Annotated in this window: 52 protein-coding genes (1 of these 52 only partly in view); 27 read left to right on the top strand and 25 right to left on the bottom strand. The window is 74.0% G+C overall.

Annotated elements, in window-relative coordinates; genetic code table 11:
* Positions 1-81: 81 nt before the first annotated feature.
* Together ACI792_RS06065 and ACI792_RS06060 are read right to left on the bottom strand one after the other, a co-directional pair.
* A complete protein-coding gene (locus tag ACI792_RS06065; protein WP_456601798.1) occupies positions 82-903 on the bottom strand; it encodes an alpha/beta fold hydrolase in 822 nt (273 codons plus the stop codon).
* Positions 904-975: 72 nt separating this feature from the next.
* The gene (locus tag ACI792_RS06060; protein WP_456601797.1) at positions 976-2526 is read right to left on the bottom strand and encodes a flavin-containing monooxygenase; all 1551 of its coding nucleotides are present in this window, start codon (positions 2524-2526) and stop codon (positions 976-978) included.
* Between the two features lie 158 nt (positions 2527-2684).
* On the opposite strand from ACI792_RS06060, the gene ACI792_RS06055 reads away from it, so the two are divergent.
* The 4 genes from ACI792_RS06055 (at position 2685) to ACI792_RS06040 (ending at position 5625) form a co-directional block, all read left to right on the top strand.
* Positions 2685-2990 (top strand): muconolactone Delta-isomerase family protein, encoded by a 306-nt coding sequence (locus ACI792_RS06055; RefSeq protein ID WP_456601796.1) that lies wholly within the window; start codon positions 2685-2687, stop codon positions 2988-2990.
* Positions 2991-3030: 40 nt separating this feature from the next.
* Positions 3031-3249 carry a hypothetical protein gene (locus ACI792_RS06050; protein WP_456601795.1) on the top strand — a complete coding sequence of 73 codons (219 nt, stop codon included), beginning with the start codon at positions 3031-3033 and terminating at the stop codon, positions 3247-3249.
* A gap of 96 nt (positions 3250-3345) precedes the next feature.
* Positions 3346-4353 (top strand): SMP-30/gluconolactonase/LRE family protein, encoded by a 1008-nt coding sequence (locus ACI792_RS06045; protein ID WP_456601794.1) that lies wholly within the window; start codon positions 3346-3348, stop codon positions 4351-4353.
* Between the two features lie 60 nt (positions 4354-4413).
* Positions 4414-5625, top strand: a complete 1212-nt coding sequence (locus tag ACI792_RS06040) for an MFS transporter (RefSeq protein ID WP_456601793.1) — start codon at positions 4414-4416, stop codon at positions 5623-5625.
* Here the strand turns inward: ACI792_RS06040 and ACI792_RS06035 are convergent.
* Both ACI792_RS06035 and ACI792_RS06030 read right to left on the bottom strand, forming a co-directional pair.
* Entirely contained in the window at positions 5561-6262 is a 702-nt protein-coding gene (locus ACI792_RS06035) for a hypothetical protein (protein ID WP_456601792.1), read from the bottom strand. The genes ACI792_RS06040 and ACI792_RS06035 overlap by 65 nt on opposite strands.
* 86 nt (positions 6263-6348) lie before the next feature.
* A complete protein-coding gene (locus tag ACI792_RS06030) occupies positions 6349-6804 on the bottom strand; it encodes a hypothetical protein (protein WP_456601791.1) in 456 nt (151 codons plus the stop codon).
* Between the two features lie 164 nt (positions 6805-6968).
* On the opposite strand from ACI792_RS06030, the gene ACI792_RS06025 reads away from it, so the two are divergent.
* Positions 6969-7151, top strand: coding sequence for a DUF3500 domain-containing protein (locus ACI792_RS06025; RefSeq protein ID WP_456601790.1), 183 nt, complete (start codon positions 6969-6971; stop codon positions 7149-7151).
* Between the two features lie 3 nt (positions 7152-7154).
* On the opposite strand, the gene ACI792_RS06020 is transcribed toward ACI792_RS06025, so the two are convergent.
* Positions 7155-8639 carry an AAA-type ATPase lid domain-containing protein gene (locus tag ACI792_RS06020; RefSeq protein WP_456601789.1) on the bottom strand — a complete coding sequence of 495 codons (1485 nt, stop codon included), beginning with the start codon at positions 8637-8639 and terminating at the stop codon, positions 7155-7157.
* A gap of 190 nt (positions 8640-8829) precedes the next feature.
* On the opposite strand from ACI792_RS06020, the gene ACI792_RS06015 reads away from it, so the two are divergent.
* From ACI792_RS06015 to ACI792_RS05980, 8 genes are all read left to right on the top strand, one after another.
* Positions 8830-9873 carry an amidohydrolase family protein gene (locus ACI792_RS06015; RefSeq protein WP_456601788.1) on the top strand — a complete coding sequence of 348 codons (1044 nt, stop codon included), beginning with the start codon at positions 8830-8832 and terminating at the stop codon, positions 9871-9873.
* A 13-nt stretch (positions 9874-9886) separates the two neighbouring features.
* Positions 9887-10492 (top strand): iron-sulfur cluster assembly protein, encoded by a 606-nt coding sequence (locus ACI792_RS06010; protein ID WP_456601803.1) that lies wholly within the window; start codon positions 9887-9889, stop codon positions 10490-10492.
* Complete coding sequence (locus ACI792_RS06005) at positions 10374-10790, top strand: hypothetical protein (protein WP_456601787.1); 417 nt, start codon at positions 10374-10376, stop codon at positions 10788-10790. The genes ACI792_RS06010 and ACI792_RS06005 overlap by 119 nt, the downstream gene beginning before the upstream one ends.
* Complete coding sequence (locus tag ACI792_RS06000) at positions 10787-11812, top strand: NAD(P)-dependent alcohol dehydrogenase (protein WP_456601786.1); 1026 nt, start codon at positions 10787-10789, stop codon at positions 11810-11812. The genes ACI792_RS06005 and ACI792_RS06000 overlap by 4 nt, the downstream gene beginning before the upstream one ends.
* A gap of 194 nt (positions 11813-12006) precedes the next feature.
* Positions 12007-13044: a zinc-binding dehydrogenase gene (locus tag ACI792_RS05995; RefSeq protein ID WP_456601785.1), complete on the top strand. Its 1038-nt coding sequence runs from the start codon at positions 12007-12009 to the stop codon at positions 13042-13044.
* A gap of 152 nt (positions 13045-13196) precedes the next feature.
* Complete coding sequence (locus tag ACI792_RS05990) at positions 13197-13607, top strand: YciI family protein (RefSeq protein ID WP_456601802.1); 411 nt, start codon at positions 13197-13199, stop codon at positions 13605-13607.
* Positions 13608-13742: 135 nt separating this feature from the next.
* Complete coding sequence (locus ACI792_RS05985; RefSeq protein ID WP_456601801.1) at positions 13743-14978, top strand: RNA polymerase sigma factor; 1236 nt, start codon at positions 13743-13745, stop codon at positions 14976-14978.
* 66 nt (positions 14979-15044) lie between these two features.
* Positions 15045-15953 (top strand): NAD-dependent epimerase/dehydratase family protein, encoded by a 909-nt coding sequence (locus ACI792_RS05980; RefSeq protein WP_456601784.1) that lies wholly within the window; start codon positions 15045-15047, stop codon positions 15951-15953.
* Between the two features lie 39 nt (positions 15954-15992).
* On the opposite strand, the gene glsA is transcribed toward ACI792_RS05980, so the two are convergent.
* Positions 15993-16943 carry a glutaminase A gene (glsA, locus tag ACI792_RS05975; RefSeq protein ID WP_456601783.1) on the bottom strand — a complete coding sequence of 317 codons (951 nt, stop codon included), beginning with the start codon at positions 16941-16943 and terminating at the stop codon, positions 15993-15995.
* A gap of 249 nt (positions 16944-17192) precedes the next feature.
* Between glsA and ACI792_RS05970 the strand changes: the two genes are divergently transcribed.
* The 3 genes from ACI792_RS05970 (at position 17193) to ACI792_RS05960 (ending at position 25554) form a co-directional block, all read left to right on the top strand.
* The gene (locus ACI792_RS05970; RefSeq protein ID WP_456601782.1) at positions 17193-18008 is read left to right on the top strand and encodes a beta-ketoacyl-ACP reductase; all 816 of its coding nucleotides are present in this window, start codon (positions 17193-17195) and stop codon (positions 18006-18008) included.
* 62 nt (positions 18009-18070) lie between these two features.
* Positions 18071-23599, top strand: a complete 5529-nt coding sequence (locus tag ACI792_RS05965; protein ID WP_456601781.1) for an ATP-binding protein — start codon at positions 18071-18073, stop codon at positions 23597-23599.
* Positions 23596-25554, top strand: coding sequence for a 3-oxoacyl-ACP synthase III family protein (locus ACI792_RS05960; protein ID WP_456601780.1), 1959 nt, complete (start codon positions 23596-23598; stop codon positions 25552-25554). The genes ACI792_RS05965 and ACI792_RS05960 overlap by 4 nt, the downstream gene beginning before the upstream one ends.
* A gap of 66 nt (positions 25555-25620) precedes the next feature.
* Here the strand turns inward: ACI792_RS05960 and ACI792_RS05955 are convergent, their stop codons facing one another.
* The 7 genes from ACI792_RS05955 to ACI792_RS05925 all read right to left on the bottom strand — a co-directional run bounded on the left by ACI792_RS05955 (position 25621) and on the right by ACI792_RS05925 (position 34148).
* Positions 25621-27363 (bottom strand): PHA/PHB synthase family protein, encoded by a 1743-nt coding sequence (locus ACI792_RS05955; protein ID WP_456601779.1) that lies wholly within the window; start codon positions 27361-27363, stop codon positions 25621-25623.
* Between the two features lie 106 nt (positions 27364-27469).
* Positions 27470-28495, bottom strand: coding sequence for an NAD-dependent epimerase/dehydratase family protein (locus ACI792_RS05950; protein WP_456601778.1), 1026 nt, complete (start codon positions 28493-28495; stop codon positions 27470-27472).
* Positions 28492-31080, bottom strand: a complete 2589-nt coding sequence (locus ACI792_RS05945) for an alpha/beta fold hydrolase (protein ID WP_456601777.1) — start codon at positions 31078-31080, stop codon at positions 28492-28494. Before ACI792_RS05945 ends, ACI792_RS05950 begins: the two co-directional genes overlap by 4 nt.
* The gene (locus ACI792_RS05940; RefSeq protein ID WP_456601776.1) at positions 31077-32102 is read right to left on the bottom strand and encodes a 3-oxoacyl-ACP synthase III; all 1026 of its coding nucleotides are present in this window, start codon (positions 32100-32102) and stop codon (positions 31077-31079) included. The genes ACI792_RS05945 and ACI792_RS05940 overlap by 4 nt, the downstream gene beginning before the upstream one ends.
* A 199-nt stretch (positions 32103-32301) precedes the next feature.
* Positions 32302-33138, bottom strand: a complete 837-nt coding sequence (locus ACI792_RS05935) for an ABC transporter permease (protein ID WP_456582000.1) — start codon at positions 33136-33138, stop codon at positions 32302-32304.
* A complete protein-coding gene (locus ACI792_RS05930) occupies positions 33135-33437 on the bottom strand; it encodes a hypothetical protein (protein WP_456601775.1) in 303 nt (100 codons plus the stop codon). Before ACI792_RS05930 ends, ACI792_RS05935 begins: the two co-directional genes overlap by 4 nt.
* Positions 33438-34148 (bottom strand): ATP-binding cassette domain-containing protein, encoded by a 711-nt coding sequence (locus ACI792_RS05925; RefSeq protein WP_456601774.1) that lies wholly within the window; start codon positions 34146-34148, stop codon positions 33438-33440. It lies immediately after the preceding gene.
* Between the two features lie 165 nt (positions 34149-34313).
* Here ACI792_RS05925 and ACI792_RS05920 point away from each other — a divergent pair, with 165 nt between their 5' ends.
* From ACI792_RS05920 to ACI792_RS05895, 6 genes are all read left to right on the top strand, one after another.
* Positions 34314-35888 carry a cryptochrome/photolyase family protein gene (locus ACI792_RS05920; protein ID WP_456601773.1) on the top strand — a complete coding sequence of 525 codons (1575 nt, stop codon included), beginning with the start codon at positions 34314-34316 and terminating at the stop codon, positions 35886-35888.
* 189 nt (positions 35889-36077) lie between these two features.
* Entirely contained in the window at positions 36078-38357 is a 2280-nt protein-coding gene (locus tag ACI792_RS05915; protein ID WP_456601772.1) for a xanthine dehydrogenase family protein molybdopterin-binding subunit, read from the top strand.
* Positions 38357-38860 carry a (2Fe-2S)-binding protein gene (locus ACI792_RS05910; RefSeq protein ID WP_456601771.1) on the top strand — a complete coding sequence of 168 codons (504 nt, stop codon included), beginning with the start codon at positions 38357-38359 and terminating at the stop codon, positions 38858-38860. The genes ACI792_RS05915 and ACI792_RS05910 overlap by 1 nt, the downstream gene beginning before the upstream one ends.
* Positions 38857-39669 (top strand): FAD binding domain-containing protein, encoded by an 813-nt coding sequence (locus ACI792_RS05905; protein ID WP_456601770.1) that lies wholly within the window; start codon positions 38857-38859, stop codon positions 39667-39669. The genes ACI792_RS05910 and ACI792_RS05905 overlap by 4 nt, the downstream gene beginning before the upstream one ends.
* A gap of 58 nt (positions 39670-39727) precedes the next feature.
* Positions 39728-40669, top strand: a complete 942-nt coding sequence (locus tag ACI792_RS05900) for an NAD(P)H-binding protein (protein ID WP_456601769.1) — start codon at positions 39728-39730, stop codon at positions 40667-40669.
* Positions 40666-41463: a CPBP family intramembrane glutamic endopeptidase gene (locus ACI792_RS05895; RefSeq protein WP_456601768.1), complete on the top strand. Its 798-nt coding sequence runs from the start codon at positions 40666-40668 to the stop codon at positions 41461-41463. Before ACI792_RS05900 ends, ACI792_RS05895 begins: the two co-directional genes overlap by 4 nt.
* Here the strand turns inward: ACI792_RS05895 and ACI792_RS05890 are convergent.
* Complete coding sequence (locus ACI792_RS05890) at positions 41404-41778, bottom strand: DUF6578 domain-containing protein (RefSeq protein ID WP_456601767.1); 375 nt, start codon at positions 41776-41778, stop codon at positions 41404-41406. The genes ACI792_RS05895 and ACI792_RS05890 overlap by 60 nt on opposite strands.
* 188 nt (positions 41779-41966) lie before the next feature.
* Between ACI792_RS05890 and ACI792_RS05885 the strand changes: the two genes are divergently transcribed.
* From ACI792_RS05885 to dhaM, 4 genes are read left to right on the top strand one after another with little or no spacing between them, the layout of a single operon-like run.
* Complete coding sequence (locus tag ACI792_RS05885; RefSeq protein WP_456601766.1) at positions 41967-43097, top strand: TerC family protein; 1131 nt, start codon at positions 41967-41969, stop codon at positions 43095-43097.
* A 53-nt stretch (positions 43098-43150) separates the two neighbouring features.
* On the top strand, positions 43151-44152 hold the full coding sequence (dhaK, locus tag ACI792_RS05880; protein WP_456601765.1) for a dihydroxyacetone kinase subunit DhaK: 1002 nt from the start codon (positions 43151-43153) through the stop codon (positions 44150-44152).
* A gap of 2 nt (positions 44153-44154) precedes the next feature.
* Positions 44155-44787 carry a dihydroxyacetone kinase subunit DhaL gene (gene dhaL, locus ACI792_RS05875; protein ID WP_456601764.1) on the top strand — a complete coding sequence of 211 codons (633 nt, stop codon included), beginning with the start codon at positions 44155-44157 and terminating at the stop codon, positions 44785-44787.
* A 2-nt stretch (positions 44788-44789) separates the two neighbouring features.
* Entirely contained in the window at positions 44790-45203 is a 414-nt protein-coding gene (gene dhaM, locus ACI792_RS05870) for a dihydroxyacetone kinase phosphoryl donor subunit DhaM (protein WP_456601763.1), read from the top strand.
* A gap of 105 nt (positions 45204-45308) precedes the next feature.
* On the opposite strand, the gene ACI792_RS05865 is transcribed toward dhaM, so the two are convergent.
* From ACI792_RS05865 to ACI792_RS05815, 11 genes are all read right to left on the bottom strand, one after another.
* A complete protein-coding gene (locus tag ACI792_RS05865) occupies positions 45309-46604 on the bottom strand; it encodes an acyl-CoA dehydrogenase family protein (RefSeq protein WP_456601762.1) in 1296 nt (431 codons plus the stop codon).
* 136 nt (positions 46605-46740) lie between these two features.
* Positions 46741-48192 carry an NAD-dependent succinate-semialdehyde dehydrogenase gene (locus ACI792_RS05860; RefSeq protein WP_456601761.1) on the bottom strand — a complete coding sequence of 484 codons (1452 nt, stop codon included), beginning with the start codon at positions 48190-48192 and terminating at the stop codon, positions 46741-46743.
* 202 nt (positions 48193-48394) lie between these two features.
* Complete coding sequence (locus ACI792_RS05855) at positions 48395-49135, bottom strand: LuxR C-terminal-related transcriptional regulator (protein ID WP_456601760.1); 741 nt, start codon at positions 49133-49135, stop codon at positions 48395-48397.
* 102 nt (positions 49136-49237) lie between these two features.
* The gene (locus ACI792_RS05850) at positions 49238-49603 is read right to left on the bottom strand and encodes a peroxiredoxin (protein ID WP_456601759.1); all 366 of its coding nucleotides are present in this window, start codon (positions 49601-49603) and stop codon (positions 49238-49240) included.
* A gap of 186 nt (positions 49604-49789) precedes the next feature.
* A complete protein-coding gene (locus tag ACI792_RS05845) occupies positions 49790-50545 on the bottom strand; it encodes a succinate dehydrogenase/fumarate reductase iron-sulfur subunit (RefSeq protein WP_456601758.1) in 756 nt (251 codons plus the stop codon).
* Positions 50542-52341: a fumarate reductase/succinate dehydrogenase flavoprotein subunit gene (locus tag ACI792_RS05840; protein WP_456601757.1), complete on the bottom strand. Its 1800-nt coding sequence runs from the start codon at positions 52339-52341 to the stop codon at positions 50542-50544. Before ACI792_RS05840 ends, ACI792_RS05845 begins: the two co-directional genes overlap by 4 nt.
* Positions 52341-53114 carry a hypothetical protein gene (locus tag ACI792_RS05835; protein ID WP_456601756.1) on the bottom strand — a complete coding sequence of 258 codons (774 nt, stop codon included), beginning with the start codon at positions 53112-53114 and terminating at the stop codon, positions 52341-52343. Before ACI792_RS05835 ends, ACI792_RS05840 begins: the two co-directional genes overlap by 1 nt.
* Positions 53115-53167: 53 nt before the next feature.
* Complete coding sequence (locus ACI792_RS05830; protein ID WP_456601755.1) at positions 53168-53380, bottom strand: hypothetical protein; 213 nt, start codon at positions 53378-53380, stop codon at positions 53168-53170.
* A gap of 235 nt (positions 53381-53615) precedes the next feature.
* On the bottom strand, positions 53616-54023 hold the full coding sequence (locus tag ACI792_RS05825) for a hypothetical protein (protein ID WP_456601754.1): 408 nt from the start codon (positions 54021-54023) through the stop codon (positions 53616-53618).
* 382 nt (positions 54024-54405) lie between these two features.
* The gene (locus tag ACI792_RS05820; RefSeq protein ID WP_456601753.1) at positions 54406-54606 is read right to left on the bottom strand and encodes a DUF6186 family protein; all 201 of its coding nucleotides are present in this window, start codon (positions 54604-54606) and stop codon (positions 54406-54408) included.
* Positions 54603-54989 (bottom strand): hypothetical protein, encoded by a 387-nt coding sequence (locus tag ACI792_RS05815; RefSeq protein WP_456601752.1) that lies wholly within the window; start codon positions 54987-54989, stop codon positions 54603-54605. Before ACI792_RS05815 ends, ACI792_RS05820 begins: the two co-directional genes overlap by 4 nt.
* 2 nt (positions 54990-54991) lie before the next feature.
* Between ACI792_RS05815 and ACI792_RS05810 the strand changes: the two genes are divergently transcribed.
* On the top strand, positions 54992-55230 hold the 5' portion of the coding sequence (locus ACI792_RS05810; protein ID WP_456601751.1) for a CPBP family intramembrane glutamic endopeptidase. It continues 478 nt past the right edge of the window; only the first 239 of its 717 coding nucleotides appear in the window; the start codon lies at positions 54992-54994; its stop codon lies off the right edge, out of view.

The following is a 55230-nucleotide window of genomic DNA, read 5'->3' as shown; positions in this document are numbered from 1 at the left end:
CGGTGGAGGACGGGTGCGTCCTCCACCGACCCGCGCGTGTCGTGGGTCCTGCCCGCTGACCGTCCCGGGCCGCCCCCCCGCTCAGCTCGACTGCAGCAGCGTGTGCTCGTTCAGGAACGCGGTCACCAGGCGCACCAGGTCGTCGGGTCGCTCGATGTGCAGCCCGTGGCTGGACCCCGGCCCCGTCATCAGCTCGTACCGCGCGCCGGGAACGGCGTCGGCGACCGCCTTCGCCTGCCAGGGCGGGGTGAGCAGGTCCTGCTCGCCCACGACCACGAGGGTGGGGGCGGTGATGCCGCCCAGCCGGTCGAGGGTGTCGTGCGCCAGGTCGGCGTCCCACTGCTCGACCGTGACCTGCATCTGCTCCTCGGTCTGGGGAAACGCCGGCAGCATCGGCTCGAGCATCTTCTCGAAGTCGGGGTGGTCGAGCAGCTGCGGTGAGAAGGCGATGCCGGCGCTCGCCAGGGCCGCCTCCATGTCCCGCGTGGCGTAGGGGTGCCGCAGGGCGGAGAGCACCGAGCGCTGGAAGCCGTCGCACCGCGCCCAGGTCGCGTACATGACCGCGGTCGCGACCTGCTCCGGGTGCGCGAGCGCGAGCTCCTGCAGGATCGCCGAGCCGAGCGACCAGCCCATGACGTGCGCCCGCGGGACGTCCAGTGCCTCCAGCAGGGCGGAGGCGTCCTCGGCCAAGGAGGCCACCGTGATCTCGCCCTCGCCTCGCTCGCTGCCGCCGAGCCCGCGGTTGTCGTAGGCGATCACCCGGTGGTGCTCGGCCAGCCGCGGGACCAGCTCGCCCCAGAGCAGCAGCGATCCCGACGTCCCCATGACGAGCAGCAGCGGGTCGCCCTCGCCGCTGATCTCGTAGTTGAGCGTCACTCCGGTCCGGACGGCCGTCTGCGGCATGGTGGCTCCTCGCTGAGCTGTGGAACCCGCCGGGCACGGCGCCCGTCGGGAGATCTGGGCAGGGCGACGGCGTCACCGGTAGACGAGCGACCCGTCGTCGAGATCGGCCTTGGGCAGGATCTCGGCCTCTGCCGCGTGCTCCAGCATGTGCGTCCACGGCTCGCGGTCGCCTTGCTTGAACAACACGTGCTGGGACCGCATGACGTACCCGGCGTTGAAGTCCTCCGGGTCGCACCACGGGCGCACCTGCATGCCGGCGTCCTCGTCGCGCAGCGTCGGGACGACCATGGTGGCGTCCTTGAGCTCCATGGTCTCCATCAGCCGGATCACGAGGTCGCTGACGAGGTCCACCCGCAGTGTCCAGCTGTGCCGGAAGTAGCCGAAGACGTAGGCCATGTTGGGGACGCCGCTGATCATCAGGCCGCGCCAGGTGAAGCGTTCGGTGAAGTCCACCGCTTCGCCGTCCACGGCGAAGGCGACGTCCCCGAGCACGGAGAGGTCGAACCCCGTGGCGGTGACCACGACGTCCGCCTCCAGCTCCTCCCCGGAGCCGACCCGGATCCCCGTCTCGGTGAAGGTCTCGATCGTGTCGGTGACGATCGAGGCCTTCCCCTCCCGGAGCGCCGCGAACAGGTCACCCTCGGGGACGATCGCGATGCGCTGCTGCCACGGGCGGTAGCGCGGCGTGAAGTGCTTCTCGACGTCGAAGCCCTCCGGGAGCAGCGGCTTCATCGACTCCATGAGGAACGTGTGCAGATCGTCGGGGGCCTCGTGCGCCAGCCGGGCCAGCTCGTTGAACTCGGCGGTGTAGGCCCGGCGGAGGATCTCGTGGGTCCAGTCCTCCGGGATGTCCAGCTGCCGCAGCGTCACCGCGAGGTCGTGCGTCAACGGCGGGGCGAGGAAGTAGGACGGCGAGCGCTGCAGCATGGTGACGTGCGCCGCCTGCCCGGCGATGGCGGGGATCAGCGTCGCGGCGGTGGAGCCGGACCCGATGACGACGACCCGCTTGCCGGAGAGGTCCAGGTCGTCGGGCCACTGCTGCGGGTGCACGACCTGGCCCTCGAACCGCTCCATCCCCTCCCAGCGCGGCTGGTAGGGCCGGGCGTGGTTGTAGTAGCCCTGGCACATCCACAGGAAGCCGGTGGTGAACCGCAGCTCCTGCCCGGTGTCGGTGCGGGTGACGTGCACGGTCCACCGTCGGTCCTCGCTCGACCAGTTCGCTGCCGTGACCTGGTGCAGGAAGCGGATGTGCGGCGCGAGGCCGTCCTCGGCGATGACCTCGTCCAGGTACTTCAGGATCTCCTCGCCCGCCGCGATGGAAGGGCCGCGCCAGGGCTTGAAGCGGTAGCCGTAGGTGAACAGGTCGCTGTCCGAGCGGACGCCGGGGTACCGGTGGGTCCACCAGGTCCCCCCGTGGCGGTCCTGGGCGTCGAGGAGTACGAGCGACTTCTCGGGGAAGCGTTCCCGGAGGTGGTGGGCGGCCCCGATGCCCGAGACGCCGCTCCCGACGATCAGGACGTCGACGTGCTCGGGGGGGACGGGTCGCCCGCCTGCTCCGGCTCGGTGCGCTGCTCGGTCAGGGTCATGGTGCCGACCTCCACGTGCTGCTGTGGTCCAGGTCACAGAAGGTACCCACCGCGACGGCCGCTGCGGGAGACCCGGCGCGCCCGGGAACACCGGCCGGTCCGAAGCCTTGTCGCGCGGAGGAGGCGGGAGCACCCTGACGGCCACCCCGCAGCGGCGGCGTCGGACGGCGCCGCCCCGCACCTCAGGAGCGCCCGATGCTGTTCCACCTCAGCTTCCGCGTCGAACACACCCGCCTGGACCGCGACGAGTTCTGGGACGAGTGGGAGCGGGAGACCCAGGCGGCGGTCGGCGCGATGGAAGCGGGGCTGATCAAGAGCCTGTACAAGGTGGCCGGCCAGCGCCGGGTGATCGGGATCGTGGAGGTCGAGTCGCACGACCAGCTCGACCAGGTCGTGATGGGCGCCCTGCCCATGAGCCACCACCTGACCCTCGAGGAGGTCCTCCCGGTCCGGGAGTACACCGCCTTCGCCGAAGACGTGCGCAGGCGCTGGAAGTCCTGACGGCGGCCGGTGCGGATCGGCCACCCCTCCCGGCGAGCCCATGTCCGCGACGCCGCCGCCCCACCGGCGCGAGATCCGCTCGGCCCGGTTCCCCCACGGGCTGCCGGACCGCTGCGACGACACGGTCCTCGAGGCGTTCGACGGCGCCTGGCTGCTGCTGGAACGCACCCCGAGCGGCTACCGCGTCCTCGGGACCGCCGACGACTACGCGGCGGCCCGGGCGTGGCTGACCGCGACCGGGGACGCGGCCGAGCCCTGACGCCGGAGGCCGGGCGCGCAGGTCGCTGGCGCTCCCGGGCGTCCCGCGTCATCGTGTGGGTCGCACGGGGGTCCACCCACTCCACACGGAGGCCTCATGCGCCCGACGCTCCGCCGTACCGCCGCGGCGGTCTTCCTCCTCCCGCCGTTCGTGCTCGCGCTCGCCCCGCCGGTCGCCGCGGACGACCGCCGTCCCGGTGAGGGCCGCGGCCAGCCGGTCACCTACGCGCTGTCCGGCGATCCGGAGGGCTCCCAGTTCGAGGGGATCGCCGTCGCCGGGAAGGGCCGGGCGTTCTACGTCACGGAGACCACCGGCGGGGAGCTCCACCGCGGCCGGCTCGACCACCCGCGGACCGATGTGTGGCTGGACGAGGACGACGCCCTGGCGGACGGCCGGCGCGTCGCCGTCGGCATCGCCACCGACCGGCGCGAACGGGTCTACGTCGCCGGGGGCGACAACCGCACGCAGGACGGCGCGCCCGCGGACGCCCCGGACTTCTGGATCTACGACGACGACCGCGACCTGTTGGCGGCCCTGCGGATGCCCGTCGACGGCCCGCTGTTCCTCAACGACGTCGTCATCGGCCCGGACGGCGCCGCCTACGTCACCGACTCGACCACCCCGCGGATCTTCCGGATCGCCCGCGAGCACGGCGACTGGACGGCGTCGCTGTGGTCGGACGCGGCCGGCACCATCGCGCAGGAGCCGGGCACGTTCGGCCTCAACGGCATCGAGGTGGCCCCCGACCGCCGGTCGCTGGTGGTGGCGCACAGCGCGGCCGGGCAGCTGTGGCGCTTCGACCTCGCGACGGCGGCGCCCACCCTCGTCGACACCGGCGACGTCGACCTGACCTCGGCCGATGGGCTCGTGGTGGAGGGGCGCACGCTGGTCGCCGTCCGCAACTTCCCGCGCATCCTCACCTACCTGCGGCTGGACCCCGACGCCACGGCGGCCCGGGCGGTCGCCGAGGTGGCCACCGACCCCGACCGCGTGCTGACCACCGCGGACGTCGCACGCGGGCGGCTGCTGCTGGTGGACAGCCAGTTCGACGAGGCCCCCCCGTCGCAGGACTCGGAGGTGGTCGTCCTGCGGTTCCGCCCCTGACGACCCGGCCGGTCCCGGCCTCGCACCGTCGCGCCCGGCGGTCTCGTATCGTCCGACCCCATGCGCTCCTCGGCAGCGGTCGACTCGGTCCGCGGCTGGGTGATGGTCGCCGCGGCGTTCGCCGGGATGTTCGTCTCGTTCGGCATCGCCTACTCGTTCGGTGCCTTCCTCGCCCCGATGGCCGAGGAGTTCGGCTCCGGTCGTGGCGCGACGTCGGCGTTCTTCGCCCTGACCTCGCTCACCTACTTCGGCCTGGGCGCGCTCAGCGGCGTCGCGGTGGACCGCTACGGCCCCCGGCGGGTGCTGCTGGTCGGTGCCGTGGCCCTCGGCGCCGGGCTGACCGCGACCTCGCTGGCAGGTGAGCTCTGGATAGGCCTGCTCACCTACGGGCTGGGGGTCGGCATCGGGGTGGCCTGCGCCTACGTCCCGATGGTGGCCGTCGTGAGCGGGTGGTTCGAGCGGCGCCGCACGCTCGCGATCGGGGTGTCGGTGACGGGGATCGGCCTGGGCACCCTCGCGGTGGCGCCGCTGGCCGCCGCGCTGATCGGCGAGCTCGGGTGGCGCACCACCCACCTCGTGTTGGGGCTGGCCGGGGCGGTGGTCCTCGTGGTGTGCGCCCTGGTGGTCCAGGCGCCGCCGGTGGAGGCGGGCCCGGCGGCGCTGACGCTCCGCGACGCGGTGCGCAACCGCGACTACCGGCGGCTGTACCTGGCCTCGGGGCTGCTGTCCGTGGCCCTGTTCGTGCCGTTCGTGCACCTGCCCGGGTACGCCGTGCAGCAGGGGGTCGACCGGGTCGCGGCGGCGGCCCTGGTCGGCGTGATCGGGCTGGCGAGCACCGCCGGCCGGCTGCTCCTGGGGCTGATCGCGGCGCGGACCGGGTCGTTGCGCGCCTTCCAGGGGTGCTTCCTCACCATGGGGCTGAGCTTCGCGCTGTGGGCGCTGGGCAGCGGGTACGGCATGCTGCTCGCCTTCGCCGTGGTGCTCGGCGTCGGCTACGGGGGCTTCGTGGCGATCGGGCCCGCCGTCGTCGCCGACCGCTTCGGCACCACCCGCCTCGGTGGGCTGCTCGGCGTCCTGTACACCAGCGCCGGGATCGGCTCCGCCCTCGGCGCACCGCTGGCCGGCGCGGCCGTCGACGCCTCGGGCTCCTACCTCCCGGCGATCGCCGGCTGCCTGGTCCTGGGGCTGGCCGCCACCCTGGTCGTGCTCAGCGTCGGTCGCGGAGCTCCGGCGCCGGAGAAGGCAGCGAGGGCGCAGCCGGCGGTGCGGTGAGCTCCTGGTAGGCGGTCGTGTGCGCGCGCAGGGCGGCGACCGCATCGGCGACGTCGGTGACCGGGCGGCTGCTCGCCACCACCGCCCGCTCCGCCTCGCGCACCGCCTCGCAGACGTCGGCGACCGTGTCCAGGTAGGCCCGGGCCTCGGGCTCCGGATCGGAGCGGTCGGTCGGGTCGGCCCCCAGGGCTCGGAGCCGCAGCCGCTGCTCGAGCCGGCTGCCCTCGGCGACCAGCGACGGCAGCAGGTCGGGCACGTCCCCGAGGTGCGCACCGGCGGCCTGCGCCGCGGCCACGTGGCGGCGCAGCCCGTCCCGCGCCCGGCAGATCTCCAGCTGCAGTTCCGCCGCGGAGCGCCGGGACCCCGGTGGCAGACGGCGCGCGGCGACGGCGGTGGCCCCCTGCAGGCCCAGCTCGCGGCCGCGGGAGGCCAGCTCCCGGCCGCGGGCGACCAGCGGGCTGCGCCGCACGCGTCGCACCACCAGCCAAGCGGTGAGCAGGGCGACGAGCAGGAGCACCAGCACGGTGCCGCCGAGGACGGCCAGGACCGTGGGGTCGAGCGACATCAGCCACGACAGCTCGCCGTCGTCGCCCACCTCGAGGGCGACGGCGGGGCCGGTGGGCAGCGGGGTGGTCATGGAGCTCCTCGTGCAGGGCGGGGGCCGGTCCCCAGGCAACGCTCACGGACCGCTCGACGGTTCCCGACCCGCCGGGCTCGCGGGGCTCAGGTGCGCGCCCCGGTGCCCGCCTCCTCGGTGAGCTGCGTGACCGGGACACCGCAGGCCTTGCGGAGCCGGGCCGGGAGGTCGCGGCGGAGCCACTGCGACAGGCCGCGCGGCAGCGTCGAGACGACGATCTCGTCGGCCGGGAAGTGGCCGAGCGCGGCCCGGACGGCCTGCAGCGGATCGGGGTCGCCGACCTCGCCGTCGACCTCGGCGCCCAGGGCGCGGAGCTCGTCCAGCGCCCGGTCCAGACGCTGCCGCGCCAGCGCGAAGGCGCGCTCCTGCACGGAGGGCCCCACGGCCGCGTACGCGCTCGGGCCGTCGACCTCGTCCCGCGCCGGGGTGGCCGGCGCCACGAGGTGGAAGGAGTGCGGCCCGGCGGCGATGCGCTCCTGCACGGCCCGGCCGAGGCTCTCGCTCGACAGGGTCTGGTTGGCGACGACGAGGCAGCGGCGCATGGACGGGCTCCTGTTCGGGCGGTGCCGACGACGGCCAGTGTGTGCCACGCCACGGCGTCCGACCACGCCGACCACCGCCGGCCGCCGATCCGACGCCCCCGGTCCGCGTGCCGTCCTTCGTCGGCATGCCTGCCGTTCACCCAGCGGCCAGGCCCGTCCACCAGGTGGCCGGATCCGCCGGGGAGCCGGGCGCGCCGCACTGCTCCCGGGTGCAGGGTCGGAGGCTGCTGATCGAGTGGGACAACGCCCAGCGCGGGGCCACCCACGCCCACTCGGTGTGGCGCGACCCCGCCGCAGATCTCGGGCTGGACGTGCTGGCCCGCCACCGGGTCTCCGACCACGGCTGACGTTCAGCCGGGCGCCTCGGGCAGGGCCAGCCCGTAGTGCGCGATCTTGCGGTACAGGGTGGCCCGGCCGATGCCGAGGGTCTGCGCGGCCCTGGTCACCGTGGTGCCCGGCTCGGTGAGGCAGCGGACGATCTCGTCGCGCTCCAGCCGCTCCAGCCGGCTCAGCACGCGGGAACCCCCGTCGAGCACCTCCGGGGCGAGGTGGTGGACGTCGACGACGTCGGCGCGGGCCACGGCCTCGCGCACCACCTGGCGCAGCTGGCGGGTGTTGCCCGGCCACGGGCAGCCGGTCAGCGCGCGGGCCGCGCGGGCGGTGAACTCGACGGGGCGGTGCCGCTCGGCCCGTGCCACGGCGTGCGCCACCGCCATGACGTCATCGGTGCGCAGGCGCAGCGGCGGCACCTCGACGACGGCGTCGACCAGCAGCGCCAGCGGCGGGGGGAGCGCGGCGTACTCCCGGCTGGTCAGGACGAAGGGCTGCGGGCGGCCGTCGGTCCGCCGCGCGGCGGCCAGGACCGCGGCGAGCTCCCCGGCCGCCCACGCCGGCAGCCGGTCGGCGGCCGACACGACGACGTGCACCTCGGGGTCCCGCAGCTCGGGCGTCCACAGGTCCAGCCAGGCCGCAGCGCCGTCGTCGCCGGGCGCACGGGCGTGCAGGACCCGGCGGCCGCGGCCCCGGTGCCGGCGCGCGGTGACCGCGAGCATCGACTTGCCGACCCCCGGCTCGCCGACGACGGCGAGCACCCGGCCCGCCGCATCGGCCGCCCTCGCGGACGCGAGGGCCGCATGCCACGCGGCCGAGACGCACGGGTCCCCGTCGCCGGCGGCTCCGGCGACCACCCGGAAGACCTCGCCCCGGGGTGCCGATCCCACCGGCCGGCCGGTGGCCCGCTGCAGCATCAGCCCGCTCGTGGCGCCGGCCGCCGCCTGCGCCAGGGCCAGCAGCAGCTCGGAGGACGAGTCCGACCAGGTGGTGAGGTTCATCGACCCCGCCAGCTCGCCGGACACCGGGTCCAGGACGGGGACGGCCGCGCAGGTGTACCCGCGCAGCTCGGCGCAGTAGTGGTCCGCGGCCCGGACAAGCGTGGGGGCGCGGTCGGCGAGGGAGAGGCCGAGCCCGTTCGTGCCGGCCTGCCGCTCGGAGTAGTAGAAGCCCGGCGCCAGGTGCACCGCGTCCAGGGAGCGCCGCATCCCCGCGTCGCTGCACAGCCGGGTCAGCACCAGCCCCTCGCGGTCGGCGACCATCAGGCTGACCGGCTCGTTGGCGATCGTGGCCTGCAGCCCCGCGAGCACCTGCGATCCGCACTCGTACAGCAGCGACCCGGTGTCGACCGAGCCGGTGAAGCGCGGCAGGACCTCGTCGGGGGGTACCCCGTACTCCTGGCTGCGCCGCCACGAGGCCCGAAGCCGGGGCGCCGCGAGCCGCCCGTCGGCTCGCGGGCCGGGGCCGAGCGGTGCGGGTGGCGACCCGGGCCGTTCCGTCTCCACGCCGGAGCACCTCCTCCGGGGGTGCGTGCGCCTCCGCACCCGTCTCGTTCCTGGTTGGCCCGGCACGGTACGCCTCAACGACGTCTCAAAGTGAGACAGACCACATCTTCCGGGCGGGGCGCGACCTTCCTAGCGTCGTGTCCGAGCGGCGTGACCGCCGCCACATCGGGAGACGCTGGGAGGCCGGCAGATGTACCGCAGGGACGGCGAGGACTACTTCATCGTGGACGCCCACATCGCGCTGTGGGACGCACGCCCGGAGAACCAGCGGAACGTGCACGGCAAGCAGTTCATCGACTGCTTCTACGACTACCACCGCAACCTCAGCCCCGAGTCCGAGGTCTGGTCCTACGAGGAGTACCTCTACCAGGGCGGGGAGCGGCTGATGCGCGACGTCTTCGGCGACGGGATGGTCGACCACGCGATCTTCCAGCCGGCCCGGCTCGCCGAGTTCTACCACCGGGGCTTCGGCCAGACCGAGGAGGCGTTCGCCCTCGCCCAGGCCCACCCCGACAAGCTGACCTACAACCACTACTGGGATCCGCGCGACGGCGAGAACGGCCTGGACGCCCTGCGGGCCGCGGCGGAGCGGATGAACCTCAAGGGCGTGAAGCTCTACACCGCGGACTGGCACGGCGAGTCCCGCGGCTGGAAGCTCACCGACCCGATGGCCTACCGGTACCTCGAGGTGTGCCGCGAGGTCGGCATCCGGAACATCCACGTCCACAAGGGCCCGACGATCCGGCCGCTGGACCGCGATGCCTTCGACGTCGCCGACGTCGACCACGTGGCCACCGACTTCACCGACCTGACCTTCGTCGTCGAGCACTGCGGCCTCCCGCGGCTCGAGGACTTCTGCTGGATCGCCACCCAGGAGCCCAACGTCGTCGCCGGCCTGGCCGTGGCCATCCCGTTCATCCACACCCGGCCGCGCTACTTCGCCCAGATCATGGGCGAGCTCCTGTACTGGATCGGGGAGGACCGCATCCTCTTCTCCAGCGACTACGCGCTGTGGACCCCGCAGTGGCTGGTGCAGAAGTTCGTCGACTTCCAGATCCCCGAGGACCTGACCGAGTACGCGCCGCTCACCACCGTGCAGAAGAAGAAGGTCCTCGGCCTCAACGCGGCCAAGCTCTACGACCTGCCGGTGCCGCCGGAGCTGCAGCTGCCCGACGCCGACCAGACCCTGACCGGCCCCCGGGACCCGGCCGCCGCCGACCTCGCGACCGTCTGAGGCCGAGGCCCCCGTGACCGCCCTCCTCCCCGACCTGCGAGCCGCGGTGCGCGCGGCCCTGGCCACCGTCGCCGATCCGGAGCTGGACGAGCCGATCACCGACCTCGGTTTCGTCCGCTCCGTGTCGGTGACGGGCGCCCGTGCCGAGGTGCACCTGCGGCTGCCGACGTCGTTCTGCGCGCCCAACTTCGCGTGGCTCATGGCGTCCGATGCCCGGGCCGCGGTAGCCGCCGTCCCCGGGGTTGAGTCCGGGGGGGGGGCGGGGGGGGGCCCCCCCCCCCGCCCCCACCCACCCCACCCCCCCGACCCCCCCCCCGGCCACCCCCCCCCCCCCCCCCCCCCCCCCCCCCCCCCCCCCCCCCCCCGCCCCCCCCCCCCCCCCCCCCCCCCCCCCCCCCCCCCCCCCCCCCCCCCCCCCCCACGACTCCGACCTGATCAACCGCGGCCTGGCCGCCGGATCGGGCTACCGCGGCACCTTCGGGCACGAGGCCGAGGACTCGTTGGACGAGCTCCGCGCGACCTTCGTCCGCAAGGCCCACACCGCCGCGATGGAGCGGGCGGTCACCGCCCTGCTGCGCACCGATCCCGGCGTGGACGTCGCGGCGGTCGTGCTCGGTGACCTGCCGGCGGGGGAGCGCACCACCGAGGCGTTGCTGCACCGCCGGGCCGCGCTCGGCCTGCCGCTGGACGACGACGCACCCGTGCTCGTCGACGCCGACGGCACCCGCCCCGCCAGGGAGGAGGCCGCGCTGTTCCTGCGCAGGGCCCGCTCCGTGCGGATCTCGATCGACGGCAACGCGCACTTCTGCCGCGGCCTGCTCACCACCCGCTACCCCGGGTCGGAAGCCGACCAGGCGCCCCGCCCCGAGGACCGACCGCTCCTCCCGCTCACCGTCTCGAAGGGAACCCGCCCGTGAAGGCCGTCCGCGTGCACTCGTACCACGCCGACCCGAGCATCGACGACATCCCCGAGCCGCAGCTGCGGGGGCCCCTCGACGTCATCGTGAAGATCGGTGGCGCCGGCGTCTGCCGCACCGACCTGCACATCCTCGAGGGCCAGTGGGCGGAGCTGCAGAACCCCGACCTGCCCTACGTGATCGGGCACGAGAACGCCGGGTGGGTGCACGCGGTCGGCGAGGGCGTCACCAACGTCGCCGTCGGCGACACCGTGATCCTGCACCCGCAGCCGAGCTGCGGGCTGTGCGCGGCCTGCCGCGCCGGCCGGGACATGCAGTGCGAGAACGCCTTCTTCCCGGGGCTGTCGAACGACGACGGCGGCATGGCCGAGTACCTGCGCACGACCGCCCGCGCCTGCGTGAAGCTCGACCCGTCGACCAACCCGGCCGACGTCGCCGCGCTCGCCGACGCCGGCATCACCGCCTACCACGCCGTGCGCAAGGCCCTGCCACTGCTGCACCCGGGCACGACCGCCGTCGTGCAGGGCGCCGGCGGGCTCGGCCACATCGGCGTCCAGTGCCTGGCCGCGCTGTCGGGCACGCGGATCGTCGTCGTCGACCGCAACCCCGACGCCCTGGAGCTCGCCCGGCAGATCGGCGCGGACGAGACCGTGCTCGCCGACGGCGACCAGGTGCAGGCGGTGCAGGAGCTGACCGGCGGGGGTGCCGACGTAGTCTTCGACTTCGTCGCCGAGCAGGGGGCGGAGATGGACGGCTGGCGCATGACCGGCCCGGCCGGCTCCCTCTACGTCATCGGGTACGGCGGCGAGCTGCGGATCCCGACGCTGGAGTTCGTCGCCGGGGAGAAGAACGTCGTCGGCAACATCGTCGGTACCTACACCGACCTGGCCGAGCTGATGGTGCTCGCGCAGGCGGGCAAGGTCACGCTGCACACCCAGCAGTACCCGCTGGACCGGGCCGTGGACGCGATCCGCGATCTCGACGCCGGGAAGGTCCGGGGCCGGGCCATCCTCGTGCCCTGACCGGGCCGGCCCCTCCACCGCCCAGACTGCGCCCCACCGGCCGAGGAGGCCCCGTGACCACCCCACCGACACCCGCCCCGACCTGCTCACCGTCATCGCGCACATGCGCACCCCCGACGACGACGGCCTGCGGATCGACCGGCTCCGCCGCATCGCCTGACGGGCGGGTGATCGGCGGCTGACAGCATGGCGGCGTGCGCGCCGTCGTCGTCGACTCCGTCAGAGCCAGGCCCGAGGTGCGGGAGGTGCCGGCGCCCACGGCGCCGGCGGGCGGGGTGGTGGTGCGCGTGATGGCCACCGGGATGTGCCGCAGCGACTGGCACGCCTGGGCCGGCCACGACGAGATCGCCTTCCCGCACGTGCCCGGGCACGAGCTCGCCGGCGTGGTCGCCGAGGTCGGCGCCGGTGTCGCTCGCTGGCAGACGGGGGACCGGGTGACCGTGCCGTTCGTCTGCGGCTGCGGTCGGTGCCGGTGGTGCCGGGCGGGGGAGGCCCAGGTCTGCCCCGACCAGCAGCAGCCCGGCTTCACGCACTGGGGGTCGTTCGCCGAGCACGTCGCCCTGCACGGTGCCGACACCAACCTGGTCGCGGTCCCGGAGCGCGTCGACTTCCCGACGGCGGCCGCGCTCGGCTGCCGGTTCGCGACGGCCTACCGCGGCCTGGTGGGCCGTGCGCGGATCGCCGCCGGTGAGTGGGTGACCGTGGTGGGAGCCGGCGGCGTGGGGCTCAGCGCGGTCATGATCGCCCGCGCGACGGGTTGCCGCGTCGTCGCGGTCGACCGCAACCCCGCGGCGCTCGCCGCCGCGGCCACGCTGGGCGCGGAGCACACCGTGCTGGCCGACGGCGCCGACGTCCCGGCCGTCGTGGGGGAGCTGACCGGCGGCGGCAGCGACGTCGCCGTCGACGCCGTGGGGAGCGAGCAGACCTGCGCCGACGGCATCCGGAGCCTCCGGCGCCGGGGCCGACACGTGCAGATCGGGCTGCTGCCGCCGGTCGGCGGGCACCCGCGGGTCCCCATGGACCGGGTGATCGGCTGGGAGCTCGACCTGCTCGGCAGCCACGGCATGGCGGCGGCCGACTACCCGGGCATGCTGGCGCTCATCGAGCGGGGCGCGCTGCGGCCCGACCTGCTGGTGGAGCGCACCATCGGGCTCGCGGAGGCGGCGGACCTGCTGCCCGTCCTCGACCGGGCGGAGGTCGCCGGGATGACGATGGTCGACCCCGCCCGCTGACCGCCCGCCGCCCGTCGGGGGTGAGCCCGCCCGCGTGAGGGCATCGGAGAATGTCACGCCGGCTGTCGATCCGGTGGTGTCGCCGTTCGACCCAGGGGTGAGAGGGTCCGACCGGGACCCGGACACCACGCAGGAGCGACGCCGTGAAGTACATGCTGATCATGCGGGCCACCGACGAGAGCTACGCCGAGATGGCGAACGTCGACTTCGACGAGGTCCTCACGACGATGGGCCGGTTCAACGACGAGATGATCCGGGCCGGCGTCCTCGTCGCGGCCGAGGGTCTCGACGACGCGGCGAAGGGCGTCGTCGTCGACTACTCCTCCCAGCCACCGGTCGTCACCGACGGCCCGTACGGGGAGACCAAGGAGCTGTTCGGGGGCTTCTGGATCCTCGACGTCGCCTCGCAGGAGGAGGCCGTCGAGTGGGCGAAGCGGGCGCCGCTGGCCGGCCCCGGCATGAAGGCCGAGATCCGCCGCGTCAGCAGCATCGACGAGTTCCCCCAGGACAACGAGTGGATCCAGAAGGAGCGGGCGTGGCGGGAGCGGACCGGCCAGCTGTGAGCCCGCCGGGGGGGGGGGGGGGGGGCGGCCCCCCCCCCCCCCCCCCCCCCCCCCCCCCCCCCCCCCCCCCCCCCCCCCCCCCCCCCCCCCCCCCGGGCCGGCAGCGGCCGCGAGGCCGTCGAGGCGGTCTGGCGCATCGAGTCGGCGCGCATCGTCGGCCGGCTGGCGCGGTACACCGGCGACTTCGCGCTGGCCGAGGACCTGGCCCAGGAGGCGCTGGCCGAGGCCCTGGTCACGTGGCCGCGGGAGGGGCCGCCGCGCGATCCCGCGGGCTGGCTGCTCACCGTGGGGCGTCGGCGGGCCATCGACGCCTTCCGACGCCGGTCCGCACGCGACGAGCGGTACGCGACCCTCGCCCGGGGCCTGACCGATGGAGGCACCACCTCCGGCGCCTGGTCACCCACCACGGACGACGACGACCTCCTGTGGGACCCCGACCAGGTGGACGACGACGTCCTCGCGCTGATGTTCGTGGCGTGCCACCCGGTGCTCTCGCGGGAGGCCCAGGTCGCGCTCACGCTGCGCGTCCTCGGCGGCCTGGGCAGCGACGAGATCGCCCGGGCCTTCCTCGTGCCGACCGCGACCGTGCAGGCCCGCATCACCCGGGCCAAGAAGACGCTCGCCGCGGCCGAGGTGCCCTTCGAGGCGCCGCCGGCCGAGGAGCGCCGCGAGCGGCTCGGCTCCGTGCTGAGCGTGCTGTACCTGGTCTTCACCGAGGGGTCGACGGCCACCTCCGGGAAGGACTGGATCCGGCCGGACCTGGCCCGCGAGGCGATCCGGCTGACCCGGGTCCTGACGCGGCTGGTGCCCGACCAGCCGGAGGTGCACGGCCTCCTCGCCCTGCTCGAGCTCACCGCGGCCCGGTTCCCGGCCCGGGTGGGCGACGACGGCGAACCGGTGCTGCTGGAGGACCAGGACCGGCGGCGCTGGGACCGGGCCGCGATCCGGCGCGGGCGGGCGGCGCTCGCCCAGGCCGGGCGGGTCGGCCGCGGGCTCGGCGCGTACGGTGTCCAGGCCGCGATCGCCGAGTGCCACGCGGTCGCGCCGTCGGTCGAGGGCACCGACTGGGAACGGGTCGTCCTGCTCTACGACGTCCTCTCCCGGCTGGCGCCCTCGCCGGTGGTCCAGCTCAACCGGGCGGTCGCAATCTCCATGGCCCGCGGACCGGCGGCCGCGCTGCCCCTGGTCGACGACCTCGTCGCGGCGGGCACCTTGTCCGGCTCCCACCTGCTGCCGAGCGTCCGCGGCGAGCTGCTCCGGCGGCTCCACCGCCATGGCGAGGCGCGCCGGGAGCTCGAGCGCGCGGTCGGCCTCTGCGGGAACGAGCGCGAACGCGGCGTGCTCCAGCGCAAGCTCGCCGCGCTGCCCTGACCCGGGTGCGGAGGCGGGCGTGCCGCGCGGTGGGCGGAGTCGTGCCGCCGCTGGCAGGGTGGCGCCATGGCATCCACCCCTCCCGTCGTCGTGGTCACCGGTGCGAACGGGTTGGTGGGCACCGCGGTCTGCCGGGCGCTCGTCGAGCGGTCGGCGCAGGTGCGTGCCGTCGTCCGCCGGGCCGGCAGCGCGCCTTCGCTGGACGGCGTCACCGAGCACGTCGGTGACTTCGCCGACGAGGAGCTCGCCCGCTCGGTGACCACGGGCGCCGACGCGGTCGTCACCACCGTCCACCCGATGGGCTCCCCCCGGGAGGTGCAGCACCGGGTGGGCGTCGAGGGGACGCAGGCCGTCGCCCGGGCCGCCCGGGACGCCGGCGTCGCCCGGCTGGTGCACCTCTCCACCGCCGGGGTGTACGACCGCTCGGCCGGCGTCGGCGACGTCGCCGAGGACGGCGCCCTCCTGCCCGAGGGCAGTGGCGCCTACCCCGACACGAAGAACGCCGCCGACGCCGCGCTGGCCGAGGTCGGCGGGCTCACGACCGTGCTGGTGCGCCCCCCGGCGGTCCTCGGCGCGGGCGAGACGTCGGTCTGGAACACGCTGCGGCCGAAGCAGGTGCGCGACGGCGAGCGCCGGGCGAACCCGGAGCAGGCCTGGGCCTGGGTGCACGTCGAGGACCTCGCGGCCCTCATCGCGGACGTCGCCACCGGTGCGATCGCGACCGCCGACGACGCGGAGCGGGGCCCCGTGGCCGGCGCCACCACGCCGGTCGTCGTCGCGGGTGAGCCCGCGACGTGGCGGGACTACCTGGGCACGGTGGCCGACGCGCTCGGCGTCGAGCCGCAGTGGACCGACGAGCCGGTGTGGACCGGCGCCCTGCGCACGGACCGCGCGCGGGCGTGGGGCTGGGCGCCGCGGGTGGGCCTCGCGCAGGCCCTGGACGAGCTGCGGCGGGGCCTGACGCCCGCGTCGTGACGGGCTCGGTCACCCCCTCCCGGCTCGTGCCGCCCCGGGTCAGAGCAGGGACAGGTCCAGTCGCTCCGAGAGCAGGTGCAGCGCTGCCCGCCCCGCCCGCGAGTTGCCCTTCTCGTCGAGCGGCGGCGACCACGCGCACACGCCGAAGCGCCCGGTCACGTCACCCATCACGGCTCCGGCGACCCCGCTCTTGCAGGGGAAGCCCAGGTCGTAGGCGAACTGCCCGGCGGCGTCGTAGGTGCCGCACGTCAGCATCAGCGCGTTGACCCGTCGCGCCAGGGGCTCGGACAGCACCGCCGCGCCGGTGCGCGGGTTGACGCCGTCGTTGGCGAGGAAGCGGGCGGCGCGGGCCAGCGTGCGCGTGGTCACCGTGATCGAGCACAGGCGGAGGTAGAGCTCCACGACCTCGTCGACCGGGTGGTGCACGTTCCCGAACGAGCTCATCAGGTGGCCCATGGCCCGGTTGAGGGAGCTGCTCTCCCGTTCGGCGTCCAGCGCGATCCCGTCCAGGGTCGCCTCCTCGCCGGTCAGGTCACCGACGAGGCCGGCCACGGCCCCGAAGGGGTCGTCCGCCGCGTCCAGCAGGACGTCGCAGACGACCAGCGCCCCGGCGTTGATGAAGGGGTTCCGCGGGACGCCCTTCTCGTGCTCCAGCTGGATGAGCGAGTTGAACGGGTCGCCGGAGGGCTCACGGCCCACCCGCTCGAACAGCTCCTCGCCGACCAGCTGGAGGGCGGCCGTGAGGGCGAACACCTTCACCACGCTCTGGACCGCGAAGCCGACGTCGGCGTCGCCGGTCACGTGCTCCGTGCCGTCCAGCTCGGCGAGCGCCAGCCCGAAGCGGGCGGCGTCGGCCGAGGGCAGCTCCTCGGGCTGCTCCTCGACCTCGCCCTCCTCGGCCAGGTGCCGCGAGCGGTCGGCGACCTCGGCGAGCACCGCCTCGAGGTCGGCGGTGCGGTCGGGGGAGGAGGGCTGGGGCGAGGGGGGCATCCACCCCCGCTACCCGTCGTCCGGGTGCGGACACTCCCGCGCCGACCGGTGCGGAGCGCTCCACCGGGGACGAGTGCCGACGTCGGGAACGGCGACGGTGGCGTCGCGGATCAGCACCGGCGCCGTTGACGCCGGCGGCCGCGCCCAGGATGCTGCGCGAGTGCCCGGCGTCGGGGCACCAGGCGGCAGATCACCGTCGTCCCACCCCCGCGGGCCACGGTGAGGCGCGCCGCGCCCAGGGAGGACGCCATGACAGCCACGCAGGAACGTTCGACGAGGTCCGGGGACAAGCTGCTCGGCAGGGTGGCCTTCGTGACGGGTGGCACCCGCGGGATCGGCGCCGCCATCTGCCGCAGCCTGGCCAAGCAGGGCGCCGACGTCGCAGCGGGGTACAGCGGCAACCGGGAACGGGCGGAGATGTTCGCCCAGGACTTCGCCGGCGCCTACCCGGAGCGGAACGTGAGCGTGCACCGGGGGGACATCGCCAACCCTGACGACTGCCGCCGGACCATCGCCGAGGTCATCGAGCGGCACGGCCGGCTGGACATCCTGGTCAACAACGCCGGCATCACCGCCGACCGGACCGTGCTGAAGATGACCGACGACGACTGGCGCCGGGTCATCGACGTCAACCTGTCGGGAGCCTTCTACCTCTCCCAGGCGGCGCTCCGGCACATGCACGAACGGGGCAGCGGGCGGATCGTGATGATCTCCTCGGTGATCGGGGAGACGGGCGGCATCGGGCAGTCGAACTACGCCTCGGCCAAGTCGGGGCTGCTGGGCCTGACCAAGACGCTGGCGCTGGAGGCGGCGATGCAGGTGAAGCGCTCGGGCAAGACCGACGGGCCGGGCATCACCGTCAACGCCGTGACGCCGGGGTACACCGCCACCGAGATGCTCGATGCCGTGCCCGAGAAGGTGCTCGACGGCCTCAAGGCGAAGATCCCGCTCGGCCGGCTCGGGGAGCCGGAGGAGGTCGCCCGCGTCGTCCACTTCCTCGCCGCGGACGCCTCCGGGTACATCACCGGACAGGTGTGGGGGGTCAACGGCGGCCTCGACATGTGACGGAGACGGGCAGCGGAACGCCGGCCGTCGGACATCGACCGATGACGAGGAGGGGAGCACCGGTGTTCAGCCGTATCGCCGTCGTCAACCGGGGTGAGCCGGCCGTCCGGCTCATCCGCGCCGTGCGTGAGCTCGATGCGGAGCACGGGACCGCGACCCGGGTCATCGCCCTGCACACCGAGGCCGAGCGCCGGGCCACCTTCGTGCGCACCGCCGACGAGGCCGTCCTGCTCCGCGAGACCGGGGCGGGGAGCCCCTACCTCGACCACGCCGAGCTGGCCCGCGCACTGCGCACGAGCCGCGCCGATGCCGCCTGGGTCGGCTGGGGCTTCGTCGCTGAAGACCCGGCGTTCGCGGAGCTGTGCGCCGACCTCGGCGTGGTGTTCGTCGGCCCTCCGCCTCAGGCGATGCGGTTGCTCGGGGCCAAGATCGAGGCGAAGGTGCTCGCCGAGCAGACCGGTGTGCCGGTGGCGTCGTGGAGCGGCGGCCCCGTGCACGGCATGGAGGACGGGCGCCGGCACGCGGCCGCGATCGGCTACCCGCTCATCGTCAAGTCCCGGAGCGGTGGCGGCGGGCGGGGCATCCGGATCGTCCGGTCCGAGGCCGAGCTCGGCGAGGCGCTCACCCGCACGCAGACCGAGGCCGAACGCACCTTCGGCGACCCCGCCGTCTTCATGGAACGCCTGGTCGAGGGCGGCCGGCACGTCGAGGTGCAGATCATCGCCGACCAGCACGGGACGGTCTGGGCCCCGGGCGTCCGGGACTGCTCGGTGCAGCGGCGCAACCAGAAGGTGCTGGAGGAGTCGAGCTCGCCGGCCCTCACGCCCGAGCAGGACCGCTCGCTGCGTGACTCGGCGATCGCCCTCGTGCGGGCCGCCGGCTACGTCGGGGCCGGCACCGTCGAGTTCCTGTACCAGCCCGAGGAGCAGCTGTTCACCTTCCTGGAGGTGAACACCCGGCTGCAGGTCGAGCACCCCGTGACCGAGGAGACCACCGGCCTCGATCTCGTGAAGCTGCAGCTGCACGTCGCCGGGGGCGGCCGGCTGGCCGGCGAACCGCCGGCGGAGTGGGGCCATGCCGTCGAGGCGCGGCTCAACGCCGAGGACGCCGAGCAGGGATTCGCCCCCGCCCCCGGCCGGGTGGAGCTGATGCGCCTGCCCACGGGCCCGGGCGTGCGGGTGGACACCGGCATCGGGGTCGGCGACGTCATCCCGCCGGAGTACGACTCGATGATCGCCAAGGTCATCGCATGGGGACGGGACCGCCCCGAGGCCCTGGCCCGCCTGCGCGTCGCGCTACGGGGGACCACCGTGGTCCTGCGGGGCGGGACGACGACCAAGTCCTTCCTGCTCGATCTGCTCGACCGACCGGAGGTCGTGGCCGGGACGGCGGACACCGGCTGGCTGGACCGCACCGGGATGGCGGGCGCGTCCGATGCCACGCCGTCGGCCCACGTGGCCCTGGCGCAGGTCGCGATCGACGCCTCCGACGCCGAGGAGCAGCGCGAGCGGGCCGCCTTCCTCGCCGCAGCGCGCGGTGGGCGCCCGCGGTCGCGGCACGAGGTGGAGCGGACCCTGGAGCTCGGGTACCGCGGCCAGGTCTACCGCCTCACCGTCGCGAAGGTCAGCCAGGACCGGTACCGCGTGGAGCTCGACGGCCGGTACGTCGACGTGGACCTGGACCGGCTCGGCGCGCTCGAGAGCCGGGTGACCGTCGGCGATCGGCGGTTCTCGGTCGTGGCCGTCGAGGCGCCCGGCTCCCACCTGGTCGAGGTCGACGGCGTCTCGCACCGCGTCACGCGGGACGCCGGTGGAGTGGTGCGCGCCCCCGCCCCCTCGGTGGTCGTCGCGCTGCGCGTGCAGCCGGGGCAGGAGGTCGAGGCGGGGCAGACGGTCGCCGTCCTCGAGAGCATGAAGATGGAGACGGCGGTGCAGGCCCCCTTCGCCGGCCGGGTGCGCGAGCTGCTCGCCGCAGCCAACTCCCAGGTGGATGCGGGCGCACCGCTGCTCACCCTCGAGCGGGTGGACGCCGACGCCGAGCAGGCGACGGGGGAGCGGGTGGTGTTCCCCGGGAACGGGGCACCGGCACCCACCCCCCGCGACAGGGCCCTCTCGCTGCTCGCGGCCCTGCAGGCGCTGATCACCGGCTACGACGTCAGCGCCCGGTACGCCCCGCAGCTGGTCGCCGAGTACGGCAGCGCCCGCGACGAGCTCCCCGTGGACGACGCCGAACTGCTGGACGGCGAGCTCGCCGTCCTCACCACCTTCGCCGACCTCTCGGAGCTCTCCCGGAACCGGCCGGCCAGCGAGGAGGAGGAGACCGACACGCAGGTGCACAGCCCGCGGGAGCACTTCCACGCCTACCTGCACTCGCTCGACGTCGAGCGCGAGGCTCTCCCGGAGAGCTTCCGGGGCCGGCTCTCCCGGGCCCTCCTGCACTACGGGGTCGCAGACCTCGAGCCGGGTCCCCGGCTCGAGGAGGCGGTCGAACGGATCTTCCTGGCCCAGCAGCGGGTGGCCGACCAGCTGCCCGCCGTCCTGGCGCTGCTGGACCGCTGGCTGACGGCCGGGGAACCGCCGAGCGGCCCGGCGCGGGCCCGGGTGGGGGAGGTGCTCGACCGGCTCGTGGTCGCGACGCAGCTGCGCTACCCCTCGGTGGGCGACCTGGCCCGCGCCGTTCGCTACCGGTACTTCGAGGAGCCCGTGGTCCTGCAGGCACGGCAGCAGGTCCTCGACGAGGCCCGACGGCTGCTGGACGAACTCGACGCCGGAGTGCGGGACGGGGAGCACGCGGACCTGGCCCGCATCGAGGCTCTCGTCGCGAGCCCCGAGCCGTTGGTCCGGCTGCTGGCGCAGCGTTTCGAGCGGGACACGGCCGAGCCCGATCCCGTCCTGGAGGTCCTGACCCGCCGCTACTACCGCAGCCGCGACCTGCAGGACGTCCGGTCCTTCCTGCTCGACGGCCACTCCGCCGTCTCCGCCGGGTACGAGCTCGGCGGGACCCAGCTCCGGCTCGTCGCCGTGATGGTGCGGGCGGCAGGTCTCCCGTCGGCCCTCGCGTCCGTGGCGGCGTGGATCGCGGACGTCCCGGACCCGTCGCACGTCCTGGTGGATCTCTACCTCACCTGGCCCGGCCGGCCGGCCGACGCCGACGCGATGGTGGCGGAGCTGCGGGAGGCGATCGCCGGTACCGCCGTGTTTCGGACCGTCCGCCGCGTGACCGTCACGGTCTCCACGCCCGACGGCGACGTGGAGACCGTGACCTTCCGGCCGTCGCCGGACGGCGCGGACGCCGGGGAACTGGTGGAGGACCGCATCATCCGGGGTCTGCACCCGCTGACCGCACAGCGGCTCGCCCTGTGGCGGCTGAAGAACTTCGACGGCGAGCGGGTGCCCTCCGCCGAGGACACCTACGTCTTCCACGTCACGGCGAAGGAGAACCCCAACGACGAGCGGTTCATCGCCATGGCCGCGGTCCGCGACCTGACCCCCGTCCGGGACGACGCCGGCGAGATCGCCGGGTTCCCGACGGTGGAACGGCAGCTGACCGCCTGCCTCGACAGCCTGCGCAGGGCGCAGTCCCGCCGACGGTCACGCCGGCCGCTGCAGCACAACCGGGTGTTCCTCTACGCCTGGCCGTCGATCGAGGTGCCGTTGGCGGAGGTGGCGGCCTTCGCCCGGACGGCCGCGCCGCTGACGGTGGGGGCCGGCATCGAGCAGGTCGTGCTGCTGGCCCGCCTGCAGGCGGAGGGGGCGGCCCCCCGCGAGGTGGCGCTGCGGTTCTCTTACCGCCCCGGCACCGGCGTCCAGATGCAGCTGACGGACCGGCCGACCGAACCCATGCGCCCGCTGGACGACTACACCGAGAAGGTGCTCAGCTCCCGTGCGCGGGGGGCCGTCTACCCGTACGAGCTGAGCACACAGCTGGCCGGGCCCGGCGGCTCGTTCGTCGAGCACGACCTGGACGGCGACGGCCGGCTCGTCCCCGTGGAGCGGCAAGCCGGGCAGAACCGGGCAGGCATCGTCGTCGGCGTGGTCAGCACGCCCACGGAGCGCTATCCCGAGGGCGTGACCCGGGTGGCCCTCTTCGGCGACCCGACGAAGCAGCTGGGCACCGTCGCGGAGCCCGAGTGCGCCCGCGTGAACGCCGCGCTCGACCTGGCGGAGGAGCGGGGCATCCCCGTCGAGTGGTTCGCACTGTCCTCGGGCGCCCGCATCTCGATGGACAGCGGCACGGAGAACATGGACTGGGTCGCCCGGGCCCTGCGCCGGATCATCGAGTTCACCCAGCGCGGCGGCGAGATCAACGTCGTCGTCGCGGGGATCAACGTCGGGGCCCAGCCGTACTGGAACGCCGAGGCCACGATGCTCATGCACACCAAGGGCATCCTGGTCATGACCCCCGACAGCGCGATGGTGCTCACCGGCAAGCACTCGCTGGACTACTCCGGAGGCGTGTCGGCCGAGGACAACTTCGGCATCGGCGGCTACGACCGGGTCATGGGGCCCAACGGTCAGGCCCAGTACTGGGCGCCGAACCTGACCGCCGCCGCGGAGCTCCTGATGCGGCACTACGACCACGCCTACGTCGCGCCCGGTGAGCGCTGGCCGCGGCCCGCCGGCACCGACGACCCCGCCGACCGGGACGTGCGCTCCTTCCCGCACCGGCACCCGGCCAGCGAGTTCACCACCGTGGGCGACATCTTCTCCCCGGCCACCAACCCGGAGCGCAAGAAGCCGTTCGACATCCGGACGGTCATGCGTGCGGTCACCGACCAGGACCACCCCGTGCTCGAGCGGTGGGCCGGCATGGCCGACGCCGACACCGTCGTCGTGTACGACGCGCACCTCGGCGGACAGCCGGTCTCGGTCCTGGGCGTCGAGTCACGGCCGATGCCCCGACGCGGCAGCTTCCCCGCGGACGGCCCGGACCAGTGGACCTCGGGGACCCTGTTCCCGCACTCGTCGAGGAAGACCGCCCGCGCCATCAACGCGGCCAGCGGCAACCGGCCGCTCGTCGTGCTGGCCAACCTCTCCGGCTTCGACGGCTCACCGGAGTCGCTGCGCAAGCTGCAGCTCGAGTACGGCGCCGAGATCGGCCGCGCCATCACGAACTTCGACGGCCCGATCGTCTTCTGCGTCGTCTCGCGCTACCACGGCGGGGCCTTCGTCGTCTTCTCCGGCGTCCTCAACGACAACATGGAGGTGCTGGCGGTCGAGGGCTCGTACGCGTCGGTGATCGGCGGTGCCCCCGCGGCCGCCGTGGTGTTCACCCGCGAGGTCGACAAGCGGACGTCGGCCGATCCGCGCGTCCAGGAGCTGGAAGCCGCGGTGAACGCCGCCGACGGCGTGGAGCAGGCGCACCTGCGGGTCGAGCTCGCCACCCTGCGGGCCGCCGTCCGCTCGGAGAAGCTGGGCGAGGTGGCCGCGGGGTTCGAGGCGGTCCACGACATCGAACGAGCGCGCCGCGTCGGCTCGGTGCACGACATCATCCCGGCCGCCGAGCTCCGGCCGCGTCTCATCGCCGCCGTCGAGCGGGGCATGGAGCGCGCCACCGGACGTCGATCCCAGGAGAGAGGCCCCGTCCCATGAATGCCTTCGTCATGAACCGGCACGGCCGCATGGTGTTCCCCTCGAACATCATGCCCGAGCTGGACTTCTCCACCATGGAGACGCTGGAGCAGCTCGACAGCGTCGTCCGCCGGGACTTCGAGACCAAGGCGCCGAGCGGCACCGAGATCCTCGAGCGGGTCCGGACCGGCGCCTACGGCACCCGCTACGACCTGATGCGGGACCTCGCGCTGAACCTCTTCTGGGCCAACCGCTTCTCCATCACGATGTACGACAAGCGGCCCACCCGCTGGGCCGACGTCCCGCGCAACCGCCCGGACGTGTTCCTCCCGGTCCTCGAGCCGTGGGAGGAGGGCGAGGCCAAGGTCGCCGGCGTCCAGCAGGCCTTCCCACAGCTGCCGGCGAAGTGGAGCGAGGGCTGCGAGGACCGCATCTTCGACATCCTGTTCGACGTCTTCGCCAACCGCCGGCACCACGCGTCGACGCTGCCGGCGCTCAAGCCGACCGTCGCGGAGTTCCTGCAGCAGCCGGGGAACCTGACCTTCCGGCTGCCGAGCTACGACCCGGACTACCCGGTCTACGACTACGCGGACATCCTCGACGTCTCCGAGGACGTCCCCGAGCTCGAGGCGCTGCACCGCTGGGCCATGGTCCTGCACAACCAGTACCCCTGGGAGCGGTCGCAGGTGGAGCTCGCCGAGGCCGGTGACCTCCGGGACGACGACTACGTGGTCGCCTTCCACCCGCGGGACAAGGAGGTGCGGGCCTTCCTGCGCCGGCTGCGCGCCGGCGCGGAGCCGCGGCGGGTCGCCGCGCCGCGGGAGTCCCGCCCACCGGTGCGTCCGTACCCGGAGCTCGACGTGCGGCAGCGCTTCGCGGTGCGGCCGCGGATCGAGGCGCTGGCGGCGGTGCACGGCGACCAGGTGTGCGGCAACGACGACCTGATCCGCAACACGGCCTACAACTGGTCCCCGATGAGCGCCGACGAGATCGCCGCCAAGACCGGCATCGAGCAGCGCGAGTACAGCTCGCTGCCACTGGAGGAGCTCGCCCTGCAGGCCGCCGAGGCGGCGCTGGACAAGGCGGGGCGGCAGCCGGAGGAGATCGGCGGCGTGCTGGTCTGCACCTGCACCAGCTCGCGGCTCATCCCGTCGCTGGCCACCTACCTCTGCGGGCAGCTGGGGATGCACCAGGTCTACGCCGCCTACGACATCATCGCCGCTTGCGCGGGCATGCCCTACGGCGTCGCGGACGCCGTCCGGCTGCTCCAGGAGGTCGAGCGGCCGGTCCTGGTCGTGTGCGTCGAGAAGTTCTCCGACAAGATCGGCAACGTCCGCACCTCGCGGATGATCTTCGGGGACGGCGCGGCGGCGCTGGTCGTCGGACCGGCCGCGGACGGGGGCGACGGCGACATCGACGTCATGAAGACCTACGCCAGCGGCCCGGCCAGCGAGGTGAACTCGATCCTCTGGCCCAACCCCGAGTTCGACAACAACATCACGGTGTTCGGCCCGCAGGTGAAGGCGCTGGCCGGGCGCTACCTGGGTCAGATGATCGACGAGCTCGGGAAGCTGCCCGCGCCGGAGGGCCGGGACGGGTCGCTGCTGGACGCGATCGACCTGATCGTGCCGCACCAGGCGAACAAGACGATGGTGATCCAGCTGGCCGAGCGCGCCGGGCTCACCGCCGACCAGCTCTACTTCAACATCGAGACGGTGGGCAACACGTCGTCGGCGAGCATCCCGCTGGCCATCCACGACGCGGTGCGCGACGGCGTGATCACCGAGCCCATGCGGGTCTTCGCACCGGGGTTCGGCGCGGGCGCCGTGGCCGGCTACGCGGTGATGCGCGTCGACCCGGCGGTGGTCGCGGTGCAGCGCCCGGGGGAGCGGGGGACCGAAGAGGTCCAGGCGGACATGCCCGCGCAGCCCGAGCGCGCCCCGGCGTCGGAGGAGATGCAGACGGCCTTCGGCTGACGAAGGGCCCCCTCCCAGGGCCCCACCCCTCGTTCCTCGGGGTGGGGCCCTGGGAGGGGGCCGGGCTCAGCCCGGGCGGCGCTCCACGACGTAGGTGCCCGGCGCCGGCTCCCGTGCCGGATGGCGCGTGCTGCCGACTGCGGTGGGTGCGGGGATCTCATCGCCGGAGCGTTCGAGCATCCACTCGGCCCAGGGTTCCCACCAGCTCCCGGTGTGCTTCGTCGCGGCTGCCCGCCAGGCGTGCGGGTCCGGACCGGGCTCGCCGCCCGTCCAGTAGCTGGCCCGGGGGTTCCCCGGTGGGTTGACCAGGCTCTGGATGTGGCCGCTCGAGCTGAGCACGAAGGTGGTGGGCCCGGAGAGCAGCTGCGTCGTCCGGTAGCAGCCGTGCCACGGCGTCAGGTGATCGGTGAGCGCGCCGGTGACGAAGGTGGGCACGGTGATCCGGCTCAGGTGTACGGGCGTCCCCAGAACGCGCATCGCGCCCGGGTGGACGAGGGTGTTCTTCCCGAAGATCTCCAGGAACTGCTCGTGCAGGCGCGCCGGCAGGTTGGTGCCGTCGGCGTTCCAGGCGAGGATGTCGAACGCGGGCGGGTCCTCACCCATGAGCCATTCGCTGACCAGGTAGTTGAAGATCAGGTCGTCGGGCCGCATCCAGGTGAACACCGAGCCCATCTGCCGCGCGGTGATGACCCCGCCACGACGGGAGTTGCGCCGCGCCAGGTCGAGCAGGCGCGGCGCGGAGAACGCACCCAGCGGTGCCCGGCTCGAGAAGTCGAGCAGGGTCACCGCGTAGCCGGCGGCGTGCACCCGGTCGTCGCCGGTGGCGGCGAGGTGGTTCAGCGCCGTCGTCATCACCTGCCCGCCGGCGCAGAACCCGATGGTGGTGGCGTCGGGGGAGCCGGTGATCTCCCGCGCGACGTCGACAGCGGTCAGGACACCGCCGGAGTAGGTGTCCAGGTCCCAGTGGGCCTCCTCCTTCGTCGGGTTCCGCCAGCTGACCATGAACACCTGGAATCCCTGGCTCACCGCGTACTCGACGAAGCTGCGTCCCGGACTCAGGTCCAGGAAGTAGAAGCGTCCGATGGGTGGCGGCACGATCACCAGCGGCCGTTGCCGCACGCGTGCCGTCGACGGTGCGTACTGGATGACCTCGATGACCTCGTCGCGGTGGACCACGGCACCCGGGGTCACCCCGAGGTCCTTTCCGACCGTGAAGGCGCTGCGGTCGACCTGCCTCGGCATCCCCCCGTTGTGCCGGAGATCGTGGAGCATGTTGCCGGCGCCCCGGATCAGGCTCCATCCGCCGGTGTCGAAGGCGCGCTTCAGCGCCGCCGGATTGCCGAGCAGCGTGTTCGTCGGGGCCAGAGCGCTGATGCACGCGTTGAGCACGAAGCGGGCCTGCTCCACCTCGCGCCAGTCCGGGCCCCCGGTCTCGTAGTCGTCGACGAGGCGGTGCAGCGACTCGGACAGCGCCACGTAGGACTGCGCGAGCCGCCGGTAGCCCGGGTGCTGCGACCAGGCAGGGTCGGCGAACCGCTTGTCCTTCGGCGAGGGGGCGATCACGTCGGTGCCGCGGAGGATGCGGACGGTGGCGCCTCCGAGCCGGGCCGCCTCCCGTGCCAGGGGTCTCGGCCGCGCGAACGCGGCGACGAGTCCGCGGACGACGCCTCGCGGTGTGGGCAGGGCGACCGGCTCACCGCCCTCCACCGAGGCGAGGGCCTCGGACTCGCTCCTCGGAGCCGGGTCCTCGGGAGCCCGGCTCCCGCGATCCGGCGAGGTCGGGTTCGGCGCTGCGGTGGTGGTCGACACGACGCCCCCTGGTGATCCAGATCACTGCGAGGAGGTGACCGTAGCCGCCGGCTGCCGTCCGAGGGGCCCCCGGCGCCCTGCCGATCGGCGACCGGGAGGGACCGCTCTACCCGGGCGCCACTGCCGGCGGGGCGCTGCGGACGGCCCCGCGGTCCGCAGCCGGGCTCGCTGCCCGGTACCAGGCCGTCAGGCGGGCGAACCCCTCGTCGAGGCACACCTCCGGCCGCCAGCCCAGCGCGCTCCGGGTCCGCCGCTGGTCGAACCAGTGCGCCGTCGTCAGCTGCTCGGTGAGGAACCGGGTGAGCGGTGGGGTCGAGCGCCGTCCGGTCGCCGACCAGATCCCCTCAACCACGGCGCCCGCCAGCCAGGCGGCGTGGGCCGGGACCCGGCCCCGTGGTGGAGCCACGCCGGCCGCCGAGCACAGCCGATGGAGGATCTCGGCCACCGGGCGCGGTTCGCCGTTGGAGACCACCAGCGCCTCACCGTGCACGGGCCCGCAGGCGTCCACCGCAGCCACGAGGGCGGCTGCGGCGTTGTCCACGTAGGTGGTGTCGATCAGGGCGGCGCCCGAGCCGATCAGCGGGAGGCGGCCGGCGCCGGCCCGCGCGACGATCCGCGCGACGAGCTGCTCGTCGCCCGGCCCCCACACCAGGTGCGGGCGCAGCACGAGCACGGCGAGGTCGGCCGAGTCCGCGTCCAGCGCGACCTGCTCGGCCACCGCCTTGGAGCGCGAGTAGGAGCCCCGGGCCCCCGCCGGGTCGGCGGGGCCGGCGCCGGCCCCGAACAGGGGCGACCCGGCGTGCGAGACCGACGGGGAGGACACGTGCACGAGCCGCCCGACCCCCTCCGCGGCGCAGGCGGCGACGACGTTCGTCGTCCCCTGGACGTTGGCCCGCGCGTACTCGTCCCACGTGCCCGTGACGTCCACCTTGGCCGCGAGGTGGACGACGGCGTCCTGCCCCGCGACGGCGCGCGCCACCGCGGAGGGGTCGGCGACGTCCCCGAGCACCTCGGTGCAGGGCAGGCCGGCGGCACGGCGCTGCAGGACCGTCACCTCGTCCCCCCGCGCCAGCAGGCGCTGGGTGGTCACCCGGCCGAGCATGCCGCTCGCGCCGGTGACGAGCACCCTCACGGTCTCCTGCTCGGCCGGGCGGCCCACCGGACCGGGGTGCCGGAGAGGACCCGGGTCGCCCGGCGGGCCAGCTCGGCCCGGTCCACCTTCGACTGGTGCCGGATGTCGACCGGCAGCGCGCCGGCCACGAGCACGGCGCCGAGGTCGATCCCGGCCGCGTCGCGCACCGCCCCCGCGAGCTCGGCCGGCGCCACGGTGAGCCGGCCGGCGCCCGGCAGCCGGCGCCGGGCGCGGCTCGGGGGCACGACGACGGCCACGGCGACCTGGGCGCCTCCCGGGCCGACGCCGACGACCGCCGCGGCGGAGACGGCGGGCAGCTCCTCGATGCGGAGCTCCGGGCCGACCGGGGTGATCGGGCCCTCCGCGGTCGTGACGACGTGCGCCAGCCGGCCCTCGATCCAGAGCCGTCCCTCGGCGTCCAGGTGCCCCACGTCCCCGGTGCGGTGCCAGCCCGGGTCGCGGGCGGCGGCCCGCTCGGTGGCCCAGAGCGCGTCGTAGCGGTCCTTCACGTGCGGGGCGCGGACGCAGACCTCGCCGGGGACGTCGGGGGAGCCCGTGAGCGGTCCGTCGGCGCGGCCGAGGGGGGAGAGCGGGCTGATCCGCACCTCGACTCCGGGCACCGGCCGGCCGACGCAGACGCCGTTCCCCGCACCGGCGGCCTCGATCTCGTCCAGGGAGACGTCGGTGACGGGCAGCGCCTCGGTCATGCCGTACGGCGTGTGCGGCTCGGCCGCCGGGAAGGTCTCGCGGAGAGCCCGCAGCAGGGGCGTGGACACGGGCGCCCCCGCCGACATGAGCAGCCGGATGCGGCGCAGCGCAGACCGCTGCTGCTCGGTCAGCTCCGCGGAGGTGGCCGCGACGCGGCGCAGGGCGGCCGGCGCCGCGAACACCACGGTCGCGTCCACCACGGCCGCGGCGTCCGCCAGCTTGGCGGCGGTGAGGGTGGCGGGCGCCGTGACGTCGATGTCGGGGACGGACGAGGCGATCCCGAGGCCCGGTCCGAGGACGGAGAACGGCGCGAACGCGGCCACCAGCGAGTCGCCCGGCGTGAGCCGGTACGCCGTCCGGACCAGCTCCAGCTGCGCACCGACCTGGCGCTGGGTGTAGACCACGCCCTTGGCCGGGCCGGTGGCCCCGGACGTGAAGACGACCGCGCAGTCCGCGTCCAGCGGCGCCTCCGCCGGCGCGGGCGACATCCGGCCCAGCGCCTCCAGCGAGGCCAGGTCGTGGCCGGCGCCGAGCGCCCGGCGGAGCCGCGCCGGCGCCCGGCCGGCCAGGATCCGCGCCCCGGGCAGGCCCATCGCCTGCGCGGCGGCCAGCCCGGCGGTGCTGCCGAGGACGTGGTCCGGTGCCGCGCCGCGGAGCGCGCGCCGCATGCCCCGGAGGCCGAGGCCCTTGTCGGCGACGACGATGACCGCTCCGGCGCGCCAGGTCGCGTAGACCGCCGCCGTCAGGTCCGCCGAAGGCTCCAGCAGCAGCGCCACCCGGTCCCCCGGACCGACGCCGGCCGCTGCCAGGCCGGCGGCGAGGTCGGCGACCCGGCGGGCCAGCCGCGCCCAGCTGACGGCACCCCCGCCGGCCGCCACGACCGCCGGGGAGTCGTCGTCCGCGCGGGCGGCCAGGGCGGCCCAGGGCCGGGCCGGCTCGGGTGCTCCGCCCGGGTCCGGGGCCGGTGCCCTCGGGGCTCCGAACGTGTCGGTCACCCACGTGGCCACCGCCTCGGCGTACTGCGGAGCGTCCTCGGGGAGGAGGTGGGAGGCGCCCTCGTAGCGGTGCACGACCGCTCGCGGCAGCCGCTCGCGCAGGTCCGCCAGGTACTTCTCGCCGAAGACCGGGTCCCGGGGCCCCCACAGGAGGAGCGCCGGGACGTCCAGCGTGCGGATCCCCTCGGCGATCGCCTCCTGCGCCGGGCGGGAGACGTGGCCCGGCGCGAAGGGGATGTCCGCGACGAACTCGCCCACGGCCCGGCGCCGCTCGGCCGAGCGGTAGGGCTGCGCGTACGCCCGGCGGATCTCCCGGGGCAGCGGAGGCCGCGACAGCGCCGTCGTCCCGCGGACGAACACCGAGCTGGCCTGGGTCACGGCGGAGCGCAGGACGGGTGCGTGCGCCAGCCGGATCAGCGCGGGCCCGAGGTCGCCCTCCGGCATGGCGACGGCGGTGTTCGTGAGGACCACGCCGCGCACGTCCTGCCGGTGCTCGAGTGCCCAGCCGAGCGAGATGATGCCGCCCCAGTCGTGGGCCACCGTCACGACCGGGCCGCGGACGCCCAGCTCGGCGGTGAGCCCGCCCAGGTCGGCCACCCGCTGGGTCAGGGTCCGCGGTGCGGCGGGGCGGTCGGACCAGCCCATGCCGAGCTGGTCCGGGGCGACGACACGCCACCCCGGCGGGGCGGCGGCGACGAGGCGGCGCCACAGGTAGGACCAGGTCGGGTTGCCGTGGACGCAGAGCAGGGTCCCGACCGGGTCGGTCACGCCGTTGTCCAGGACGTGCCAGCGCTGCTTCTCGCCGTCCCCGCCGGTCACGGTGACCCACCGCGACCAGGACGGGTCCAGCCCCGGCAGCTCGACCGGCGAGCCCGCCGTCACCAGGCGATCTCGAGGCAGCAGGCGTTCAGGCCGGAGCCGATCCCCATCAGCAGCACGCGGTCGCCGTCGGCGAGGCCGTCCACCTCGCCCGCGAGGGTGAACGGCACCGACGCGGGGCCGAGGTTGCCGCGGGTCGGGAAGGTCGTCGGCACCCGCGCCCGGTCGATGCCGAACCGGTCGCACAGCGCCCCGGTGTGGACCTTGGAGACCTGGTGGATGACGTAGCGGTCCATCCCTGCCGCCCAGTCGAACTCGGTCCCGGCGTCCGCCCAGAGCTCCCCGGACAGGGCCAGGCCGGCGTCGAGCAGACCCTTGAGGTCGGTCTGCATCCCGTCGTTGTCGCCGGTGCACAGCCCGTGGTGCTGGGTGGCGGCCCGGCTGACCGACCCGACCAGCCGGTGACCCTCGGGGTGCTCGTCGGCCCGGCCGAGGACCATGGCCACGGCACCGGAGCCGAGTGTCAGCGTGGCGAAGTGCCCCATCACGTCCTTCGCGACGGTGTCGGGGCGGTTGAGCAGGTCGATGGTGCGCTCCTGGACGGGCCGCGAGTCCTCGCCGTTGACCACCAGGGCGTACTGGACCATCCCGACGTCGATCATCGCGGCGGCCAGCTCCATGCCGTTGATGAAGCCCAGGCAGGCGTTGGTCACGTCGAAGTTCTGGCAGGAGCTCGGCAGGCCGAGGGCGTCGTGCACCGCCACGGCCGTGGACGGCTCGAGGTGCTTCCGGCTGACCGACGTGTTGACCATCAGGCCGATGTGGGCCGGGTCCACGCCGCTCTCGCTGATCGCCTTCGCGCCCGCGGTGGCGGCGCCGTCGACGAACGAGGCGCCGTCGGCCCACCAGCGGCGTTCCCGGATGCCCGCGAGCCGCTCCAGCAGCCCGGGGCGCAGCCCGACCCGCTGGTAGGTGTCACCCAGCTGCTCGTCCAGCGCGGCCGACGTGATGATCTGGGGCGCGTCCGCCGTCTGCACGGCGAGGATCGCGGTGTTGCTGAATCGATGTGTGGCGTTGCCGGTCATCAGGTCCACTCGTGAGGTGCGGCGGGCGGCCGCCGTCCTCGTGCGCCACCCTCGTCGGGCGCGCTTACCCCGCAGGGCGGCGCGTACACAGCGCCATCATGCCGACCAGGGCGGAGGTGGCACCCGGGGGGAGGGCGGACGGCGGGCGGACGCACCCCCGGCGGCCCGCGATCACCCCGGAACGCCCCGGGGGTCGCCGTCAGCTCCGGCGGTACCGGGCGATGGCCAGGGGCGCGAAGACGACCAGGACGAGCGCCATCGACAGCGCCGCCCACGCCAGGTCGGGCATCAGCTCGAACGGCTCCCCGAGCGCCAGGGCGCGCACCGTGTCCGTGACCAGGGTGATCGGGTTCACCGTGACGAAAGCCTGCAGCCAGCCCGGCATCGACTCCACGGGCACGAAGATCGAGGAGGCGAACACCAGCGGGAAGATGATGGGGAAGGACGCGGCCTGCACGGTCTCGGGGCTCCTGAGCGTCAGGCCCAGGAAGGCCCCGACCCACGAGAAGACGAAGCCCCACAGCAGCAGCACGAGCACGGCGAGCACCGCACCGACCGCGCCGTTGGTGAATCGGAAACCGACCAGGTAGCCGACCGCGACCATGACGGCGATGACGACGGTGTTGCGCACGAGGTCGGCGCCGGTGCGCCCGGCCAGCACGGCGGCCCGCGAGATGGGCATGGACTTGAGCCGGTCGATCAGGCCTCGGGACACGTCCTCGGACAGCCCGATCCCGGTCTGGATCGCCCCGAAGGTGATGGTCTGCACGAAGATGCCGGTGAGCAGGTAGTTGACGTAGTCGATCGGCCCTGGGACGGCGATGGCGCCTCCGAAGACGTAGCGGAACAGCAGGATGAAGATCACCGGCTGGACCGTCGCGAAGACCAGCAGCTGCGGCTGGCGCGCGGCGGTCCGGAGGTTCCGGCGGGTCATCGCCCAGCTGTCCCGCAGGGCCCACGTCAGGGAGACGCCCTCCCCGTCGTCCGCTGCCGCCGTTCCGCTCGCGCGGTGCCGGCCGGCGTCGGTCGTGGTCATCGCGTGCCCGCCTCCACCTGCGGTCCTGCTGCCGCGGGATCTCCCTCGGGCGTCTCGTCGGGAGCCGCCCGGCCGGTCAGGGTGAGGAAGACGTCGTCGAGGCTCGGGCGGCGCAGGGAGATCTCCTCGATCGGCACACCGGCGTCGCCGAGAGCCGCTGCCACCCGGACGACGAACGGCCCGCCGTCCGGGGCGCCGAGCGTCAGCGTCCCCGGCTCCGGCTCGCTGACCCCCTCGGCATCGGTCAGGGACGTCAGCACCCGCCGGGCGTCGTCGCCGCACACCCGCGGGACGCGCACCTAAAGCACCTGCCCGCCCACCTGGGTCTTGAGCTCGTCCGCGGTCCCCTCGGCGATGACCCGGCCGTGGTCGATGACGGCGATGCGGTCGGCGAGCCGATCGGCCTCGTCGAGGTACTGGGTCGTCAGCAGGAGGCTGGTGCCGCCGCCGACCAGGTCCTCGATCACCTCCCACAGCGCCAGCCGGCTGCGCGGGTCCAGCCCCGTCGTCGGCTCGTCGAGGAAGAGCACCTCCGGCCGGTTGACCAGGCTCGCCGCCAGGTCCAGCCGCCGCCGCATGCCGCCGGAGTAGGTGCGGGCGACGCGGTCGGCGGCGTCCACGAGGTCGAACCGCTCGAGCAGTTCGTCGGCACGGGCGGCGGCCTCGCGGCGGAGCCGGTACAGCTCGCCGAAGAGGCGGAGGTTCTCCCGGCCGGTGAGGTTCTCGTCGACCGCGGCGTACTGGCCGGCCAGCCCGATGCGCCGCCGGACCCGGCGCGGATGGGCCACCACGTCCTCGCCCAGGACCGTCGCCCGCCCGGCGTCCGGCCGCAGCAGCGTGGTCAGAACCCGCACGGAGGTCGTCTTGCCCGAGCCGTTGGGTCCCAGCAGGCCGAGGACGGTGCCGCGGGCGACGCGGAAGCTCATGCCGTCCAGCGCGCGGGTGCGCCCGAAGGCGACCCGCAGGTCCTCGACGACGACGGCGTCGTCCTGTCCCGCTCCGCTCGACACTCCCGCGATGGTCCCATGACCGGGCCCGCGCGCACCTCGGGACGAGCGCGTCCTGCGGGCCGGCGTCCGCGGCGGTGAGGGGTCGAGAGCCTCCGTGACCGCGGCACCGCGACGAGTAGCGCTCGGACCGCCGGTCGCCTCACGATGTCCGCGGAGGTGGAGCCGGTGGCGGCGAGCGCGGACGGTCGCGGGGGAGGGGCGGACGGGCGCGGCGACCCGGCCCTGGCCGACTTCCCGGTCCGGGCACCGGCGACGCGGCGCTGGTGCTTCGCCGACCAGCTCGGCCCGCACTTCCTCGACGGGCCGCAGCAGCCCGTCCTGCTCGTCGAGGCCCGATCGGTCTTCGCCCGCCGGCGGTTCCACCGCCAGAAGGCGCACCTGGTGCTCTCGGCCCTCCGGCACCGCGCCGCCGAGCTCGGTGATCGCGCCGAGTTCCACCAGGTCGGCACCTACGCCGAGGCCCTCGACCGGGTCGGGGAGCCGCTGAGCGTCTGCGCGCCCACCTCGTGGCGCAGCCGCGACTTCGTCCTGGCCCGGCCGGGCGTGGAGGTGCTCGCCGCGCGCGGGTTCGTGAGCTCCCAGGCCGAGTTCGCGGCCTGGGCCGACGGGCGGGGGCGGCAGCGGCTGCTCATGGAGGACTTCTACCGCGACGCCCGGCGGCGGCACGACGTCCTCATGGACGGCGCCCGCCCGGTCGGTGGCCGGTGGAACCTCGACGAGGAGAACCGGCAGCCGCCCCCGGCCGACGGCCGCTCACCGGCGCCGGAGCCGTGGTGGCCGGAGGAGGACGAGATCGACGAGGAGGTGCGCGCGGACCTCGACCGCTGGGAGTCCGCCGGCGACGTCTCCTTCGTCGGTGACGACGGTCCGCGGCTGTTCCCGGCGACCCGGCGGGAGGCGCTGCACCGGCTGGAGGACTTCCTGGAGAACCGGCTGGGCGCCTTCGGCCCGCACGAGGACGCGATGCTCGCCGGCGAGCGGTGGCTGGCCCACTCGCTGCTCTCGCCGGCGCTGAACCTGGGGCTCCTGGACCCTGCCGACGTCGTCACCCGGGCCGAGCGGTGCTACCGCGACTCGGTGGCCGCCGGGGACCCGCTGCCGCTGAACAGCGTGGAGGGCTTCGTCCGGCAGGTCATGGGGTGGCGCGACTACATCTGGCACATGTACTGGCACCTCGGGCGCGACTTCCGGCGAGCCAACGTCCTGGGGGCGCACGCGGAGGTGCCGTCCTGGCTGGCCGGCCTGGACGCCGCCGCCGTCCAGGCCGCGTGCCTCTCCGACGTGCTGGGCGACCTGCGCCGGGACGGCTGGGTGCACCACATCCCGCGGCTGATGGTGCTCGGCAACTACGCGCTGCAGCGGGGCATCGACCCCTCGGCGATGACCGACTGGTTCCACGAGAGCTTCGTCGACGGCTACGAGTGGGTGATGGTCGCCAACGTCGTCGGCATGAGCCAGCACGCCGACGGCGGGGTGCTCGCCACCAAGCCCTACGCCTCCGGCGGCGCCTACATCGACCGGATGAGCGACTACTGCGGCGGCTGCCGGTACGACCCGAAGAAGCGGCTCGGGGAGGACGCCTGCCCCTACACCGCGGGCTACTGGACCTTCCTGGAGCGCACGCGCGACCGGCTGTCGGGGAACCACCGCATGCGCCGGCCGCTGCAGGGCCTCGACCGGCTGAAGGACCTCGAGGCCGTGGTCGAGCAGGAGCGGCACCGAGGCACGGAACCGCCGTAGTCGGAGGCCGCGGTGGCACCGGCCGGCCGCCGGGAGGGACGGCGTGGCAGACCGCTCGTCGTGCGGCCGGCTCGCCCGACTGCTCGGGGTCGTTCCCCCCGGTCCGGACTCCACCGGCCGGGACGATGTGTGGCCGCCGTCACAGCGTCTGGTTGAGTGTGCTCGTTGGCGACGACGGGAGGCTGGCGCATGAGCATTCTGGGGACCCGGGTGGTCCGCACCGAGGATCCGCTCTTCCTCACCCGGGGCGCGATCTACACCGACGACCTCGTCGACGAGCGCCTCGCCGGAGCCCTGCACGCCACGTTCGTGCGGTCCACCGTCGCGCACGGCCGGTTGCTGTCGGTCGACAGCTCCGCGGCCCTGGAGGCGCCCGGTGTGGTGGCGGTCGTGACGGCGCAGGACGTCGCCGACCTCATCCCGCTGCCACCGCCGTTCCCCTTCGTCAATCCGGCCATGACGCGCCCGTGGCTCGCGTCCGACCGCGTCCGGTTCGTCGGCGACCCGATCGCCGTCGTCCTCACCGAGGAGCGGTACCAGGGGGAGGACGCCGCCGAGCTCGTCGTGGTCGACATCGACCCCCTGCCCGCGGTGATCGGCACGGCCGAGGCGGCCAAGGACGAGGTGCTGCTCTTCCCCGAGGCGGGCACCAACGTGATGGCCGCCTTCGGCGGACCGGCGCCCGCGGATCTGTTCGACGGCTGCGAGGTCGTCGTCACCCAGCCGATGGTCAACCAGCGGGTGGCCCCGGTGCCGCTGGAGACCCGGGCCGCCGCGGCCGCCTGGGGGGAGGACGGCCGGCTCACCGTTTGGTGCACCAACCAGGGCGCCCAGCAGGCCCGCGGGCAGTTCGGTGACTGGCTCGAGATGGACCCTGACCTGATCCACCTCATCACCCCCGACGTCGGCGGCGGGTTCGGGGCCAAGATCGGTGCCGACCCGGAGTACGCCCTCGTCGCCTGGATGGCCCGGCACGTCGGCCGGCCCGTCCGCTGGTCGGAGAGCCGGTCGGAGAACCTGATCGGCATGCTGCACGGCAGGGCCCAGGACCAGGTGGTCACCATCGGTGGGCGCCGGGACGGGACCATCGAGGCCTACAGCCTGGTGGCGGACCAGGACTGCGGCGCCTACCCGCGGATCGGCACGGCCCTCCCCAGGTTCACCCTGCTGATGGCCCCGGGGGTCTACGGCTTCCCGCGGGTCCACGCCCAGGCGCGGGCCCTGGCGACCACCACGACGTCCATCGGCGCCTACCGGGGCGCCGGGCGGCCCGAGGCGACGTCGGCCCTGGAGCGGGCGGTCGACCGGTTCGCCACGGAGATCGGGATGGACCCCGCCGAGGTGCGCCGGAAGAACCTGCTGCCGGCGTTCGACGAGCCGCACACCACGCCGACGGGCGCCACCTACGACAACGGCGACTACGTCGGGGCCCTGGACAAGGCGCTGGCGGCCGCCGGCTACGCCGAGCTGCGGGCCGAGCAGGCCCGGCGGCGCGAGCGCGGCGACGTGCGCCAGCTCGGTATCGGGATGTCGGTCTACGTGGAGATCACCGGGGCCGACAACGGTGCCGGCACGGGGGAGGCCGCCGCGCTCGAGGTCCACGAGGACGGCACGGCCACGGTCCTCACCGGCACCTCGCCGCACGGCCAGGGGCACGCCACCGCGTGGGCCATGATCGCCGGCGACCAGCTCGGCATCCCGCTCGAGAAGATCACCGTGGTGCACGGCGACACCGACCGGGTGCCGCAGGGCGGCGGCACCATGGGGTCCCGCAGCCTGCAGCAGGGCGGGGCGGCGGTGCACCAGGCAGCCGGTGAGCTGATCGAGCTGGCCCGGGCGCGGGCCGCGCAGAAGCTGGAGGTCGACCCCGCGGACCTCGTCGTCGACCTGGGCCTGGCCGGCCTCGCCGTCCGGGGCGCCCCGGGAGCGGCGGTCACCTTCGCCGAGCTGGCCGCCGACGAGCAGCTGCTGGTGCAGACCAGGTTCACCGCCGCCGCCCCGACGTTCCCCTTCGGAGCCCATGTGGTGGTCGTCGAGGTGGACGTCGAGAGCGGCAAGGCCGAGGTCACGAGGCTGATCGCCGTGGACGACGCCGGCACGATCCTCAACCCGCTGCTCGCGGAGGGCCAGCGCCACGGCGGCTACGCCCAGGGGGTCGCCCAGGCGCTGCTGGAGGAGGTGCTCTACGACGAGGACGGCAACCCGACCACCTCCACGCTGGCCGACTACCCGTTCATCTCCGCCACCGAGCTGCCCAGCTTCGAGCTGGTCGACATGGCCACCCCGACGCCGATGAACCCGCTGGGAGCCAAGGGCATCGGCGAGGCGGGAACCATCGGCGCCACCCCGGCGGTGCAGAACGCCGTCATCGACGCCGTGTCCCATCTGGGCGTCCGGCACATCGACATGCCCACCACCCCCATGCGGGTGTTCCGGGCGATCCAGCAGGCGCAGCAGGGAGGCAGCTGATGCAGGTCTCGATCACGGTCAACGGCACGCAGCGCACCGACGAGGTCGAGCCGCGGTTGCTGCTCGCCCACTACCTCCGCGAGACCTGCGGCCTGACCGCCACCAACATCGGCTGCGACACCACGTCCTGCGGTGCCTGCACCGTCATGGTCGACGGGCTGTCCGTGAAGAGCTGCACCGTGCTGGCCGCCCAGACCGACGGGGCGCAGGTCACGACCCTGGAGGGGCTGGCCGGTCCGGACGGCGAGCTCCACCCCGTGCAGGCGGCGTTCCGGGCCGAGCACGGGCTGCAGTGCGGCTTCTGCACCTCGGGAATGGTGATGGCCGCCGTCGGCGTGCTGGCCGACAACCCCGACCCGACTGACCGGGAGGTCCGGGAGGGGCTGGAGGGCAACCTCTGCCGCTGCACCGGCTACCACAACATCGTCCGCGCCGTCCGAGCGGCGGCACAGGCCGGTCCGGCCGCCGGCCAGGTCCCCAAGGCGCAGGAGGTGCAGGCATGATCCCGTCGCCGTTCGACTACGTGCGGGTGCGCTCGGTCGAGGAGGCGCTGGCGGCCCTCGCCGAGCACGGTGAGGACGCGAAGCTGCTCGCCGGCGGCCACTCGCTGCTGCCCATCATGAAGCTGCGGCTCGCCGTGCCGAGCGTGCTGATCGACATCGGCGGGATCGCCGACCTGTCCTACGTCCGGGTCGAGGGCGACGAGGTGGCGATCGGTGCGTGCACCCGCCACCACGAGCTCGAGCGCGACGACGTCGCCCGTGCCGAGGTGCCGATCCTGCCGCACGTGGCCGGCCGGGTGGGCGACCCGCAGGTCCGGCACCGCGGCACGATCGGGGGCACGACCGCGCACAGCGACCCGGCGTCCGACCTGCCCACCGCCCTGCTCGCCCTCGGCGGGACCGTGGTCCTGCAGGGACCCGGTGGACGCCGCGCGGTCCCGGTGACCGACTTCTGGACCGGCTTCTTCGAGACGGCCATGTCGCCGGACGAGATGGTCGTCGAGCTGCGGGTGCCGCGCACCGGCTCCGCCGGGTGGGGTTACGAGAAATTCACCCGGCGGGAGAACGACTGGCCGATCGTGGCCGCCGCCGCCGTCGACGGACGGGTGGCGCTGGCCAGCATGGCGGGCACGGTGCTCCGCGCGACGGCGACCGAGGAGGCGCTCGCCCGTGGGGCGTCGATCGTCGAGGCCGCCGAGCTCGCCGACCAGGGGACGTCGCCGGGAGCCGACATGCACGCCGACGCCGAGTACCGGCGGCACCTGGCCCGGCTCCTCACCAGGCGCGCCCTCGAGCGGGCCGCCGCCTGAGCCCGCTGCCGGCCGCCTACGGGTCGCGCCCACCGCCCCTCCGGGTGAGGCTGTCCCGGTGAGAATCCTGGTCACCGGCGCGTCGGGGTTCGTGGGCAGCCGGCTGGCCACCGCGCTGGCCGGAGCCGGCCACGACGTCCGGGCGATGACCCGGCGGCCGCAGGGTTACCAGGGCGCCGGTACCCCGGTGGCGGGCGACGTCGGCGACGAGGAGTCGCTGCGGACGGCGCTGGAGGGCTGCGAGGCCGCCTACTACCTGGTGCACTCCCTCGGCGACCGGGACTTCGAGCGGAAGGACGCCGACGCGGCGCGCGCTTTCGCCCGGGCGGCGGCCGCGGCGGGGGTCGCCCGGATCGTCTACCTCGGGGGCCTCGGCCGCGACGACGACCGGCTCTCCCCGCACCTGCGCAGCCGCCGCGAGGTCGAGCGGCTGCTGGGCGGCACCGGCGTGCCGGTCACCGTGCTGCGCGCCGGCATCGTGGTGGGCCACGGCGGGGTCTCCTGGGAGATGACCCGCCAGCTCGTCGCCCACCTGCCCGGCATGGTCACGCCCCGGTGGGTCAGCACGCGGACGCAGCCGATCGCGGTGGCCGACGTCGTCCGGTACCTGGTCGGCGTCCTGGAGGCTCCCGGGACGGAGGGGCGGGTGTTCGAGGTGGGCGGCCCGGAGGTGCTCACCTACCTGCAGATGCTCACCCGGGTCGCCGACATCCAGAACCGGCACCTGTTCGTCGTCCCGGTGCCGCTGCTCAGCCCGCAGCTCTCCTCGCGCTGGCTGGCCCTCGTCACCGACGTGGACGTCGCCACGGGCCGGTCGCTCATCGACTCGATGACCATCGAGGTGGTCGTCACCGACGACGCCATCCGGTCCGTCGTCCCGTTCGAGCCGATGGACTACGACGAGATGGTGCTCACCGCGCTCATCGAGCGGGCGCGGGAACGCCGGCAGCAGGTGGGGGAGCGGCGCGGCGGGTGGCTGAGCCGCGGAGCGCGGCGGTGAGCAGCCGCGGGCCCCTGCGGGACAGGGTGCTCCGGGCTGCCCACCCGCTGCTGCGGAGCGTGCCGCGGGACCACCGGGAGAGCGACGCGGCCTTCCGGCGACGCCGGCGGGTCACCGGCGCCGTCGCGGTTGCCGGCGCCTCGCTGCTGGGGGTGTCCCTGTCGACGCCGCCGGGCTCGCCGCGGTTCTACGGGTTGACCCTCGGGGTCGCCGGTACGTGGGTGGTCGGGGGGCTGGCGTCCGGGCCGCTGCACCTGGGGCGGATGTTCGGGCCGGGCGACCGGCTGCGCCGGCCGGTGCTCACGCCCGTCGCCTCGGGGGTGGGCGCCTTCGGGGCGTTCTACGCCGCGGCGCTGGTGGCCCGGCGGATCCCCGTCCTGGAGCGCGCCATCGGGTCGGTGCTCCGCTACGCCGACCAGGGGTCGACCGCGCTCGTGGCGACGACGACGCTGGCCAACGGTGTCGCGGAGGAGGTGTTCTTCCGCGGCGCCCTCTACGCGGCCGCGGGGGCCCGGCGGCCGGTGGTCGTCTCGACCGCCGTGTACGGGCTGGCCACGACGGCCACCCGCAACCCGGCGCTCGTGCTGGCCAGCGTCCCGATGGGGCTGCTGTTCGCGCAGCAGCGCCGGATCACCGGAGGCATCCAGGCGCCGGTGCTCACCCACGTCGTGTGGTCGGCGCTCATGCTCCGCTACCTGCCGCCGCTGTTCGCCGACCGGCTCGCCGAGGAGCGGTCACCGGCGCCCGGGGAGGACGACGGCGACCGTCACGAGGAACTCCGAGCCCGCGGGTGAGACCACCTCACCGGTCCACGGGTCCTCCAGGTGGCCGTCGTCCTCCTCGCCGAAGCCCCGCAGCGCCTGGCCGCTCGGCACGCGGAGGACCGCCTGCGCCGGCCCGCCGCCCCGGACCACCCGGATCTCGGTCACCCGCCCCCGGACGCGCTCGTCGGCCGGGACGTCGAGCCCGCCGTGGTGGCTCACGACGAGGCGCATCCGGCCGTCCGGCCCCTCGTGGCGGATGCAGCGGAGGTCCACCAGCTGGCCCCGCTCGATGGCATCGCCGCAGCACTCGTGCTCCCAGCCACCCACCTCCACGACGACGTCCACGGCGGCAACCTATGCCCAGCCGGCAGCGGACCCGCACGTCATGTTTCGGTCCGGTGACGACGGGCGGACCCCGGGATGGGTCCGGCTGCGGTGGGTAGGCCGTGGCGGGCGTCCTAACGGCGGTGCCGCCGCGCACCCGCCTCTTCCTGTCGCCGGACGCGCGAGGACACGGCAGAACGGAGCGGAGCATGACGGCGACCTCGCCGGATCACGAGGTGTTCGCGGCACTCCCGGAGGCGCCGGTGTCGGCGCTGCAGACGATCGGGACGCCGTTCCTCTGGACCGTGACCCTCCTCGCCGTCGTCCTCCTGCTGGCGCTGGACTTCGTGATCACCCGCCGGCCGCACGCCGTGTCGATGCGGGAGGCGGTCGGCTGGTCGATCTTCTACGTCGCGCTGCCCCTGGCCTTCGCCGTCTTCGTGTGGCTCCAGTACGGCTCCCAGACGGGCCTGGAGTACCTGACCGGGTACCTGGTCGAGAAGTCGCTGTCGGTGGACAACCTGTTCGTCTTCATGCTCCTGCTCTCGGCTTTCGCCGTGCCGGCGGAGCTGCAGCAGCGGGTGCTGCTCTTCGGCATCGTCGGCGCCCTGGTCCTCCGAGGGATCTTCATCGCGCTCGGCGCGGCCGTGCTGGCGAACTTCAGCTGGGCGTTCCTGCTGTTCGGCGGGATCCTGCTGGTCACCGCGGTGAAGGTGCTGCGCGACCAGCGCTCGGGTCACGGCAACGAGGTCGACATCTCCTCGATGCGGACGGTCAAGCTGATCCGCCGCTTCATGCCGGTCACCGACGAGTACCACGGTCCCCGGCTGTTCGTGCGGGAGGCCGGCCGCCGCGCGGCGACCCCCATGGCGCTGGTGGTGCTGGCGGTCCTCGCCACGGACGTCGTCTTCGCCGTCGACTCGGTGCCCGCCGTGTACGGCATCACCAGCGACCCGTACCTGGTGTTCGCCACGAACGCCTTCGCGCTCCTCGGGCTGCGCGCGCTCTACTTCGTCCTCGCCGGTGCGCTCAGCAAGCTGGTGCACCTGGGCTACGGCCTGGCCGCGATCCTCGCGTTCATCGGCACCAAGCTGGTCCTCCACTGGGCGCACGGGGTGTGGCCGGGTGTCCCGGAGATCCCGACCCTCCTGTCGCTGGGGGTGATCGTGGGGATCCTCGCGCTGGTCACCGCCACCAGCCTCCACGCCACCCGCGGCGACCTGCGTGGTGAGGAGCACCCGGAGCACCAGACCGGGCACGTGAGCCACCCGGGAGCGGCCCCCGCGTCGCGTCCGGCGCGCCGCCCGTACGACGATGCGGACCGGCCCCCGTTGCCCTGAGACGTGGCTCACTTCTACCGTGCGCTGGCCACCTCTCGATCAGGAGCCGCGCGATGAAGAAGCTCATCAACGACCCGGCAGACGTCGTCGACGACGCGCTGCGCGGCATGGCCGCAGCCCACCCGGAGCTGCGGATCGACCCCGAGCACCGCGTCGTCTTCCGCGGCGACGCCCCGGTGCGGGACAAGGTCGGGTTGGTCTCCGGAGGTGGCTCCGGCCACGAGCCGATGCACGGCGGTTTCGTGGGCCTCGGCATGCTCGACGCCGCGTGCGCCGGTGAGGTGTTCACCTCGCCGGTGCCGGACCAGATGGTCGCGGCGACCCAGAGGGTCGATGCCGGCGCCGGCGTGCTGCACATCGTGAAGAACTACACCGGCGACGTCATCAACTTCGAGATGGCCGCGGAGCTGGTGGCCGCCGAGTCCGGCACCGAGGTGGTCGCCGTGGTCACCGACGACGACGTCGCCGTCACGGACAGCCTCTACACCGCCGGCCGCCGCGGGGTGGGCGTCACCGTGCTGGTGGAGAAGCTGGCCGGTGCCGCCGCCGAGCAGGGCCGCCCGCTGGCGGAGGTGGCCGAGGTGGCCCGCCGGGTCAACGGGCAGGGCCGCAGCATCGGCATGGCGCTCACCTCCTGCACCGTCCCGGCCGCCGGCAAGCCCACCTTCGACCTGCCCGCGGGGGAGATGGAGCTGGGCATCGGCATCCACGGGGAGCCCGGCCGCCGCCGGGTACCGGTGGCCCCGGCCCGCGAGGTCGCCGAGATGCTGCTGGAGCCGGTGCTCGCCGACCTGGACTTCACCGGCGGGGACGGGGTGCTCGCCTTCGTCAACGGGATGGGCGGCACGCCGCTGATCGAGCTCTACGTGGTCTACGCGGAGGTGCAGGCCGTGCTGGCCGAGGCCGGGGTGACGGTGGCCCGTTCGCTGGTCGGCTCCTACATGACCAGCCTGGAGATGGCCGGCTGCTCGGTGACCCTGCTGAAGGTCGACGACGAGCTGATCCGGCTCTGGGACGCGCCGGTGAACACCCCCGCCCTGCGGTGGGGGGTCTGAGCGTGGCCGACCCCGTGGACGTGGACGCGCTCGCGGCGTGGGTGCGCGAGTACGCCCGCGCCGTCACCGAGCACCGGGACGAGCTGACCGAGCTCGACTCGGCCATCGGCGACGCCGACCACGGCACGAACATGCACCGCGGGATGACCGCGGCCGTCGCCGCCCTCGACGCGACCCCGCCCGCCGACGGCGCGGCGCTGCTGAAGACGGTCGCGATGACCATGATCAGCAAGGTCGGGGGCACCAGCGGCCCGCTGTACGGGACGCTCTTCCTCCGGATGTCCGGCGCCCTGGTCGACGGCTCACCGGCCGCGTTCGCCGCCGCGTTCCGGGCCGGGGTCGACGGCGTCGTCGCACGCGGGAAGGCCGAGCTGCAGGACAAGACGATGGTGGACGCCCTGGTGCCGGCGGCCGAGGCCCTCACCGAGGCCGTCGGCGCCGGGCAGGACCTGGGCGCCGCCCTGCGCGCGGCCGCGGACGCCGCGGCGGCGGGGCGCGACGCGGTCACGCCGCTGGTCGCCCGCAAGGGCCGGGCGAGCTACCTGGGCGAACGCAGCGCGGGTCACGTCGACCCGGGAGCCGCCTCGGCGGTCCTGCTGGTCGAGGCCGCCGCGACCACCCTGGCGAGGAGCTGACCGTGGCGGCGGTGGGGATAGTCGTCGTCTCGCACAGCCGGCCGCTGGCCGAGGCCGCGGTCGAGCTGGCCCGGCAGATGCTGCCGAACTCGACCGTGGCGATCGAGGTGGCCGCCGGCACCGACGACGGCGGGTTGGGCACCGACGCGGTCGCCGTCTCCGCGGCGATCGCGGCCGCCGACACCGGCGACGGCGTGGTGGTGCTGATGGATCTGGGCAGCGCCGTCATGTCGGCCGAGACGGCGCTGGAGCTGCTGGACGACGACGTCCGGGCGCGGGTGGTGCTCAGCGCGGCGCCGCTGGTCGAGGGCCTGGTCGGTGCGGCCGTGATCGCCGCCGGCGGAGCCGACCGGGACCGGGTGGCCGCCGAGGCGGCGCGCGGGCTCGCACCCAAGGAGGCCCACCTGGGTCGCTGAACCGCTCGGCGGCGGCGGCCGTGCCGTGACCGGTGTGCCGGTGAGTGGGGAGCGCCACGCCGTGGCCGGCTGCCCGGGAGGCTCCGCTCCCGGGCAGCCGCTGGCTCAGGGGCCGGCGAAGACGCCGTGGCCGCGGGACTCGGCGCGACCGGGGGCGGGCTCCCCGTAGCGACCTGCCTCGTTGCGGGCGACGACGAAGTGGTGCACCTCGTCGGGCCCGTCGGCCAGGCGCAGGGTGCGCTGGCTGGTGTACATGTCGGCCAGCGGCGTCCACTGCGACACCCCGGTGGCGCCGTGGATCTGGATGGCCTGGTCGATGATCTGGCAGACCTTCTCCGGCACCATCGCCTTCACCGCCGAGACGTAGACCCGGGCCTGCGAGTTGCCGAGCACGTCCATCGCCTTGGCGGCCTTCAGCACCATGAGCCGGCAGGCATCGAGCTCGATGCGCGCCCGCGACACCGTCTCCATGTTCTTGCCGAGGTCCAGGATGGGCTTGCCGAACGCCTCCCGGAACTTGCCCCGGCGGATCATCAGTTCGAGCGCCTTCTCGCCCTGGCCGATGGCACGCATGCAGTGGTGGATGCGCCCGGGCCCCAGGCGCACCTGGCTGATCTCGAAGCCGCGGCCCTCGCCGAGGAGCATGTTGGAGGCGGGCACGCGCACGTCGGTGAACCGGATGTGCATGTGCCCGTGCGGGGCGTCGTCGCGGCCGAACACGGTCATCGGGCCCAGCACGTCGACGCCCGGCGTGTCCATCGGCACGAGGATCTGCGACTGCTGCATGTGCGCCGGCGCGTCCGGATTCGTCTGGCACATCACGATCATGATCTTGCAGCGGGGGTCGCCGGCGCCGGAGATGTAGTACTTCTCCCCGTCGAGGACGTACTCGTCGCCGTCGCGCACCGCCCGGAGCCGCACGTTCTTGGCGTCGGAACTGGCGACGTCGGGCTCGGTCATGGCGTAGGCGGAGCGGATCTCGCCGTTGAGGAGCGGCTCGAGCCACCGGGCCTTCTGCTCGGGGGTCCCGATGCGCTCGAGGACCTCCATGTTGCCGGTGTCGGGGGCCGAGCAGTTGAGGGACTCGGAGCCGAGCGGGTACTTGCCGAGCTCGACGGCGATGTAGGCGTAGTCGAGGTTGGTCAGCCCGCCGACCTCCGAGTCCGGGAGGAAGAAGTTCCACAGGCCGGCAGCCTTGGCCTTGTCCTTGGCCGCCTCCAGCACCTCGAGCTGCCCCGGCGCGTACGACCACGGGTCGGTGCGTCCCGCGCCGAGCCGGAAGTACTCCTCCTGCATCGGCGCGACCACGTCCTCCAGGAACTGGACGACGCGGTCGTAGAGGGGCCGGGCCTCCTCGCTCATGCGCAGGTCGAACAGCTCCGTTGGCTCAGCGGTCTGCATCAGGTCTCCCTCTCGGCTGGTCCGTGCGGCGGCAGGGGCGTCTCCGCCCGGGGCGAGGCGACGAGCGCGGCACGCGTGGTCCCGGGAGGACGGCACCCGGAGCGTGGCACAGCGGCGGTCGGCCGCTCGAACCGGTTCACACCGAGATGCCGATGAGCTTGGTGTCGAGGTACTCGTCGATGCCCTCGTACCCGCCCTCGCGCCCCAGGCCGCTGGCTTTCACCCCGCCGAACGGGGCGGCTGCGGACGTCGGGTTGATGTCGTTGACGCCGATCATCCCGAAGCGCAGCTTCTCCGTCACCCGGATCGCCGTCGACAGGTCGTTGGTGTAGACGTAGGCCGCCAGGCCGTACTCGGTGTCGTTCGCCCGGGCGATGACCTCGTCCTCGTCGTCGAACGGCGTGACCGCGGCGATGGGCCCGAAGGTCTCCTCGCACGAGATGAGCATGTCCGGCGTGACGTCGGCCAGCAGCGTCGGCGCGAAGAAGGTCGTGCCGTCGAGCCCGTCGACCTGCACCCGCTCCCCACCGGCCACGACCCGGGCGCCCTTGCTGCGGGCGTCGAGCACCTGGGCCTCCATCTTGGCCACGGCGCGATCGTCGATCAGCGGCCCGATCGACACCCCGTCGGCGTCCCCCTTGCCCACGCGCAGCGCCGCGATGCGCTGGTCGAGGGTCGCCACGAACGTGTCGTAGATCGAGCGGTGGACGTAGATGCGGTTGGGGCTGATGCACGCCTGCCCGGTGTTGAGGAACTTCACCAGCGCGGCACCCTTGGCAGCACGCACGGGATCGGCGTCGGGGAAGACGATGAACGGTGCGTGGCCCCCCAGCTCCACAGACACCCGCTTGAGGGTGGCGCCGGCCTTCTGCACCAGCATCTTCCCGACCGCGGTGGAGCCGGTGAACGTCAGTTTCCGGACCACCGGGGACTCCAGGAGCGCGTCCCCGACCTCGGCCGCGCGCGTGGTGGTGATCAGGTTGACCACCCCGGCGGGGAGGCCGGCGTCGGCCAGCAGCTGCACGGTGGCGACGGCGCACAGCGGGGTCTGGTCGGCGGGCTTGAGCACCGACGTGCACCCGGAGGCGATGGCCGGCGCGAGCTTGCGGGTCAGCATGGAGATCGGGTAGTTCCACGGGGTGATGGCGGCGACCACGCCGACCGGTTGGCGCATCGTCACGAACCGCTGATCAGCCCGCGCCGAGGGGATCGTGACGCCGCCGATGCGCTTGGCCTCCTCGGCGAACCACGCCAGGAAGTCCGCCGCGTACGCGACCTCGTTCATCGAGGCCTTGAGCGGCTTGCCCTGTTCCCGCGTCATCAGCGCAGCCAGTTCCTTGCGGCGCTCCCGCATCAGCGCGTCCGCCTCGGCGAGGACGGCCGCGCGCTCGTAGGCCGTCGCGCCCGACCAGCCCGGCAGCGCACGATCGGCGGCGGCGATCGCCGCCTCGGTGTCGGCCCGGCCACCGTCCGCCGCCTGGCCGATGACCTCTCCCGTGGCCGGATCCGTGACGGCGAAGGTCGCACCCCCGTCGGCCGGACGCCACTGCCCGTCGATGTAGATCGTGCGTCCTGCGTCCTTCGTCATGGCGCCTTCCTCACTGACCAGCCGGTTCCGCGGGGCGAGCGGTCGGCGCCCCCCCACGGTGATCGTGTCATCCGCGACGCGGGAGACCTACGACCTCGACGGTCACCGGCGCAGGGTCGACGCCGAGCAGGTTCGCACACGGCCGCGACGGTCCGACCGGCCCGCTCGGTCGCGTTCGAGGCGGCGAGTCGGGAGCTCTTGCTCAGCAGACGGGGTCGATGACGCCGTGGTGGATGGCGAAGCGGGTGGCCCCAGCACGGCTGGTGACCGCGGTCTTCACGTAGATGCGCTCGATGTGCGTCGCCGCGGTCTTGGGTGAGATGCCGAGCAGGTGGGCCACCTGCTTCGCCGATGCGCCGGTGGCGATCAGCGCCAGCACCTGGGTCTCCCGCGCGGTCAGGCCCGCCGGTCCGCACACCCGCCTCGACCTCCGGCTGACCGCGCTGAGCACGATCTCCACGGCGCCACCGTCGAGCCGCCCGGCGCGGGCGTCGGCCCGCAGTTCGGCGGCAGCGGCCGTCGGCGTGCAGCGGTGGCCGCCGTCCTGCCGTGCCGGATCGGTTCTCCGCCGGTAGGCGTCGCCGGCCGCCATGAGGCGGCTGTAGTCGGGGGAGAAGTCCACGAGCTCGCACGGGTCCTCGCCCACGGTCCAGGCGTCGTGGCCCGGGGGGATCACCACGGCATCGCCCTCACCGACCTTGAGGTCGCCGTCCTCCATCACGACCTGCATCCGTCCGGAGACGACGTAGAGCCGGTGGCCGGCCCGGCAGAGATCGGTGCCGACCACCGGTCTGACGTCGTCCGACCACCGCCAGCCGGGTTGCATCACCTCGCGGGTGATCGTGGCCTCCCCGAAGGAGACGTCGGTCAGGGCGGTACGCCCGACGAGGCGTGCCTGGTCCGGGGTCCCGCGATCCAGGGGACGGACACCGTCCTGCCGCACCCCGCCATCGTGACCGGGGAGGCGGGCGGCAGGGAGGGGAGGTGGCGCGCCCTGCTGCCACCGCACGACCCGGCAGCGTGTGCCGCGCGGGACCGTAGCCGCTCAGTAGCTGAACGTCGTGGCGCCGTCGTCCCCGATCCACGCCCACATCGGCACCGTCCCCTGGACCTCGGCGCCGCCGATCAGCGCCGCCTGGTCGAGCCGCTTGGCGTTCAGGCAGACCGGGCAGACGTAGTACCGGCCGCCGGCGACCTCGTAGCGCTTCATGAGGTCGGTCAGCGGCGGGCAACCGTCGCAGGCGACGGCGACGGCGACACCCTCGACGGCGAGCCGGACGGCTTCCTTGGTGAGGAACATCAGGGTCGGCCGCCCGGACTCCGCGGCCCCCACCGCGACGAGGAACGCGACCGTCACCTTCTCGCTGTCCTCCAGCCCGGTGCTCAGGCTGATCACGGCTTTCCCGCTCATGGCCTTCTCCTGTCCGCTCGGGAGCGTCTCGTGGAGCTCGCGCCGCCTGTTCGACGGCATCCCGAACGCTAGGGAGGAGACCGGACCGGGACATCCGGTGTTCTCCCTACGACCGCCCGGCCACGACGTCCTGCCGCAGGGGTGCTGTCCCTCCCGGTTGACCACACCGCGCCGATCGTCGAGGGCTCACTGCGGCGGGCGTCGTCCGATCTTCGACCCCAGCCAGGTGAGCGGGTCGAACCGCCGGTCCACCACCCGCTCCTTCAGCGGGATGATGCCGTTGTCGGTCAGGTGGATGCCCTCCGGGCAGACCTCGCTGCAGCACTTGGTGATGTTGCAGTAGCCGAGGCCGAACTCGTCCTGGGCGGCGTCGCGGCGGTCCCGCTCGTCCAGCGGGTGCATGTCCAGCTCGGCGAGCCGGATGAGGAAGCGGGGCCCGGCGAAGCTCCGCTTGTTCTCCTCGTGGTCGCGGATGACGTGGCAGGTGTCCTGGCAGAGGAAGCACTCGATGCACTTGCGGAACTCCTGCGAGCGTTCGACGTCGACCTGCTGCATCCGGTGGCTGCCGTCCGCCTCGCGCGGCCGGGGCGCGAACGCCGGGATCTGGGCGGCCTTCTCGTAGTTGAAGGACACGTCGGTGACCAGGTCACGGATGACGGGGAACGTCCGCATCGGGGTGACGGTCACCGGCTCGCCCTCGTCGAACGTGCTCATCCGCGTCATGCACATCAGCCGCGGGCGGCCGTTGATCTCGGCGCTGCACGACCCGCACTTGCCGGCCTTGCAGTTCCACCGGACGGCGAGGTCACCGGCCTGGGTGGCCTGCAGCCGGTGGATGACGTCGAGGACCACCTCGCCCTCGTTCACCGCCACCGTGAACGTCTGGAGGTCACCGCCGGCGGCGTCCCCCCGCCACACCCGGAAGGTCGCGTCGTAGCTCATGCCGGGACCTCCTCGAAGATCTCGGCGAGCTCGGAGGGCATCTGCGGGAGCGGCTGCCGGGTGAGCGCCACCGAGCCGTCGGGTGCCCGCGAGCAGACGAGGTTGGTCGTCGCCCACTCGGCGTCGGCGGCCGGGAAGTCGTCCCGGGTGTGCCCGCCCCGGCTCTCCTGCCGTTCGAGCGCGGCCCGCGCGATGCACTCGCTGACGACGAGCATGTGCGGCAGGTCGAGCGCGAGGTGCCAGCCCGGGTTGTACTGCCGGTGCCCCTCGACCGACAGGTTCGCCACCCGGTCCTTGAGCGCCGCGATGCGCTCCAGCGCCTGCTCCATCTCGGGCGCCGTACGGATGATCCCGACCAGGTCGTGCATCGTCTGCTGCAGGTCGTGCTGCACCGTGTACGGGTTTTCGCCGCCCTCCCGGTCGAACGGGGCGAGCGCCGCTCGCGCGGCGTCGGTCAGCACCTCGTCCGGCAGCTCGCTCCGGTCCGCGCGGCGGTGGGCGTGCTCCGCGGCGGCCGCCCCGGCGCGCCGGCCGAACACCAGCAGGTCCGAGAGCGAGTTGCCGCCCAGCCGGTTCGACCCGTGCATGCCCCCGGCGACCTCACCGGCCGCGAAGAGCCCCGGGACGCGCGCGGCCTCCGTGTCCGGGTCCACCTCGACACCGCCCATGACGTAGTGGCAGGTCGGCCCCACCTCCATCGCCTCGGCGGTGATGTCGACCTCGGCGAGCTCCTTGAACTGGTGGTACATCGAGGGCAGCCGCTTGCGGATGTACTCGGCCGACCGCCGCGAGGCGATGTCGAGGTAGACGCCGCCGTGCGGCGTGCCGCGCCCGGCCTTGACCTCGCTGTTGATGGCACGGGCCACCTCGTCGCGCGGGAGGAGTTCGGGCGGGCGCCGGTTGTTCTTCTTGTCCTCGTACCAGCGGTCGGCCTCCTCCTCGGTCTCCGCCGTCTCCTTGCGGAAGAAGTCCGGGATGTAGTCGAACATGAAGCGGTTGCCGGCGGAGTTCTTCAGGACGCCGCCGTCCCCCCGCACGCTCTCGGTCACGAGGATCCCGCGTACCGACGGCGGCCAGACCATGCCGGTCGGGTGGAACTGGACGAACTCCATGTTCACGAGCGTCGCGCCGGCCTGCAGCGCCAGCGAGTGACCGTCGCCGGTGTACTCCCACGAGTTCGACGTCACCTTGTAGCTCTTGCCGATCCCGCCGGTGGCGAGCACCACCGACGGCGCCTGCCAGGCGACGAACCGCCCGGACTCCCGCCAGTACCCGAACGCGCCGGTGATGCCGTTGTCGTCGGTGAGGAGCCGGGTGACCGTGCACTCCATGTAGACGTCGATGCCCAGCGCCACGGTGCGCTGCTGCAGGGTGCGGATGAGCTCGAGCCCGGTGCGGTCGCCGACGTGGGCCAGGCGGGCGTAGCGGTGACCGCCGAAATCCCGCTGGCTGATGAGCCCGTCCGGCGTGCGGTCGAACAGCGCGCCCCAGTCCTCCAGCTCGCGGACCCGGTCGGGGGCCTCCTGCGCGTGCAGCTGCGCCATCCGCCAGTGGTTGAGCATCTTCCCGCCGCGCATGGTGTCGCGGAAGTGCACCCGCCAGTTGTCCTCCGGGTAGAGGTTCGCCATGGCCGCGGCGATCCCGCCCTCGGCCATGACCGTGTGCGCCTTCCCCAGCAGGGACTTGCAGACGACGGCGGTCCGCGCGCCGGACCCGTGGGCCTCGATGGCGGCCCGCAGACCCGCACCCCCCGCCCCGACGACGACGACGTCGTACTCGTGCTGCTCCAGCTCCATCAGAAGAACCTCACGTCCGTGATCGTGCCGGTGGCCAGCAGGAAGACGTAGAAGTCGGCGAAGGCGACGGTGAACAGCGAGATCCAGGCGTACTGCATGTGGCGCGCGTTGAGCTTCGACACCAGGCCCCACGCCTTGTACCGCAACGGGTGCTTCGAGAAGGAGTTCAGCCGTCCACCCACGATGTGCCGGCAGGAGTGGCACGAGAGCGAGTACAGGAACAGCATCACCGCGTTGACCAGCAGGATCAGCGTGCCCAGGCCCATGTGGCCCCACTCGCCGGTCTCGTCCTGGAACCCGCGGAAGGCCTCGTAGAAGAGGATGAGGTTGAACAGCAGCGCCGCGTAGAGGAAGTACCGGTGCACGTTCTGCCCGATCAGCGGGAACCGCGTCTCACCGGTGTACCTGCGGTGCGGTTCGGCGACCGCGCACGCCGGCGGGGACAGCCAGAACGACCGGTAGTAGGCCTTCCGGTAGTAGTAGCAGGTCAGCCGGATGCCCAACGGCAGGACGAGGATGTAGAGGGCCGGGGAGATCCAGGCCGGCCCGGTGAAGAGCTCCGGGAAGCTGTCGCCCTCGCACCGGGTGGTGACGCACGGCGAGTAGAACGGCGAGATGTAGGGCGAGGCGTAGTAGTACGCGTTCTGGAAGGCACGGAACGTCGAGTACGCGATGAACAGCACCAGGACCACGACGGTGATCAGCGGCTGCAGCCACCACCGGTCGGTGCGCAAGGTCCGCTCGGCGATCGCGGCACGACGCGGTGCCGGCATCCCGTTCCCGTGCCCCGGGGACACGGCCCCGGACCTGCGGGGCGCTGTGGCGGTCACCGGCGGATGCGGCCCGACCCGCCGAGGCCGTCGTCGTCCCCGTCCCCGTAGACGGCCGCGACGGGGTCGTACGCGGTGCGGGTTCGCGCACCGCACAGCAGGTTGAGGTCGTCGCGCAGCCGCGCGACGTCGAGCCGCAGCCGGCGCGCGTCCACGGTGTCCCCGAAGTGCCTCGTGACCTTGAGGCAGGCCGTTTCCAGGCCTTCCACGGCTTGACGAGCCGCGGCTACGTCCTGATCCAAAGACATCGCTGCCTCCAGAGTGGCTGCTGGCGCCGCCGGGAGGGACGCCGGACCGCAGTCGACCACGGACGTGGAAGGGAGGAAAGGGCCTCGGCTGCGGTACGTGTGATCTCGACCCGCCCTGCGGTCCTGGCGCCACCTGGAGGCGAGGTGAGTCGTCGGCCTCGCCGAGGAGGCACTTGGGCAGCGGCCGGCCGGCTGCTCACGCCGTCTGCAGGTTCTCCTCCTGCGCGGCGCACGAGATCCCGAGGGCCAGCCAGGCCACCCCCAGGGGGACCGACAGGAGCACTCGGTCGTCCTGCGCGTTGAACGGGAGAGACACGACGGCCGAGACGACCAAGGCCCAGCCCGACCAGCGCAACACGCCGCCGGCCCGTGTTCCGCCCACCCCCGTCAGGAGGGCGCCGGCGACCGGGACGAGCCGGCCGAGCGAGTCGGTGTCGTGCAGCCACCACAGCGGTGAGTCCCCTGGCAGAGCGGCATTGACGGCGATGCCCGCCGCGAGCAGCACGGCGCCGGCCCACAGCAGGGCAGCGCCGGCACGAAGTGCTCCCCGTCCCGAGGCCTTGGGGCCGCCCGCGAGGTGGCTCACCGCCACCGCGAGCGCCACGACGGACAGGAGGAAGAGCCAGGCGAGGTCCTCGCTCGGCCGGTTCGACCTCCCCGGGATACGGCAGTCCGCTCCCACGCAGCCCTCCGGACGAGCACTCAACCACAGGGCGTGGAGGGTCCAGATCGCACCGCCGAACAGGGCCAGAGCCGGTCCGGCCGACCACCTCCACGGCACAGGTCGCTCCCCTCTGACGGCGCACGGCCGCAACGGATCATGCCGCACCGACCGCGGATCACGAGCACGATGCGCAGACGGGACACCAGCCATCCCTGGCGGCACCCGCGCCGGGAACACTCGTCCGGTCACCGATGCGGTGTCGACGCGTCGGCCCTTCCCGGCTTCGGGAAGTGCCGCCCGGGGGCCGACCGGTGCAACCGGATCAACGGGCGAGGAAGTGGACGCCGAGCCAGAGCCAGGTGAGCAGGACGACGGCACGGCCGGGCGTCGTCCGCATCGCGGCGCGGACGGCCTCGCTCGCTCGGGCCGGACCGAGTCCGAGGCGGGCGGAGACCTCGAGGGCCAGAGCGACGAGGAGCAGCCCCAGGAAGCCGGCCGAGCTCGTGAGGTCGCCGTCCGTCATCGCCGGGGCCCGCGCCGCTCGCGACCGATCAGCCAGGCACCGACGGCCAGCCAGCACACGGTGGCGGCGCCGCGCAGCAACGGCTCGGCGAGGAGAGGGTCCGCGAGATCGCTCGCCGTCGGCAGCCCGTCGTCGGCGAGCGTCACCAGCTCCCAGGAAAGGGCGGCGATCACGAGGGCGAGCCACGGCAGCCCTCGCCGCCCCACCGGCGGAGCGGCCGCGCCGGACCGCCGGAGCAGCCCCGCGACGACCACGGCGGTGCCTGCGGTGCCGATCGCGAGGAGCGCACCCACCGAGAGCTCGCCCCAGGCCATGACCGCGGCGGCGCAGGACAGCGCTACGGCCACGGAGGTGAGCCGGCGCGCGGACGGGGAAGACCTCACGCGTGCATGCTCGCGCAGCAGGCCTCCGGGGCGGGCTCCTGTTCGCCGCCTCCGTCGCCGTGCTCCTCGGGGCCTGGAACAACGTCGTCATCACCCGGATGCCGGGCTACCCGCAGTCCTACGTCGCGGTGAACCTGGCGGCGACGGGCCTGCTCCTCGCGGGAGCGCGCTTCGCCCGCCTCACGTGGCAGGAACTGGGGTTCGACCCGCGTCGTGCCCGGGCCGGGCTGCGGTGGGGCGG

Source organism: Blastococcus sp. SYSU DS0669 (genome assembly GCF_054050895.1).
This window is presented reverse-complemented; position numbering and strand designations above follow the sequence as displayed.

Bases quoted from the DNA above. Each gene is read 5' to 3' on its own strand.
- ACI792_RS05980 (WP_456601784.1), top strand. From the start codon at position 15,045: ATGGCATCCACCCCTCCCGTCGTCGTGGTCACCGGTGCGAACGGGTTG.
- ACI792_RS06030 (WP_456601791.1), bottom strand. From the start codon at position 6,804: ATGCGCCGCTGCCTCGTCGTCGCCAACCAGACCCTGTCGAGCGAGAGC.
- ACI792_RS05940 (WP_456601776.1), bottom strand. From the start codon at position 32,102: ATGACCGGCAACGCCACACATCGATTCAGCAACACCGCGATCCTCGCC.
- ACI792_RS06035 (WP_456601792.1), bottom strand. From the start codon at position 6,262: ATGACCACCCCGCTGCCCACCGGCCCCGCCGTCGCCCTCGAGGTGGGC.
- ACI792_RS05990 (WP_456601802.1), top strand. From the start codon at position 13,197: ATGCTGATCATGCGGGCCACCGACGAGAGCTACGCCGAGATGGCGAAC.
- ACI792_RS05935 (WP_456582000.1), bottom strand. From the start codon at position 33,138: ATGACCACGACCGACGCCGGCCGGCACCGCGCGAGCGGAACGGCGGCA.
- ACI792_RS05820 (WP_456601753.1), bottom strand. From the start codon at position 54,606: ATGACGGACGGCGACCTCACGAGCTCGGCCGGCTTCCTGGGGCTGCTC.
- ACI792_RS05845 (WP_456601758.1), bottom strand. From the start codon at position 50,545: ATGAGCTACGACGCGACCTTCCGGGTGTGGCGGGGGGACGCCGCCGGC.
- ACI792_RS05850 (WP_456601759.1), bottom strand. From the start codon at position 49,603: ATGAGCGGGAAAGCCGTGATCAGCCTGAGCACCGGGCTGGAGGACAGC.
- ACI792_RS05885 (WP_456601766.1), top strand. From the start codon at position 41,967: ATGACGGCGACCTCGCCGGATCACGAGGTGTTCGCGGCACTCCCGGAG.
- dhaK (WP_456601765.1), top strand. From the start codon at position 43,151: ATGAAGAAGCTCATCAACGACCCGGCAGACGTCGTCGACGACGCGCTG.
- ACI792_RS05960 (WP_456601780.1), top strand. From the start codon at position 23,596: ATGAATGCCTTCGTCATGAACCGGCACGGCCGCATGGTGTTCCCCTCG.
- ACI792_RS06045 (WP_456601794.1), top strand. From the start codon at position 3,346: ATGCGCCCGACGCTCCGCCGTACCGCCGCGGCGGTCTTCCTCCTCCCG.
- ACI792_RS05915 (WP_456601772.1), top strand. From the start codon at position 36,078: ATGAGCATTCTGGGGACCCGGGTGGTCCGCACCGAGGATCCGCTCTTC.
- ACI792_RS06050 (WP_456601795.1), top strand. From the start codon at position 3,031: ATGTCCGCGACGCCGCCGCCCCACCGGCGCGAGATCCGCTCGGCCCGG.
- ACI792_RS05860 (WP_456601761.1), bottom strand. From the start codon at position 48,192: ATGACGAAGGACGCAGGACGCACGATCTACATCGACGGGCAGTGGCGT.
- ACI792_RS05865 (WP_456601762.1), bottom strand. From the start codon at position 46,604: ATGCAGACCGCTGAGCCAACGGAGCTGTTCGACCTGCGCATGAGCGAG.
- ACI792_RS05910 (WP_456601771.1), top strand. From the start codon at position 38,357: ATGCAGGTCTCGATCACGGTCAACGGCACGCAGCGCACCGACGAGGTC.
- glsA (WP_456601783.1), bottom strand. From the start codon at position 16,943: ATGCCCCCCTCGCCCCAGCCCTCCTCCCCCGACCGCACCGCCGACCTC.
- ACI792_RS06015 (WP_456601788.1), top strand. From the start codon at position 8,830: ATGTACCGCAGGGACGGCGAGGACTACTTCATCGTGGACGCCCACATC.
- ACI792_RS05840 (WP_456601757.1), bottom strand. From the start codon at position 52,341: ATGGAGCTGGAGCAGCACGAGTACGACGTCGTCGTCGTCGGGGCGGGG.
- ACI792_RS06040 (WP_456601793.1), top strand. From the start codon at position 4,414: ATGCGCTCCTCGGCAGCGGTCGACTCGGTCCGCGGCTGGGTGATGGTC.
- ACI792_RS05905 (WP_456601770.1), top strand. From the start codon at position 38,857: ATGATCCCGTCGCCGTTCGACTACGTGCGGGTGCGCTCGGTCGAGGAG.
- ACI792_RS05835 (WP_456601756.1), bottom strand. From the start codon at position 53,114: ATGCCGGCACCGCGTCGTGCCGCGATCGCCGAGCGGACCTTGCGCACC.
- ACI792_RS06055 (WP_456601796.1), top strand. From the start codon at position 2,685: ATGCTGTTCCACCTCAGCTTCCGCGTCGAACACACCCGCCTGGACCGC.
- ACI792_RS05970 (WP_456601782.1), top strand. From the start codon at position 17,193: ATGACAGCCACGCAGGAACGTTCGACGAGGTCCGGGGACAAGCTGCTC.
- ACI792_RS06065 (WP_456601798.1), bottom strand. From the start codon at position 903: ATGCCGCAGACGGCCGTCCGGACCGGAGTGACGCTCAACTACGAGATC.